This is a genomic window from Rhizobium sp. 16-488-2b (genome assembly GCF_017741815.1).
In the GTDB taxonomy this organism is placed as follows: domain Bacteria; phylum Pseudomonadota; class Alphaproteobacteria; order Rhizobiales; family Rhizobiaceae; genus Rhizobium.
Window position 1 is genome coordinate 55540 of sequence record NZ_JAGHMF010000012.1, and the last position, 56346, is coordinate 111885.

56 protein-coding genes and 1 pseudogene (2 of these 57 cut by a window edge) are annotated in these 56346 nt (G+C 62.3%); 31 read left to right on the forward strand and 26 right to left on the reverse strand.

Annotation, left to right across the window (positions count from 1 at the left end; genetic code table 11):
• The 3 genes from gcvP to J5286_RS12305 all read left to right on the forward strand — a co-directional run.
• Positions 1-1577, forward strand: the 3' portion of a protein-coding gene (gene gcvP, locus J5286_RS12295; protein WP_209190564.1) for an aminomethyl-transferring glycine dehydrogenase. Its footprint begins 1288 nt before the window's first position; the window shows 1577 of its 2865 coding nt (coding positions 1289-2865); its start codon lies off the left edge, out of view; the stop codon is at positions 1575-1577.
• Between the two features lie 397 nt (positions 1578-1974).
• Positions 1975-2622 carry an alpha/beta hydrolase gene (locus J5286_RS12300; RefSeq protein ID WP_209190565.1) on the forward strand — a complete coding sequence of 216 codons (648 nt, stop codon included), beginning with the start codon at positions 1975-1977 and terminating at the stop codon, positions 2620-2622.
• A 41-nt stretch (positions 2623-2663) separates the two neighbouring features.
• Positions 2664-2936 carry a DUF982 domain-containing protein gene (locus J5286_RS12305; RefSeq protein WP_209190566.1) on the forward strand — a complete coding sequence of 91 codons (273 nt, stop codon included), beginning with the start codon at positions 2664-2666 and terminating at the stop codon, positions 2934-2936.
• A gap of 12 nt (positions 2937-2948) precedes the next feature.
• Here the strand turns inward: J5286_RS12305 and J5286_RS12310 are convergent, their stop codons facing one another.
• Positions 2949-3422, reverse strand: coding sequence for a cupin domain-containing protein (locus tag J5286_RS12310; RefSeq protein ID WP_209190567.1), 474 nt, complete (start codon positions 3420-3422; stop codon positions 2949-2951).
• Between the two features lie 209 nt (positions 3423-3631).
• Between J5286_RS12310 and J5286_RS12315 the strand changes: the two genes are divergently transcribed.
• Entirely contained in the window at positions 3632-3820 is a 189-nt protein-coding gene (locus J5286_RS12315) for a hypothetical protein (protein WP_209190568.1), read from the forward strand.
• Positions 3821-3894: 74 nt separating this feature from the next.
• Complete coding sequence (locus J5286_RS12320; protein WP_209215349.1) at positions 3895-5748, forward strand: ABC transporter ATP-binding protein; 1854 nt, start codon at positions 3895-3897, stop codon at positions 5746-5748.
• Positions 5749-5757: 9 nt separating this feature from the next.
• On the opposite strand, the gene J5286_RS12325 is transcribed toward J5286_RS12320, so the two are convergent.
• The 13 genes from J5286_RS12325 to J5286_RS12385 form a co-directional block, all read right to left on the reverse strand.
• Entirely contained in the window at positions 5758-6432 is a 675-nt protein-coding gene (locus tag J5286_RS12325) for a VIT1/CCC1 transporter family protein (RefSeq protein WP_209190570.1), read from the reverse strand.
• A 469-nt stretch (positions 6433-6901) separates the two neighbouring features.
• A complete protein-coding gene (locus J5286_RS12330) occupies positions 6902-9256 on the reverse strand; it encodes a methyl-accepting chemotaxis protein (protein ID WP_209190571.1) in 2355 nt (784 codons plus the stop codon).
• 1090 nt (positions 9257-10346) lie between these two features.
• On the reverse strand, positions 10347-10967 hold the full coding sequence (locus J5286_RS12335) for a LysE family translocator (RefSeq protein ID WP_209215350.1): 621 nt from the start codon (positions 10965-10967) through the stop codon (positions 10347-10349).
• Positions 10968-11127: 160 nt separating this feature from the next.
• Complete coding sequence (sufA, locus tag J5286_RS12340; RefSeq protein ID WP_113011327.1) at positions 11128-11520, reverse strand: Fe-S cluster assembly scaffold SufA; 393 nt, start codon at positions 11518-11520, stop codon at positions 11128-11130.
• A 92-nt stretch (positions 11521-11612) separates the two neighbouring features.
• On the reverse strand, positions 11613-11900 hold the full coding sequence (locus J5286_RS12345; RefSeq protein WP_280638472.1) for a type II toxin-antitoxin system RelE/ParE family toxin: 288 nt from the start codon (positions 11898-11900) through the stop codon (positions 11613-11615).
• Positions 11900-12175, reverse strand: coding sequence for a ribbon-helix-helix domain-containing protein (locus J5286_RS12350; RefSeq protein WP_209190574.1), 276 nt, complete (start codon positions 12173-12175; stop codon positions 11900-11902). Before J5286_RS12350 ends, J5286_RS12345 begins: the two co-directional genes overlap by 1 nt.
• Positions 12176-12222: 47 nt before the next feature.
• Positions 12223-12603 carry an SUF system Fe-S cluster assembly protein gene (locus J5286_RS12355; protein ID WP_018902236.1) on the reverse strand — a complete coding sequence of 127 codons (381 nt, stop codon included), beginning with the start codon at positions 12601-12603 and terminating at the stop codon, positions 12223-12225.
• A gap of 12 nt (positions 12604-12615) precedes the next feature.
• A complete protein-coding gene (locus J5286_RS12360; protein ID WP_209190575.1) occupies positions 12616-13854 on the reverse strand; it encodes a cysteine desulfurase in 1239 nt (412 codons plus the stop codon).
• A 541-nt stretch (positions 13855-14395) separates the two neighbouring features.
• The gene (sufD, locus tag J5286_RS12365; protein ID WP_209190576.1) at positions 14396-15670 is read right to left on the reverse strand and encodes a Fe-S cluster assembly protein SufD; all 1275 of its coding nucleotides are present in this window, start codon (positions 15668-15670) and stop codon (positions 14396-14398) included.
• A 24-nt stretch (positions 15671-15694) separates the two neighbouring features.
• Positions 15695-16450, reverse strand: a complete 756-nt coding sequence (gene sufC / locus J5286_RS12370; protein WP_113011318.1) for a Fe-S cluster assembly ATPase SufC — start codon at positions 16448-16450, stop codon at positions 15695-15697.
• 45 nt (positions 16451-16495) lie between these two features.
• Positions 16496-16837, reverse strand: a complete 342-nt coding sequence (locus tag J5286_RS12375; protein ID WP_112536809.1) for a GIY-YIG nuclease family protein — start codon at positions 16835-16837, stop codon at positions 16496-16498.
• A gap of 447 nt (positions 16838-17284) precedes the next feature.
• Positions 17285-18754 (reverse strand): Fe-S cluster assembly protein SufB, encoded by a 1470-nt coding sequence (gene sufB, locus J5286_RS12380; RefSeq protein ID WP_209190577.1) that lies wholly within the window; start codon positions 18752-18754, stop codon positions 17285-17287.
• 164 nt (positions 18755-18918) lie between these two features.
• A complete protein-coding gene (locus J5286_RS12385; protein ID WP_209190689.1) occupies positions 18919-20085 on the reverse strand; it encodes a cysteine desulfurase family protein in 1167 nt (388 codons plus the stop codon).
• A 204-nt stretch (positions 20086-20289) separates the two neighbouring features.
• Here J5286_RS12385 and J5286_RS12390 point away from each other — a divergent pair, with 204 nt between their 5' ends.
• Both J5286_RS12390 and J5286_RS12395 read left to right on the forward strand, forming a co-directional pair.
• Positions 20290-20967 carry an alpha/beta hydrolase gene (locus tag J5286_RS12390; RefSeq protein WP_018902229.1) on the forward strand — a complete coding sequence of 226 codons (678 nt, stop codon included), beginning with the start codon at positions 20290-20292 and terminating at the stop codon, positions 20965-20967.
• Positions 20968-21058: 91 nt separating this feature from the next.
• Complete coding sequence (locus J5286_RS12395) at positions 21059-21280, forward strand: hypothetical protein (protein WP_209190578.1); 222 nt, start codon at positions 21059-21061, stop codon at positions 21278-21280.
• 1 nt (position 21281) lies between these two features.
• Here the strand turns inward: J5286_RS12395 and J5286_RS12400 are convergent, their stop codons facing one another.
• Both J5286_RS12400 and J5286_RS12405 read right to left on the reverse strand, forming a co-directional pair.
• A complete protein-coding gene (locus J5286_RS12400; protein ID WP_209190579.1) occupies positions 21282-21809 on the reverse strand; it encodes a GNAT family N-acetyltransferase in 528 nt (175 codons plus the stop codon).
• A complete protein-coding gene (locus J5286_RS12405) occupies positions 21806-22930 on the reverse strand; it encodes an anhydro-N-acetylmuramic acid kinase (RefSeq protein ID WP_209190580.1) in 1125 nt (374 codons plus the stop codon). Before J5286_RS12405 ends, J5286_RS12400 begins: the two co-directional genes overlap by 4 nt.
• A 130-nt stretch (positions 22931-23060) precedes the next feature.
• Between J5286_RS12405 and tyrS the strand changes: the two genes are divergently transcribed.
• Complete coding sequence (tyrS, locus tag J5286_RS12410; protein ID WP_209190581.1) at positions 23061-24317, forward strand: tyrosine--tRNA ligase; 1257 nt, start codon at positions 23061-23063, stop codon at positions 24315-24317.
• A 681-nt stretch (positions 24318-24998) separates the two neighbouring features.
• On the opposite strand, the gene J5286_RS12415 is transcribed toward tyrS, so the two are convergent.
• Positions 24999-28397 carry a YhdP family protein gene (locus J5286_RS12415; RefSeq protein ID WP_209190582.1) on the reverse strand — a complete coding sequence of 1133 codons (3399 nt, stop codon included), beginning with the start codon at positions 28395-28397 and terminating at the stop codon, positions 24999-25001.
• A 118-nt stretch (positions 28398-28515) separates the two neighbouring features.
• On the opposite strand from J5286_RS12415, the gene J5286_RS12420 reads away from it, so the two are divergent.
• From J5286_RS12420 to J5286_RS12435, 4 genes are all read left to right on the forward strand, one after another.
• Positions 28516-28989, forward strand: coding sequence for a peroxiredoxin (locus tag J5286_RS12420; protein ID WP_209190583.1), 474 nt, complete (start codon positions 28516-28518; stop codon positions 28987-28989).
• Positions 28990-29201: 212 nt separating this feature from the next.
• On the forward strand, positions 29202-30422 hold the full coding sequence (locus J5286_RS12425) for a M23 family metallopeptidase (protein WP_245205915.1): 1221 nt from the start codon (positions 29202-29204) through the stop codon (positions 30420-30422).
• 98 nt (positions 30423-30520) lie between these two features.
• Positions 30521-32095: a DEAD/DEAH box helicase gene (locus J5286_RS12430; RefSeq protein WP_511458236.1), complete on the forward strand. Its 1575-nt coding sequence runs from the start codon at positions 30521-30523 to the stop codon at positions 32093-32095.
• A 4-nt stretch (positions 32096-32099) separates the two neighbouring features.
• Positions 32100-32519: an NUDIX domain-containing protein gene (locus tag J5286_RS12435; protein ID WP_209190585.1), complete on the forward strand. Its 420-nt coding sequence runs from the start codon at positions 32100-32102 to the stop codon at positions 32517-32519.
• Positions 32520-32544: 25 nt separating this feature from the next.
• Here the strand turns inward: J5286_RS12435 and J5286_RS12440 are convergent, their stop codons facing one another.
• From J5286_RS12440 to J5286_RS12450, 3 genes are read right to left on the reverse strand one after another with little or no spacing between them, the layout of a single operon-like run.
• Positions 32545-32862: a TfoX/Sxy family protein gene (locus tag J5286_RS12440; protein WP_112941599.1), complete on the reverse strand. Its 318-nt coding sequence runs from the start codon at positions 32860-32862 to the stop codon at positions 32545-32547.
• Positions 32863-32875: 13 nt separating this feature from the next.
• Complete coding sequence (locus J5286_RS12445) at positions 32876-33370, reverse strand: flavin reductase (RefSeq protein ID WP_245205908.1); 495 nt, start codon at positions 33368-33370, stop codon at positions 32876-32878.
• A 4-nt stretch (positions 33371-33374) separates the two neighbouring features.
• The gene (locus tag J5286_RS12450; protein ID WP_155947887.1) at positions 33375-33536 is read right to left on the reverse strand and encodes a hypothetical protein; all 162 of its coding nucleotides are present in this window, start codon (positions 33534-33536) and stop codon (positions 33375-33377) included.
• Between J5286_RS12450 and J5286_RS12455 the strand changes: the two genes are divergently transcribed.
• The 4 genes from J5286_RS12455 to purB all read left to right on the forward strand — a co-directional run bounded on the left by J5286_RS12455 (position 33535) and on the right by purB (position 37250).
• Positions 33535-34617: a branched-chain amino acid ABC transporter substrate-binding protein gene (locus J5286_RS12455; RefSeq protein WP_209190586.1), complete on the forward strand. Its 1083-nt coding sequence runs from the start codon at positions 33535-33537 to the stop codon at positions 34615-34617. The two genes, J5286_RS12450 and J5286_RS12455, sit on opposite strands and share 2 nt — an antisense overlap.
• A 39-nt stretch (positions 34618-34656) precedes the next feature.
• Positions 34657-35334 (forward strand): ribulose-phosphate 3-epimerase, encoded by a 678-nt coding sequence (gene rpe / locus J5286_RS12460; protein WP_209190587.1) that lies wholly within the window; start codon positions 34657-34659, stop codon positions 35332-35334.
• Between the two features lie 37 nt (positions 35335-35371).
• Entirely contained in the window at positions 35372-35860 is a 489-nt protein-coding gene (locus J5286_RS12465; protein WP_209190588.1) for a hypothetical protein, read from the forward strand.
• An 82-nt stretch (positions 35861-35942) separates the two neighbouring features.
• Entirely contained in the window at positions 35943-37250 is a 1308-nt protein-coding gene (purB, locus tag J5286_RS12470; RefSeq protein ID WP_209190589.1) for an adenylosuccinate lyase, read from the forward strand.
• 9 nt (positions 37251-37259) lie between these two features.
• Here purB and J5286_RS12475 read toward each other — a convergent pair.
• Both J5286_RS12475 and J5286_RS12480 read right to left on the reverse strand, forming a co-directional pair.
• Positions 37260-37753, reverse strand: a pseudogene (locus J5286_RS12475) (low affinity iron permease family protein).
• A 74-nt stretch (positions 37754-37827) separates the two neighbouring features.
• Positions 37828-38631, reverse strand: coding sequence for a DUF2189 domain-containing protein (locus J5286_RS12480; protein WP_018902212.1), 804 nt, complete (start codon positions 38629-38631; stop codon positions 37828-37830).
• Between the two features lie 154 nt (positions 38632-38785).
• Here J5286_RS12480 and J5286_RS12485 point away from each other — a divergent pair, with 154 nt between their 5' ends.
• The 7 genes from J5286_RS12485 to J5286_RS12515 all read left to right on the forward strand — a co-directional run bounded on the left by J5286_RS12485 (position 38786) and on the right by J5286_RS12515 (position 44637).
• Positions 38786-39340: an RBBP9/YdeN family alpha/beta hydrolase gene (locus J5286_RS12485; RefSeq protein ID WP_209190590.1), complete on the forward strand. Its 555-nt coding sequence runs from the start codon at positions 38786-38788 to the stop codon at positions 39338-39340.
• Positions 39341-39730: 390 nt separating this feature from the next.
• On the forward strand, positions 39731-41962 hold the full coding sequence (locus J5286_RS12490) for a putative bifunctional diguanylate cyclase/phosphodiesterase (protein WP_348529259.1): 2232 nt from the start codon (positions 39731-39733) through the stop codon (positions 41960-41962).
• Positions 41963-42191: 229 nt separating this feature from the next.
• Complete coding sequence (gene purC / locus J5286_RS12495) at positions 42192-42956, forward strand: phosphoribosylaminoimidazolesuccinocarboxamide synthase (RefSeq protein WP_113011293.1); 765 nt, start codon at positions 42192-42194, stop codon at positions 42954-42956.
• Between the two features lie 46 nt (positions 42957-43002).
• The gene (purS, locus tag J5286_RS12500; protein WP_018902207.1) at positions 43003-43245 is read left to right on the forward strand and encodes a phosphoribosylformylglycinamidine synthase subunit PurS; all 243 of its coding nucleotides are present in this window, start codon (positions 43003-43005) and stop codon (positions 43243-43245) included.
• A gap of 19 nt (positions 43246-43264) precedes the next feature.
• On the forward strand, positions 43265-43522 hold the full coding sequence (locus tag J5286_RS12505; RefSeq protein WP_112941606.1) for a hypothetical protein: 258 nt from the start codon (positions 43265-43267) through the stop codon (positions 43520-43522).
• A complete protein-coding gene (purQ, locus tag J5286_RS12510) occupies positions 43519-44190 on the forward strand; it encodes a phosphoribosylformylglycinamidine synthase subunit PurQ (protein WP_018902205.1) in 672 nt (223 codons plus the stop codon). Before J5286_RS12505 ends, purQ begins: the two co-directional genes overlap by 4 nt.
• 48 nt (positions 44191-44238) lie before the next feature.
• Positions 44239-44637, forward strand: coding sequence for a hypothetical protein (locus tag J5286_RS12515; RefSeq protein ID WP_209190592.1), 399 nt, complete (start codon positions 44239-44241; stop codon positions 44635-44637).
• Positions 44638-44659: 22 nt separating this feature from the next.
• On the opposite strand, the gene J5286_RS12520 is transcribed toward J5286_RS12515, so the two are convergent.
• Complete coding sequence (locus J5286_RS12520; RefSeq protein WP_209190593.1) at positions 44660-44911, reverse strand: DUF1127 domain-containing protein; 252 nt, start codon at positions 44909-44911, stop codon at positions 44660-44662.
• A gap of 81 nt (positions 44912-44992) precedes the next feature.
• Here J5286_RS12520 and J5286_RS12525 point away from each other — a divergent pair, with 81 nt between their 5' ends.
• The 8 genes from J5286_RS12525 (at position 44993) to J5286_RS12560 (ending at position 54159) form a co-directional block, all read left to right on the forward strand.
• Positions 44993-46411 carry an aminotransferase-like domain-containing protein gene (locus tag J5286_RS12525; protein WP_112941610.1) on the forward strand — a complete coding sequence of 473 codons (1419 nt, stop codon included), beginning with the start codon at positions 44993-44995 and terminating at the stop codon, positions 46409-46411.
• 133 nt (positions 46412-46544) lie between these two features.
• On the forward strand, positions 46545-47120 hold the full coding sequence (locus J5286_RS12530) for an acyloxyacyl hydrolase (RefSeq protein WP_209190594.1): 576 nt from the start codon (positions 46545-46547) through the stop codon (positions 47118-47120).
• Between the two features lie 123 nt (positions 47121-47243).
• Positions 47244-49478, forward strand: a complete 2235-nt coding sequence (purL, locus tag J5286_RS12535; protein ID WP_209190595.1) for a phosphoribosylformylglycinamidine synthase subunit PurL — start codon at positions 47244-47246, stop codon at positions 49476-49478.
• Positions 49479-49498: 20 nt separating this feature from the next.
• Positions 49499-49732 carry a BolA/IbaG family iron-sulfur metabolism protein gene (locus J5286_RS12540; RefSeq protein WP_018902199.1) on the forward strand — a complete coding sequence of 78 codons (234 nt, stop codon included), beginning with the start codon at positions 49499-49501 and terminating at the stop codon, positions 49730-49732.
• A 356-nt stretch (positions 49733-50088) separates the two neighbouring features.
• Complete coding sequence (locus J5286_RS12545; RefSeq protein WP_209190596.1) at positions 50089-51003, forward strand: LysR substrate-binding domain-containing protein; 915 nt, start codon at positions 50089-50091, stop codon at positions 51001-51003.
• Between the two features lie 145 nt (positions 51004-51148).
• Positions 51149-51484 carry a Grx4 family monothiol glutaredoxin gene (grxD, locus tag J5286_RS12550; protein WP_018902196.1) on the forward strand — a complete coding sequence of 112 codons (336 nt, stop codon included), beginning with the start codon at positions 51149-51151 and terminating at the stop codon, positions 51482-51484.
• 142 nt (positions 51485-51626) lie between these two features.
• Entirely contained in the window at positions 51627-52832 is a 1206-nt protein-coding gene (locus J5286_RS12555) for a multidrug effflux MFS transporter (RefSeq protein ID WP_209190691.1), read from the forward strand.
• A gap of 46 nt (positions 52833-52878) precedes the next feature.
• Positions 52879-54159 carry a multidrug effflux MFS transporter gene (locus J5286_RS12560; RefSeq protein ID WP_209190597.1) on the forward strand — a complete coding sequence of 427 codons (1281 nt, stop codon included), beginning with the start codon at positions 52879-52881 and terminating at the stop codon, positions 54157-54159.
• 37 nt (positions 54160-54196) lie between these two features.
• On the opposite strand, the gene J5286_RS12565 is transcribed toward J5286_RS12560, so the two are convergent.
• From J5286_RS12565 to J5286_RS12575, 3 genes are all read right to left on the reverse strand, one after another.
• Positions 54197-55021, reverse strand: a complete 825-nt coding sequence (locus J5286_RS12565) for an inositol monophosphatase family protein (RefSeq protein ID WP_209190598.1) — start codon at positions 55019-55021, stop codon at positions 54197-54199.
• Between the two features lie 97 nt (positions 55022-55118).
• Complete coding sequence (gene ttcA, locus J5286_RS12570) at positions 55119-56012, reverse strand: tRNA 2-thiocytidine(32) synthetase TtcA (protein WP_209190599.1); 894 nt, start codon at positions 56010-56012, stop codon at positions 55119-55121.
• A gap of 70 nt (positions 56013-56082) precedes the next feature.
• Positions 56083-56346, reverse strand: the final stretch of a protein-coding gene (locus J5286_RS12575) for a glutaminase (protein ID WP_209190600.1). Its footprint extends 666 nt past the window's final position; the window shows 264 of its 930 coding nt (coding positions 667-930); its start codon lies beyond the right edge, outside the window; the stop codon is at positions 56083-56085.

The window sequence follows — 56346 nt, forward strand, 5'->3', positions numbered from 1 at the left end:
AGCGCACCCGCCCGGCGACGCTGGAAGCCGTCTGGCGCGCCTTCGGCGGCAACTTCGCCGTTGCCGATTTCGAGCCGAGCTATCGCCTGCCCAAGGGCCTCGCGCGTACCAGCGAGTACCTGACGCATCCGATCTTCCACATGAACCGCGCCGAAAGCGAGATGACGCGTTACATCCGTCGTCTGTCGGACCGCGATCTGGCGCTCGACCGTTCGATGATCCCGCTCGGCTCCTGCACGATGAAGCTCAACGCCACGGCGGAAATGCTGCCGATCACCTGGCCCGAGTTTTCGGATATCCATCCCTTCGTGCCGGCTGACCAGGCGCTCGGCTATCGCGAGATGATCGACGACCTGACCGAAAAGCTCTGCGCCGTCACCGGCTACGACGCCTTTTCCATGCAGCCGAACTCCGGCGCGCAGGGCGAATATGCGGGCCTGCTCACGATCCGCAACTACCACATCGCCAACGGCAACGGCCACCGCGACGTCTGCCTCATCCCGACGTCCGCGCACGGCACCAACCCGGCATCCGCCCAGATGGTCGGCATGAAGGTCGTGGTCGTCAAGGTTCGCGAAAACGGCGACATCGACCTCGACGACTTCCGCGCCAAGGCCGAGCAGTATTCGGAGAACCTCTCCTGCTGCATGATCACCTACCCCTCGACGCACGGCGTGTTCGAGGAAACGGTGAAGGAGATCTGCGATCTCGTGCACAAGCACGGCGGCCAGGTCTACCTCGACGGCGCCAACATGAACGCCATGGTCGGCCTGTCCCGCCCTGGTGACATCGGCTCCGACGTCAGCCACCTCAACCTGCACAAGACCTTCTGCATCCCGCATGGCGGCGGCGGTCCCGGCATGGGCCCGATCGGCGTGAAGTCGCATCTGGCGCCGCATCTTCCCGGCCATCCGGAAACCGACGGTCGTTCGGGTGCTGTGTCGGCAGCAGCCTTCGGCTCGGCCTCCATCCTGCCGATCTCCTGGAGCTACTGCCTGATGATGGGCGGCGAAGGGCTGACGCAGGCGACCAAGGTGGCGATCCTCAACGCCAACTACATCGCCGCCCGGCTGAAGGGCGCCTACGACGTGCTCTACAAGTCCGAGGCCGGACGCGTGGCGCATGAGTGCATCATCGACACACGTCCGCTGGTCGACAGCGCAGGCGTGACCGTCGACGACGTCGCCAAGCGCCTGATCGACTGCGGCTTCCATGCGCCCACCATGAGCTGGCCGGTTGCCGGCACGTTGATGATCGAGCCGACGGAATCGGAAACCAAGGCCGAACTCGACCGCTTCTGCGAGGCCATGCTGGCGATCCGCCAGGAAGCCCGCGACATCGAGGAAGGCCGCTCCGACAAGGCCAACAACCCGCTGAAGAACGCCCCACACACGGTCGAAGACCTCGTCGGCGAATGGGATCGCCCCTATTCGCGCGAACAGGCCTGCTTCCCCCCCGGCGCCTTCCGCGTGGACAAGTACTGGTCCCCGGTCAACCGCGTCGACAACGTCTTCGGCGACCGCAACCTGATCTGCACCTGCCCGCCGCTGGAATCCTACGCCGAAGCGGCCGAGTAAGGATACGACATCGAAACGCCCGGCTTTGTCCGGGCGTTTTGGTGTTTGGGGGATGGTTGGTCGGGTCGAGGACTGACGGACGAGGAGCGTGATACCCATCATCGCCAACCCATTGATCGAGCGCCACAATCCTCGCTCGACCGTCATCCTCGGGCTTGTCCCGAGGATCTGCCAACGTCCATCAAAACCGTTACGGTCATGGACAAAACCACCGCTGGCACCCGCGCCAATTTATCCGCACCCTTGCATTCCGAGCAACGTGCTTAGATCCTCGGCACGAGGCCGAGGATGACGCCGTGGGGATCCTAACGTCCGGGAAACGTCAGACGAAGGGTCAACCACACTCGCAACGATCGTGGACCAAAAACCCAACCGACAACAGGAAGCCAACACCCCAATGCCCGACCTCAAAGGCTTCCACTACCGCGCAACCTCAACCGCCGACGCCGGCCCACCGCTCCTCCTCCTGCACGGCAGCAGCCGCGACGAGACCGAACTCCCGCCGCTGGCGGAAACCGCCGCACCCGGCTGGCCATACCTGTCGCTGCGCGGCCCCATCCCATGGGAGAGCGGTTACGCCTTCTTCCGCCGCAACCCCGACCGCACGCTCGACCAAAGCGACCTCGCGCTCCAGACCGGGCGCCTCCGCACCTTCCTCCAAGCAGCCATTGAGACCGGCCTGATCGCGCGCCCACCGATCCTCTTCGGCTTCTCCAACGGCGCCATCATCGCCGCCTCCCTCATGATCCGCGATCCCGATATTGCGGCCGGCGCCATCCTCGTCCGCCCGCTCTCGCTCGATCCCGACGCGATCATCCCGTCGATGCCAGCCAAGCCCGTCCTCATCCTCTCCGGCGATCGCGACGACCGCCGCTCCCCTGAGGACGCCACCCGTATCGCCAGCCAGTTCCAGGCCGCAGGTGCCGACGTCACCAGCCATTCGTCACCCACTGATCACCATCTCCACGACGACGAACCCGCCATCATCGGCCAATGGCTGGCATCCCGCGTCTTTCCGCTTGCCCACACCCGCCCGCCGCTTTAAGCAGGCCGCCACGCGACAACAGACAACAGGCGACCGGTCTCATGGCAAAATCCGAAGGCGATCTCACCCAGCAGCCCTGGCCGCAGCCCGTCACGCTGGCGCTCGAAGAACCCGGCCAGTACGTCACCATCGCGACCACCCAGGCCGCTTCATGGGCGATGATCGAGGACTGGCCAACGGAAGACGGCCCCGCGCTCGACAAGGCGCTTCTCGTCTGCGCCGACGTCATCAAGGGCAAGCGCAGCAACGAGGATGCCCGCAAGGCCTTCATCGCCGCCGCCATCGAGGCAGGCATCGATATCAAGAAGGACTGAGCAGCTAGGCTGTTACTCAGTCGGCACCGTCAGCGGCGGCCCCAGAAACTCCACGTCCCACGTCTTGGCGAAGACATTGAGCGCCGCCGTATCCGGCCGCCCATCGCGCATGACATCGGCAAGCCCGAGGAAGAAGGCCCGCGCATCAAGCCCGGGCGCAATCAGGATATACTGCCGCGCCGGCCGATCGGTGACATTGACGAAGGCATGCGCCGCACCTCCCGGCACGGTCACGACATCGCCCTCCTCGGCGTAGAACTGCTCGCCATCCACCTCGAACAGATACCGCCCCTCCATCACCCGGAAGACCTCGGTCTCCTTGTGTCGATGGCGCGGCGGACCGAAGCCCGGGGCGTTGACCGTGTCGATGAAACAGAACGCGCCATCCGTCGTGGACGGATCGACCCGCACGCCGAGCGCCAGCCCGATCGCCGGTATCTTGATGACCTCTTCGGTCGATTTGGAATGAGACGTCTGGATGGCCATGGCAGATTGTCCTCGGGCGGATTGAGACATGCGGCGCAACAGATTGCAGGCAGAAGCCCTACCAAGCCGCCGCCAGCTTCCATAGCAAAAACATGCACGCAGCGCGCGCCAAGCGCCACGCCGCAAACGCTTGATACCCGCTGAGATTGCTCTAATCTTCCCTAGTCCGCATGTTCACGCCGCTTTTCATACAGCCGAGGGAGCACTGCATGTCGCCTGTCATCCGCATGATCGCCCAGGAAACAGCGCTTTCCGCCCTGATATCCGCCGTCGCCGTCATCGGCCTGCCGAAGCTTTTCGATCCCGCCGCCCCCGTCAATTACCCGTTGGCAATCGGCGTCTTCGCACTGATGTCGCTCGCCTTCGCCGCCTACGAACTCCTCGTGCGCCGCCGCTAGTCACCACCTCAAGACATGTCAACCACCGGGACTGTTCGAGTGAGCCCGTCATCCCCCAACAGACCCGAGAGCCGATGTCGATTTCAGATGCGATCTACCGCCCCTTCGAGCGCCTGATCCGGCCGCTCGACATCCCCTACCGGCCTCTGCCGTCAAAGGGACCGGTCGCCGTCCTCCTGCACTTCATCATGATGTTCCGAGGCGTGCTGATCGCGCTGGCGGTTTCATCCATGGCCATTGAGGCGATGAACCTCACCATGGTTTGGGGCCTCTCCGTCATCGTCGACGGCGTCACACAGAAGGGCGCGGCACCCTTCCTTCGCGACGAATGGCCGCTCCTGACATTCCTCGGGTTGCTGATCTTCCCGGCCATGCCGATCGCCTCCTTTCTGGTCAACACGCTGACCTCGCACACGCTCGGCGTCGGCATGCCCGCCGCCATCCAGTGGCAGGGACACAAGGCGGTGGAGCGGCAGGATCTCGCCTTTTTCCACGATCTCTACGCCGGCCAGGTCGCCTCGCGGCTGCAGCAGGTGTCGTCGGCCGTGCAGCAGCAGATCATCGCCGCATTCCAGTCGATCCCGCGTTTCTTGCTTCAGATGGTCGGCTCCGTGGTGTTGCTCAGCGCACTCTCCTGGCAGCTCGCGCTGCCCGCCGCCATCTGGATGGCGCTCAACGTCGCGCTGGCGGTCAAGATGGCGCCCGTCTTCACCGAGCGCTCGCGCCGCACCGCCAAGCAGCGCAGTCTTGTCGCCGGCGCCATCACCGATCTCTACACCAACATGCAGATGATCAAGCAGTTCGCCGCCGAAGACAGCGAGGCTGGCGCGATCCGCCGCGTCATCGGCAAGTCGGTCAGCACCCAGCACAGCGAGCAGCGCATCTACCGCACCTCCGAGCTCATCGTCGTGGCGCTGAACATGCTGCTCTGGCTGGCGATGGTCTCGATCGGCTTCACCGGTCTCGTGCATCAGTTCCTGACGATCGGCGAGTTCGTCGGCGCCATCTATGTGCTCCACCGCCTCTCCGGCCACACCTTCACCTTCCTGCAGATGGGCCAGCAGATCTTCCAGGCGATCGGCACGATCAAGGACGCCATGCCGGTCATGACGACGCCACCCACCATCACAGACCGTGAAGGTGCGGTCGATCTAGACGTAACCCGAGGCGAAATCCGCTTCGACGACGTGAGTTTCGCCTACAAGACCGGCAGGCCTGTCATCGAAAACCTCCAGCTATCAGTTCGTCCCGGCGAAAAGGTCGGCCTCGTCGGCCTCTCCGGCGCCGGCAAGACGACGCTGGTCAGCCTCCTCCTGCGCTTCTACGACATCGGCTCGGGCGCAATCCGCATCGACGGGCAGGACATCCGCGACATCACCCAGGCAAGCCTGCGCCGCAACATCGGCGTCATCGCGCAGGACGTGGCGATGCTGCACCGCTCGGTCGGCGACAACATCCGCTACGGCCGGCCGGAGGCAGCGCGCGCCGAGATCGAGGAAGCGGCGGAAACGGCGAGCGCCGACGCCTTCATCGCCGAACTTCGCGACGCGGACGGCCGCGAGGGCTACGACGCCTATGTCGGCGACCGCGGCATCAAGCTCTCCGGCGGCCAGCGCCAGCGCGTGGCGATCGCCCGCGTTCTCTTGAAGGACGCGCCGATCCTCGTCCTCGATGAAGCGACCTCTGCGCTCGACACCGAATCCGAAGCCGCCATCCAGCAAAAGCTCGACCTGGTGATGCGCGGCAAGACCGTCATCGCCATCGCCCACCGCCTCTCCACCATCGCCATGATGGACCGCATCGTCGTGCTCGATCAGGGCCGCATCGTCGAACAAGGCAGCCCGGCGGAACTCGCCGAAGGCGACGGCCTCTTCGCGCGCCTCTGGAAACGCCAGACCGGCGGCTTCATCCCTGAGGAGATCGGCTAGATCGTTGTCTCAGCCACCCAGCGCCACGGCAATGCCGACCATCGCCAGCCCAAGGCACGTCATGGTCACACCCGCATAAAGCGGCCGCCCGCCGGAAAAGCGCGCCCAGGCATAGCCGGTGAAAAACAGAAGCCCGATCAGCAGCAGATTGCTCACCCTCAACGCGCGCTCGGCACTGTCAATCAGAAAGAACGGGATCACCGCCGGAATGGCCGTGGCCGCGACCAGAACGAACACCGCCACCGCCGCACGCAGATCGCTTCCTGTCAACGAAATCCTTGCCGGCTCGGACCGGGCGGTAAGCGCCAGCAGCGACCGGTAGAGTGCCTCCGCATCGGCATCGTCGACGGCAAGCGCCGCGCCCTCGGTCGGAAACTCATTGCGGATCACGGCTAGCGCCGTGGCCTCGTCCCGCGCCGCCCTGACCTGCCGGAACAGGTGCAACCGCCGGGTCCTGAAGAACGTCGTCCCCAGAATGCGCAATACCGCGTCGATAATGCCCCAGGCGACATTGCATCCGAGCGTGGAGATGACCAGCCCGCGAACATCCAGCCCCTCCTCCTGCATCACCAGCCGCGAACCGACCGTCCAGGTCAGCGCCATGATCAGCCCGAAGAGCACTTCGGCGAGCGCGTCGCCGGGATCGAGATCGTCGAATATGGATGAGATCGTCTTCAGCGCCACGGCATCGTTCCAACCGGCAACCTCCACCCGTCGCCCTGCCGGGATGCGACGGCGCACTATGGTCGAAATGGGCGATCTCTTCATTGAGTGGGATCAAGGAACGAGCCGAAGGATGACGCCGAGAATGGACACGGCGTTCGTAACCTATTGACGTGGTCAAGCTTTCCTCTTGCTCGGCGTCATCCTCGGCCTTTGTGCCGAGGATCTAAGCACGTCTCCAGGAATGCAACGGTCATGGATCACCCATCCGAGCCAAAATCCATGCACGTACAGTCCAGACCAACCCTCGGCAGATCCTCGGGACGAGCCCGAGGATGACGTCGCGAATGGGGATTACACCGGGAAAACAAAACGTTACAGAATTCCGACCTCACCGAACCCCGATACGGCGCGCGTCTCTCCCGCACAAAACGCAAAACGCCCGAACCAAAGGTCCGGGCGCCCGCTCATTCAGCCTCAGAAGCCGTCCTCAGAACTCTTCCCACTCGTTGTTGGCAACAGCCGCGTTGCCATGGCTGGCATACACAGGCGCCGCCGCACGCGGTGCCCGCGTCGGCGCAGGCGCAGCTGCCCGTGCCGGGGCGGCCGGTTCCTGCATGCGGCGGGCGACGTCGCGCAGTTGCGCGGTGCGGCTGCCGAGCTGGAAGGCGCCGATCAGCGTGCTGAGGTTGGTGCTCTCCTGCGCCAGACCGGCGCCCGCCGCATTCATCTCCTCGACCATCGCGGCGTTCTTCTGCGTTGCCTGGTCCATGTGGTTGACGGCGGTGTTGACCTCGCCGAGACCGACGGACTGCTCCTGCGCGGCCGTCGCAATCGCATCCATATGCGTGTTGACGTGCTGTACCAGCTGCTCGATCGCCGTCAGGCCCTCGCCTGTTTCGTTGACCAGCCGCACGCCCTCGGAGACGGCGACGGCGGAGTTGCCGATCAGGCCCTTGATCTCCTTGGCCGCATTGGCCGAGCGCTGCGCCAGTTCGCGCACTTCCTGCGCAACCACGGCGAAACCCTTGCCGGCTTCACCGGCGCGTGCCGCCTCGACGCCGGCATTCAGCGCCAAGAGGTTGGTCTGGAAGGCGATCTCGTCGATAACGCCGATGATCTTGCTGATCTGCTGCGCGGAATCCTCGATCCGGCGCATGGCTTCCACGGCGTTGCGCACGACGGAGCCGGAGTGTTCGGCGCGGCTGCGGGTTTCGCGCACCGCGTCGCGCGCCTCGCCGGTCCGCTTGGACGTGGCGACGACGTTCGAGGTGATCTCCTCGAGTGCGGCGGCGGTTTCCTCCAGCGAGGCCGCCTGCTGTTCGGTGCGCTTGGCGAGATCGTCGGACGCGCCGGAGATTTCGCTGCTGCCGTTGCGAACCATGTCGACCGCGCTGCCGACGCCGACAAGCGCCTGGCGAAGCTGGATTACCGAGGTGTTGAAGTCATGGCGCAGCGCTTCGAACTGCGGCGCGAACGCCGTGTTGAGCTCGCAGGTCATGTCGCCAGCGGCCAGCAGCTTGAGGCCGGAGGCCAGCGCTCCGGTTGCCTGGTTGAGGCGGATTTCAGCCTCTTCCTCGGCACGACGCTGCACTTCGATGCGCTCGCGCTCCGACTGCTGGCGATTGACCTCGGCCTCGGCTTCCAGCTCCTTGTTGCGGATGGCGGCAAGACGGAACACTTCGACCGAGCGGGCCATGTTGCCGATCTCGTCGCCGCGCTCGGCGTAGGGAACCAGAATGTTGGTGTGACCGTCGGAGAGAACGCTCATCGCGGTCGTCAAGCGTCCGATCGGACGAACGACGCGGAAGACGACGATGACGAAGGCGGCAACCGTCACGGCAAGCGTGGCAACCAGCATCAGGCTGTAGAATATGAGCGTCGCAAGTGCTGCCTGGCGCGTCGCCTCGGCCTTGGCGGCCAGCGCGTCCATCGCCAGCGAAGCGACGTCGCCGATCGTGCCGAGTGCTTTCGTTGCTTCCGTGCGCCACTGGTCGATGCCCATCGTCGAAGGACGATCGTGCGTCAGATCGGCAAGGATACCGGCGCGCTTGTCGGCGAACGGTCCGGAGAAGTATGTCGTGTCCGCGGTCGCGACCGCGCTCTTGATCGCCTCGGGAACGGAGGGGTGATTGGCGAGAATCTTGGTCGATGCCCACGCGAAAGCGATGCGCACGTCGCCGGCGACAAGCTCGGGGGCTTCCTTCGCGGTCAGCGCCCGGTTGCCCGAGATCGCGCCGTTGACCGCAACCGTTGCCGAGCCGCCGGCAGCGCGCGCCGACCATGCGAAGTAGCGCAGCTGCACCAGATCCATCAGCGAATTGTCGAGGGTCCGGATTTCGGATTCGGTGGCAGCCGACGTCGTCTCCAGCTTGGCGAGGAAATCGCTGCCGAAGGAAAGGACGCGTGGCGCAAGCGATGCATCGCGCTGGTCGACGGGCTTGGCCAGCTCGGCATCGACAGAAGAACGCAGAGAAACCAGAGAGGCGTAGCCGGCATCAAGATCGGCGAGCACTGTCTTCAATGTGTCCGTGCTGAGGTCGGCCGAGATGTCCTTCACCTCGGTAAGCGCCGCATCGACGATCGCCCGTTGCTTGCGCACGCTCTCCATGCTGCCCGCGGCGTCGGCGGTGGAAAGCGTAAGCGCGGTCGCGCTGTCGCCGCGTTCGCTACGGAAGGCCAGGAGTGCCTGGAACAGCGCCTTGTCGAGCTGCGCATTGGCCGCGACTTGGCCGTTATTCGAATATGTGGCGTGCGACGAAAGAAGCTTGCTGGTCACCAGAGCGGTCAGCCCGGCTGAAATCACAAGAACGACGGCAATCAAAACATTACGGATCGAAAACAATTCGGCCTCCAATGAGCGAAATATCGATCACGGATATCCGTTTTGTGCAGTTAACATTGAACTAATTTCTAATGACCGGATTTACCTGCAAGAAACCACAGGAAATGTGCTTGGCGCGAAGTTGAACAGAGCGAACGACAAGCAACGCCACCCATCTTGAGCTGTATTTTGGCGCAATTAGTATGATAATACGTTTCAATACTATCGAGAGTGGCGACAAAGCCTCTCGCATGGCGTGCATCGGCTCTATGGATCGAGAGGTTAGCGCTCAGGGCTGCCGAGATCGGCGGAACGGTGATGAAAATCCGCATCGCTTCAATGAAATCAGCGTCCTAATCGTTTTTTCATCCCCACGCTCACCGCCTGCACGAAACTCACCCCGTCCCGTCTTCGGATACACCGGTTGCGTTACCGGCGAGGCGGAACCGGCGCTTTCGGGAAGCCCCTGACGCAGGGTGAAACGAGGGGCGTCGCGGAATGGTCCCGCCAGCGAAGAGTTGGCGTGCGGGTGCACAGGTCGGTTCGCCGATACCACGCGCCTATGCACATAAGGGACGGCGACTGGCCGACCGTTGAGCTCGAAAGGGTTTTGCGGAACGGCGCCGGGGTGCCGCGGGCGACAGGTCCGCGGAGGCCCTCCCGGCGTCGATCAAGACGGCCCTTCGGGATGCCCGGGGAGCGAAAGCCTCAAGAACAAGAACAACCCCGCGAGCATATCTCTGAAAAGATGCCGATCACCCGGTAAAGGAACCAGGACACGACTGCAGACCGCCGAACGGGGCGCCGGAAGGTGTCAATAAAACTAAACTATTTACGAGGCAGCTTCTGGCGCCCCGTCCGTTCCAGTGCCGTATCAACCGGGGGTAAAGCCTGCCGGAGTAGAGGCATGTGTGAGGGGTGAAAAATGGCTAACGTCAGCGCCAACAGCCCCCTCATCTGCCTGCCGGCATCTTCTCCCCGCTGGGGAGAAGGGACACTCGGCAGGCCGCTCGCTCCATCTCCCCTTCGCCCCATAGGGGAGAAGGTGGCCCGAAGGGTCGGATGAGGGGGCCTCACGGTACAACGCCAGCCCCTCTCCTCCACAAAGCCCTCAGTCAAGCAACGTATAGGCAGCCGAGCCAAGCGCCACGATGCCGAAGACAATCAAAAGCCAGCTCGTCGCCCGCATCACCGTCGTTGTGAAATCCTCGGACAACCGATCGCGCGCCAGGCTGACGGCGCCGCTCAAGAAGAACCACCAGGCCAGCGAGCCCGCAAACACGCCGCCGACGATCGCAACCGAACTGAAGCGCCTCGTCTCGTCGAGCAGGCCGAAGCCGGCGAACAGCGTTCCGAAGGAAAGGATCGTCGCCGGATTGGAAATGGTAAGCAGAAAGGTCGCGACCGTGGTGGCGAAGAGCCCACCTGCCCTGATCTCCGCCGCCTCGACCGGATCGTGCGTCAGCCCGCGCCAGCCGAGAAACAGCAACAGCAATCCGCCGCCGATCGCCAAAGGCAAGGTCGCCATCGACATGGCCTCGGCGAACACGGCAATGCCCGTCACCGCCACCAGCGCATAGCTGGCGTCCCCAATCGCCGTGCCGAAGCCACAGGAAAAACCGGCCAGGAAGCCGCGCTCCAGCGTGCGGTTGATGCACAGCATGCCGATCGGTCCAAGCGGCGCGGTGATGATGACACCCAGCACGGCGCCCGTGAGAAACAGCAGAAGCATATGGCGGTCTTAAACGCTCTGGCGCGCACCGCAACGAAAAAAGCCGCCGAAACCGGCGGCCTGTGACGAAATGCTCACGACAAGATGCCCGTGAGCCAAAGCCGATATAAACTACCGGCAGAGATTGAATGGCGGCAATGAGCGACCGCCTTCGCTTTGTTTACCGCGCCGGCACCACCGCATCGCCGCGCGCGGCCAAGGCAGCCAGATCGGCAGGCTTCAGCTCGACCGATTCGCCGCATCCGCAGGCGGACGTCTGGTTCGGATTGGTGAAGGTAAAGCCGGAGCGCAGCGTCGTCTGCTCGAAGCCCATCTCGGTGCCGAGCAGATAGAGAACCGCCGATGGCTCGATCCAGACGCTCGCACCATCGCGCTCGATCAGGTCGTCCTTGGCGTTGGGTTCGGTGACGAGATCGATGGTATATTCCATCCCCGCGCAGCCGCCCTTCTTGATCCCGACGCGAATCCCCTTCGCCTCCGGTCCCGAATTCTCGACGATCGCCTTCACCCGCGCCGCCGCGGTGTCGGTCATGCTCATGACTGCAAAGCCCATAGGCCCATTCTCCTTCCGCAACCGGGTTCAAGGTCCGGTGCTTCCATTGCAAATATGTAGTCGCTCGCGAGCGATCGATCAACAGGCCGACCTCACCGCATCTGTTTCGGCCAATCGCGGGCGGCATGGATGACGCGAAGTATCACCACGTGCCGCGCTGCAATCTGGTAGAAAATCAGGTAATTCCCCTTGGGGAAGAGCCGCAGTTTCCGTTTCAAAGTCGCCCTTAAGACGCCCGTGCCCGGAAAATCCCCCAGCATCGCAAATGTCTCATAGAGATCCGCCTGCCACTTCAAGGCGGCGGCCGGATTATCCTCGCCGATATGGACCATGATATCGTAGATATCGTCTTCCGCCCTCGGATGAAGGCGACAGGCCATTACGGCTTATCCCCGAATTCCTGAATGAACCGACTGCGCAAACGCACAAAGGATTCTTCGCCATCAACAGGTTCGCCGCTCTCCAAGCCTTCGTCGATCAAGAGGTCGATTTCGTCAGGCGTGTAGCCGTAAATCAGTTGGCCAGACTGCCATTGGTCAAGCGCAGCAAGAAGCACATCGCCAGCCGAGCCGAATTGCCCCGAACTGACCGCAGCATTCACCGCGTCAGACATTTCAGGCGTGAGCTCCACGCTGATGATTTCACGGCTGCCCATTGGCAAAGCTCCTTTTCAACCAGCACCATGCTAGTCGAAACCACCGATCAATACCAGCCGACCGCCACCTGCGCCTCTTCCGACATCCGGTCCGGCGTCCACGGCGGATCGAAGGTCATCGCGACTTCGACGCCCGAGACGCCCTCGACGGAACCGACGGCGTTTTCCACCCAGCCGGGCATCTCGCCGGCGACGGGGCAGCCGGGGGCCGTCAGCGTCATCATGATCTTGACCATGCGGTCGTCCTCGATGTCGATCTTGTAGATCAACCCAAGTTCGAAGATGTCGGCGGGAATTTCTGGGTCGTAGACCGTCTTCAGCGCCATGATGACATCGTCGCTGAGGCGCGCCAGTTCATCTTCTGGAATGCTGGAATGCACGATGCCTTCGCGCACGTCGATCTTCTGTTCGCTGTCGTCCAAACTCATGCGGACCACTCCTTATGCAAAGAATTTGCGCGCATACTCAAGCGCATCGGCCAGGGCATCCACCTCGGCGCGGGTATTGTACATGCCGAAGGATGCACGGCATGTGGAGGTGACGCCGAAGCGTTTCAAGAGCGGCATGGCGCAATGCGTGCCGGCCCGAACGGCGACACCACGCCGGTCGATCACGGTCGAGACGTCATGGGCATGCAACCCCTCGATCTCGAAGGAGAAGATGCCGCCCTTGCCCGGCGCATTGCCGATGACGCGCAGCGAATTGATGTCGCGGAGCCGCTCGGTGGCGTAGGCCGCCAGATCAGCCTCGTGCCTGGCGATGGCATCGCGTCCGACCTTGTCCATGTAGTCGAGCGCATAGCCGAGCCCGATCGCCTGCACGATCGGCGGCGTGCCGGCCTCGAAGCGGTGCGGCGGATCGTTGTAGGTGACGGCATCCTCGGTGACCTCGAAGATCATCTCGCCGCCGCCCTGGAACGGCCGCATCGCCTTCAATCGATCCTTCTTGCCGTAAAGCACGCCGATCCCCGAGGGACCGTAGAGCTTGTGGCCGGTCATCACGTACCAGTCGCAATCTATATCCTGCACGTCGACAGGCATGTGAACAGCGCCCTGCGAGCCATCGACGAGCACGGGAATGCCGCGCTCATGCGCAATCCGGCAGATCTCCTTGACCGGAACGACCGTTCCCAGCGCATTCGACATATGCGTGATGGCGACGAGCTTGGTGCGATCGGTGAGGCTCTTTTCGAACGCCTCGATATGGAAGGCCCCCTCGTCGTCGACGGGAACCCACACAAGCTTGGCGCCCTGCCGCTCGCGGATGAAATGCCAGGGCACGATGTTGGAGTGGTGCTCCATGATCGAGATGACGATCTCGTCGCCCTCGCCGATATTCGGCATGCCCCAGCCATAGGCGACCGTGTTGATCGCTTCGGTCGAGGACTTGGTGAAGATAATGTCGTCAACAGAAGGCGCGTTCAGGAAGCGGCGCACCTTTTCGCGCGCGGCTTCATACGCTTCGGTGGCGGCGTTGGACAGGAAATGCAGGCCGCGATGCACATTGGCGTATTCGTTGGAATAGGCATGGCTGATCGCGTCGATCACCACCTGCGGCTTCTGGGCCGAGGCGCCGTTGTCGAGATAGACCAGCGGCTTGCCGTACACTTCCTTCGCAAGGATCGGGAAATCCCTGCGAATGGCGTCAACGTCATAGGCGGCCGGTGCAGTCTGATCCATGTCAGGCCCTTTCATATCGCGCTTCTGCGCCGTCATCCTCGCGCTTGTCCCGAGGATCCAATCACGTTTCCACTCGTCGCAACGGTTGTGGACAAATTCACGACCGTCGAACTCCCGGCAGGCGGCAGCAGATCCTCGGGACAAGCCCGAGGATGACGCCGTGCGCGAGGCGAACCTGCCGCCACACCAACCGCCACGTCGGCGACGACATTACAGCGAGGGCACATGCGCCATCGCCAACCATCGTCTCCCTGCACGAACTCTTACGGCCGTCATCCTCGGGCTTGTCCCGAGGATCTAAGCACGTCTCCGCTCGTCGCAACGGTTGTGGACAAATCCACCACCGTCGAAATCCCGGCTGGCAGCAGCAGATCCTCGGGTCAAGCCCGAGGATGACGTCGCGTGTGGGGCGAACCCGCCGTCACACTGGAGACGACATCATGGCAAGGCCACGTTCACCATCGCCAACCATCGTCTCCCGTCGCCAACCCTCACCGCCGTCATCCCCGGACAAACCCGAAGGTCACGGCGAAAATTGCCGTTACGCGTGCTTTTCGAGCCAGGCCGAGATCACGCCTTCCAGCGCCTCGACCAGGGCTTCATCTTCCAGTTCCTCGACGATCTCGGCAACGAAGGCGTTGACCAGCATGGCGCGCGCCTTGTTCTCCGGGATGCCACGGGCCATCAGATAATAGAGATGGTTGTGGTCGATATCGGCAACGGTGGCGCCATGGCCGCACTGCACGTCGTCGGCGAAGATCTCGAGTTCCGGCTTCACCGAGAATTCGGCGTCGTCGGACATGAGCAGCGTGTTGCACGCCATCTTCGCATCGGTCTTCTGCGCATCGGGCGCCACCCGGATCATGCCCTGGAACACGCCTTTGGCGCGGTCGAAGACGACGTTGCGGATGATTTCGGTCGAACCCGTATGCGGCACGTTGTGGCCGAGCACCATGGTCACGTCGGTATGCGTCTCGGCACCGAGCAGGTTGATCCCGCGCAGCGTCAGATCGGCACCCTCGCCCGTCACCTTGATGTGCAGTTCCTGGCGCACCAGTTGGCCGCCGGCGTTGATGACGAACAGCTTGAGCTTGGCGTTTGCGCCGAGATCGATGCGGATCTGGCCGAGATGCGTGTCGTCGGCGCCCTGCTGCTGCACGATGATCCAGGTCACTTCGCTGCCTTCACCGACTGTGACGTCGCTGACATGCGAGACCAGTGCCGCATCCGATGCCACCGACAGGTGACGTTCGATCACGGTCGCCTTGACGGCCGAGCCGATGCTGACGGGAAGGCGCGTATGCGTCTGACCGCCGGCATGCACGAACTGGATTTCCAGCGGCTCTTCAAGCACGGTCTCGGCGGGCACGTCGATCACGTAGCCGTCGCGCACGAAGCTGCCGTTGATCCGGCCGACCGCGTCGTCCTTGTCGAGCGCACCGAGGCCATTGGCAGCCGAACCGTTCGACAGCTGCTCTGCATAGCTCGAGAGCACGAGATCGCCGGCGCGCGCCTTGTGATCAGGACGTCCCTGGATCACTGGCAGCACGGCCGAACCCTCGACCAGCGGATCGCGGGCGTCGGAGCCGGCGTCGCCAGCCTGCGCCGGTACGGCGCGCAGCAGCGTCTTCAGGTCCGTGTAGTGCCAGGCCTCGACGCGGCGCGTCGGCAGGCCCGATGTCTTCAGGTCGTCGAGCAGCCGGTCGCGAATGGCGATCACGGCGCCGTCGCCCGGCAGTTCGCCGATCTGGTTGTTGAACGCCTCGATCAGCGCCGCTTCCGCGGCGGTCAGGCGGGTCGTCGTCTGCATGTTCATGCGACCAGTTCCTTTCCGCCTAGATCAGGCCGCCGCTCCGATGATGTCGGCATAACCGTTGGCTTCCAGATCATGCGCCAGCGTCTTGTCGCCGCTCTTGATGATCTGGCCCTTGTAGAGAACGTGAACGGTATCCGGCACGATGTAGTCGAGCAGGCGCTGGTAGTGGGTGATGACGATGGTGGCGCGATCGGGAGAGCGCAGCGCGTTGACGCCATCAGCGACGATCTTCAGCGCGTCGATGTCGAGGCCGCTGTCGGTTTCGTCGAGGATGCAAAGCTGCGGCTCCAAGAGCGCCATCTGCAGGATCTCGGCGCGCTTCTTCTCGCCGCCGGAGAAGCCGACGTTGAGAGGACGCTTCAGCATATCGGTGTTGATCTGCAGCTTTGCGGCCGCATCCTTCACGAGGCGCATGAAATCAGGCGTCTTCAGCTCTTCCTCGCCACGCGCCTTGCGCTGCTCGTTCATCGCGACCTTCAGGAACTGCATGGTGGCGACGCCGGGGATCTCGACCGGATACTGGAACGCCAGGAAGATGCCCTTGGAGGCGCGCTCTGCCGGATCGAGTTCGAGAATGCTCTCGCCGTTATAGAGAATCTCGCCCTCGGTGACTTCGTAATCGTCGCGGCCGGACAGGATGTAGGACAGCGTCGACTTGCCGGAGCCGTTCGGCCCCATGATCGCAGCCACTTCGCCGGCCTTCACGGTGAGGTTCAGCCCCTTGATGATCTCGGTGCCGTCTTCGGCGATGCGGGCGTGCAGGTTCTTGATTTCAAGCATTGTGTTCTTCCTGTTCATGCAGCGGTTTCAAGGACCGCCGGGCACTCAATTGTAATCCGACCACTGTTCCGTTTGCGGATGAGGCCGATAGGCATTCTCGATGTCATCGATCCGCTCGTAGAGGTCGGCCCAGGTCGGGTTCAAGCTCTCTACCAGCTTGACTTTCCATTCACGCAGATACCGTTTCAAGGACTTCTCCCGCTGTATCGCCAACACGATGTTCGGATGGCGCTCAAACCAGACAAGATTCTTCGCTCGATACTTCCGCGTAAACCCTTCATGCACTTCGTTGCGGTGCTCCCAGCTGCGATCATGCAGATCACTGGTGACACCGGTGTAGATCACCCCGCGCGGCTTATCGGACATCATGTAGACAAAGCCACTCATCCTTACGCCCCTTGCGGTCGGTCTCGTTTTTCTCCGTCATCCTCGGGCTTGTCCCGAGGATCTAAGCACGTCTCCAATCGCCGCAACGGTCACGGACAAATCCACTACCGTCGAATTCCCGGTTGGTGGCAGCAGATCCTCGGGACAAGCCCGAGGATGACGCCGAGTGTGATGCGACCTCGCCGTCACACAAACCGTCAGACTGGAGACGCCATTACAGCAAGGCTACATCCGCCAACGCCAGCCATCGTCACCCGTCACCAACCTTCACCACCGTCATCCTCGGGCTTGTCCCGAGGATCTAAGCACGTCTCCACTTGTCGCAACGGTCATGGACAAGACCACCACCGTCGAATTCCTAGCCGGCCGCAGCAGATCCTCGGGACAAGCCCGAGGATGACGCCGCGCGTGAGGCGAGTTCGCCGTCACACAGTGCCGGCAACCACATCACCCCACAGATCCCTCAAGCGAGATGCTGATGAGCTTCTGCGCTTCGACGGCGAATTCCATCGGCAGTTCCTGCAGGACCTCCTTGACGAAGCCGTTGACGATCAGGGCGATCGCCTCTTCTTCGGGAATGCCGCGCTGCAGGCAGTAGAACTTCTGGTCCTCGGAAATCTTCGAGGTGGTGGCCTCATGTTCGAACTGCGCGGTCGAGTTCTTCGCCTCGATGTAGGGCACCGTGTGGGCGCCGCACTTGTCGCCGATCAAAAGCGAATCGCACTGCGTGAAGTTGCGGGCGTTCGATGCCTTGCGGTGAGCCGAGACCTGGCCGCGATAGGTGTTCTGCGACACGCCGGCGGCAATGCCCTTGGAGACGATGCGGCTCGACGTGTTCTTGCCGAGATGGATCATCTTGGTGCCCGAATCGATCTGCTGATGGCCGTTCGACACGGCAATCGAGTAGAACTCGCCCCTGGAATCATCGCCGCGCAGAATGCAGGACGGGTACTTCCAGGTGATCGCCGAGCCGGTTTCGACCTGCGTCCACGAGATCTTCGAACGCGCGCCACGGCAATCGCCACGCTTGGTCACGAAGTTGTAGATGCCGCCCTTGCCCTGCGCATCGCCGGGATACCAGTTCTGGACCGTCGAATACTTGATCTCGGCATCATCGAGAGCGACGAGTTCGACCACGGCCGCATGCAGCTGGTTTTCATCGCGCTGTGGCGCGGTGCAGCCTTCGAGATAGGAGACGTAGGCGCCCTCTTCGGCGATGATCAGCGTGCGCTCGAACTGGCCGGTGTTCTTCTCGTTGATGCGGAAGTAGGTGGACAGCTCCATCGGGCAGCGAACGCCCTTCGGAATAAACACGAAGGATCCGTCGGTGAACACGGCGGAATTCAGCGTCGCATAGTAGTTGTCGGAGGTCGGAACGACCGAGCCGAGATACTTGCGCACGATCTCAGGATGCTCGCGGATGGCTTCGGAGATCGACATGAAGATCACGCCGGCCTTCTTCAGCTCTTCCTTGAAGGTGGTGACGACCGAAACGCTGTCGAAAACCGCGTCGACGGCGATTTTCGGCCGTTCGACGCCGGCCAGAATTTCCTGTTCCTTCAGTGGAATACCGAGCTTCTCATAGACCTTGAGAATCTCCGGATCGACCTCGTCCAGCGACTTCGGGCCCGGCGTCGACTTCGGCGCGGCGTAGTAGTGAATATCGTTGAAATCGATCTTCGGATAATCGACGCGAGCCCAGTTCGGCTCTTCCAGCGTCAGCCAGCGCTTGTAGGCTTCCAGACGCCACTCGAGCATCCATTCCGGCTCCTGCTTCTTGGCAGAGATGAAACGGATGATATCCTCGGACAGGCCCTTGGGTGCCTTGTCCATTTCGATGATCGTCTCGAAACCGTATTTGTACTGATCGACGTCAATCTCGCGGACGCGATCGACCGTTTCCTGGACGGCGGGCATATCGTTCTCCAATCTCGCCGGAGAAAAGGTCCGGCAGCTTGTCGTTCGGGCAATTTTTGTTGCCCCTTATGTAAGTGGCCAAAGGGGACTTTTCAGCCCGAATGGCAAGTGGAAATTTGCGTTTTCGCAAATTTATCAGGCGGTCGTGACGCTTTATCAGGCAATCACGCCGCCTCGCCCGCCGGCTTGCGCCGCGCGGCTATCTTCGTGAATGTCGCGACGGCCTTGGCGATATCCTCGTCCGTCGTGGAAAAACCGAGCGACATCCTGAGAGCGCCGAGCTTGGGATCACGCCCCATCGCCACCAGAACGTGGCTCTCGCCGACCTTGCCGGACGAGCAGGCAGCGCCCGCAGACAGCGCCACACCTTCGAGATCGAAGGCGATCTGCCCGGTCTCGGCCTTCAGCCCCGGCAGGGTGAAGAAGGTGGTGTTGGAAACACGTTGTTGATCCGCGCCGTAGATGACGACATCGGGTGCCGCCTTCAGCATTCCGCCTTCCAGCTGCTCGCGCAGAGCGGAGATGCGGGCATTGCGCTCGTCAAACTCCCGCACAGCCACCTCGGCAGCCGCACCGAAGCCGATGAAAGCAAGCGAATTCTCGGTCCCCGAGCGGTGACCCTTTTCCTGCCCGCCGCCGTGGATGAGCGCCCGCGGCATCAGCACTTCGCCGCGCGACACCAGCGCACCGGCGCCCTTAGGGCCGCCGATCTTGTGCGAGGAGATAATGATGAAATCAGCGCCGAGCGCATTGATATCAAGCGCGATCCGCCCTGCCGCCTGCACGGCATCGACCACGAGCAGGCCGCCATGCGCTTGCACGATCTTGGCAACTTCGGCGACCGGCTGCACCACACCCGTCTCGTTATTGACGAGCATGACGGCGACCATCGGCAGGCCGGTCGATTTGTCGTGGCAGGCCAGAAGGCTCTGCAGGTGATCGAGATCGACGACACCGTCAGCGGTCACCGCGATCTCGCTCGTGCGGTCTTTTCCGAAGCGTCCGCCTTCGCGGATCGCCGGATGCTCGATCGCCGAATGATAGAGATGGCCGATCGCCATCGGCGTGCGACCCATGCGGAAGTCCGGCGTCAGCACCATGTTGGCAGCCTCGGTGGCGCCGCTGGTAAAGACGACATGGGCGGGATCGGCGCCGACCAAGGCCGCCACCTGACGGCGGGCGCCTTCGATCGCGGCGCGCACCGCGCGTCCCTCGCCATGGACCGAACTCGGATTGCCGAACATATCCAGCGCCCGCAGAACCGCGTCGCGCGCTGCAGGATGCAGCGGTGCCGTCGCGTTCCAATCGAGATAGAGCCGGGCCGGCGCCATGATCTTTTCGTCCTGCACTTGGTTCTTGCGCGGCAAGCCGGTGCATTTTCCTTGAAAAGTCAGCCGGGCTTGCCTTATGACACATCCAACACTGCGTGGATTGCCATGCAAGTTTCGAATTGTTCTAAACTGCGTTTTAGAAAAGCTGACAACGTCCGTCAAGTCTGCGCAGCGCGAACGCGAGAAATAAAAGCCGGAGTACCGATGCCCGAAGTCATTTTCAACGGCCCCGCAGGCCGCCTTGAAGGCCGCTACCAGCCCTCCAAGGAAAAGAGCGCGCCGATTGCCCTCATCCTGCACCCGCACCCGCAGTTCGGCGGCACGATGAACAACCAGATCGTCTACCAGCTCTTCTACATGTTCCAGAAGCGCGGGTTCACGACGTTGCGCTTCAACTTCCGAGGTATCGGCCGCAGCCAGGGCGAATTCGACCATGGCGCCGGCGAACTCTCGGACGCGGCCTCCGCGCTCGACTGGGTGCAGAGCCTGCATCCTGATTCGAAGACCTGTTGGGTCGCCGGCTATTCCTTCGGCTCGTGGATCGGCATGCAGCTTCTGATGCGCCGCCCGGAGATCGAAGGCTTCATGTCGATCGCGCCGCAGCCGAATACTTACGACTTCTCCTTCCTCGCCCCCTGCCCGTCCTCCGGCCTGATCATCAACGGCGACGCCGACAAGGTGGCACCGGAGAAGGACGTCAATGGCCTCGTCGAGAAGCTGAAGACCCAGAAGGGTATCCTCATCACCCACCGCACGGTGCCGGGCGCCAACCACTTCTTCAACGGCCAGGTCGAAACGCTGATGGGCGAATGCGAGGACTACCTCGACCGCCGCCTCAACGGCGAACTGGTGCCGGAACCCGCCGCCAAGCGCATCCGCTAACGATGCGGATCGTTGTCGATACGAATGTGCTCGTCAGCGCTTGTATCGGCAACGGCCATAGCCTCAGCGTCGTTTTCGAAGAGCGAAATTCATGACGATGCTGAGTTTTCCGGTTTCCAAGGACGTCGAGAAGAAAGTCGCCGACATCGCGGCCGAGAGCGGCAGAACCGTCGAGGATCTGCTGAGCGACATGACCGCGCGGATGGTGCGGGACTTCGAAGCCCGCCAGACGTTCGAAGCGATGTCGGAACGCGGACGCGGTGAAGTCGACCAGGCGCTGGACTTGCTGCGCAAGCCCGACGCCAACGGCTGACCTAGGCTTGGCGCATCTCGGCGGTCAACTCGAACGTCGGGCACGACATGTTATCGATGATCATCGGCATGCGGTCCCGCATGCCGATTTTCGTTAGAACGCGCTGCGACGCGACATTGTCGGGATGCGTGAATGCGATGAACTGGTCAGCGAATCTCTTGTCGAAAAACCAGTCCGCCAACCCCTTCCCCAATTCCGTCGCGTAGCCCTTGCCCCACTCCTCGTGGCGAAGCGAATAGCCGAGTTCGAATTCGCCGCGATCTCCGCCATAGCGGGAAAAGCCGGCGCGGCCGATGAAGCGGCCGTCGCCGAGGCTGGTCACCTTGTATTTGGTCACCCCATCGCGGGCCTGCTCCGCAAAGAAGCTCATGAAGCGCTCTTGTACCTTGGCAGCGTTCCAAGGAGCGGCACCCGAGAGATAGCGGGTGGTCTCGATCGTCGAATGCAGCAGTTGCAGCAGATGGACATCATATTGCCCCCACATGGACAAGACGAGTCGTGGCGTCTTCAGGATAACATCATCGGTCATGGCTTCCTCGCAATCACACCGCCGGTCACCGCCGCCGAAACGCCGGTTGTCCCTGGAAACGTCAGTGGCAGTCCGTTGACGGAGCGCACCGCCAGATAAGCCCAGGCCTCCGCCTCCATGGCGCCGCCGTCGAAGCCCGCCATCTCCGCCGAGACGACCCGGGCACCCTTTGCCGCGGCCAAGTCGGCGAACTCGGCCATGATCACGGGATTGAGCCGCCCGCCGCCGCAGACGACATAGGTCTTGGGCGGTTGCGGCAGGTGACCGGCGAGCTTGACGATCGAGGCGGCGGTCACATGCGCCAGCGTCCTTGCGCCGTCCTCCAGCGACACCTCGCCCTTCTCCGGCGGCTGGAAATCGCCGCGATCGAGCGAGCGCCTGATATTGCCGAAAAAGAACGGGCTCGACAGATAGCGGCGCGCCAGATCCGGCACCACCGCCCCGCGGCTGGCCGTCTCGCCGTTGCGGTCGTAGGCCCGGCCGGTATGCGCCTCGACCCACTGGTCGATCAGCATGTTTCCCGGCCCGCTGTCGAAGGCCGAGAGCACGCCGTCGGCGCCGACATAGGTGAGGTTGGAAATACCGCCGATATTGACGAAGACAACGGGCGCCGCGAAACCATCAGGCAAGTTGGCCGAGAGGGCCGCGTGATAAACAGGAATCAGCGGCGCGCCCTGCCCGCCATGCACCATGTCGTTGGCGCGCATGTCGTAGACGACATCGATGCCGGTCTCGGACGCGAGCAGCGGGCCGTCGCCGATCTGCACGGTGACACCGGCGTCCGGCCGATGCAGCACGGTCTGCCCGTGAAAGCCGATGAGGTCGATATCATCAGGCTTGAGATTATGGCGCGCCAGGAAGGATTTGATCACGGCGGCATGGCAAAGCGTCAGCACGCGTTCGGCGTCGGCAAGATCGCCCGGCCTGTCACCGCGCTCGACCACCGCCTTGGCCGTCTGCAATGCCAGCTTCCAGCGGCTACGCAGATCGTCGTCATAGGGCACGTAGAGGCTCGGGCCAAGGCGGATGATGTTTTCGCCGTCGGTCTCAAGCAGCGCCGCGTCGATCCCGTCCATCGAGGTGCCGCTCATCAGGCCGATCGCTGTCAGGATTTTCCCCATTGTCCCTCGATAATCTACAAATAAACGAGCCAATCAACCAAATGGTGACTGTGCGAGAAAACAGTGCTAAACGCGCCGCGTTGCTTCAACAATAGCCAATCCGAAAATCCTGATCCGAAAGCAAAAGGTCATGACCGAGTTCAAATCCGATTTCCTCCGCACGCTGAAAGAGCGTGGCTTCATTCATCAGATCTCCGATGAATCCGGCCTCGACGCCCTGCTCGCCAAGGAAACCGTGACCGCATATATCGGCTATGACCCGACCGCATCGAGCCTGCATGTCGGCCACCTCACCCAGATCATGATGCTGCACTGGTTCCAGCAGACGGGCCATCGCCCGATCTCGCTGATGGGCGGCGGCACCGGCATGGTCGGCGACCCCTCCTTCAAGGACGAGGCCCGCAAGCTGATGACGGTCGACACGATCGAGGAGAACATCGCCTCGATCAAGAGCTGCTTTGCCAACTACCTCGACTACGACAAGACGGGCAATCCGGCGCTGATGATCAACAACGCCGAGTGGCTGCGCTCGCTGAACTATCTCGAATTCCTGCGCGATGTCGGCCGCCATTTCTCGGTCAACCGCATGCTCTCCTTCGACAGCGTCAAGACGCGTCTCGACCGCGAGCACTCGCTGTCCTTCCTCGAATTCAACTACATGATCCTGCAGGCCTACGACTTCGTCGAGCTCGCCAAGCGCTACGATTGCCGGCTGCAGATGGGCGGCTCCGATCAGTGGGGCAACATCATCAACGGCATCGACCTTGGTCACCGCATGGGGACCGAGCAGCTCTACGCGCTGACCTCGCCGCTCTTGACCACCTCGTCCGGCGCCAAGATGGGCAAGTCCGCTTCCGGCGCGGTGTGGCTCAACGCCGACCTGCTGCCGGTCTATGACTTCTGGCAATACTGGCGCAACACCGAAGACGCCGACGTTCCACGCTTCCTGAAGCTGTTCACCACGCTGCCAATGGACGAGATCGCGCGTCTCTCCGCGCTTGCCGGCTCGGAGCTCAACGAGGTCAAGAAGATCCTGGCGACCGAGGTCACCACGATCCTGCACGGCCGCACTGCTGCCGAACAGGCAGCCGAGACCGCCCGCAAGACCTTCGAGGAAGGCGCGCTTTCCGACAACCTCCCCTCGATCGACGTGCCCGCGGCCGAACTCGACGCCGGCATCGGCCTCCTCGCCCTCATCGTCCGCGCCGGCCTCGCCACCTCCAACGGCGAAGCCCGCCGCCACGTCCAGGGTGGCGCGGTGCGCATCAACGACCAGGCCGTCAGCGACGAACGCAAGCTCATCGGCGGCGGTGAAGTGACCGCCGACGGCGTGATCAAGCTGTCGCTCGGCAAGAAGAAACACATCCTGATCCGCCCGGCTGCGTAAGGGCGGTAGGTTCAGAAATTTACAGAGGCCGGCGTGGAAACGTCGGCCTTTTTGCTGTGCAGGGTGGCGGCTAGGTCCATCGACGTCGCGTTCCTAGCGACGTGCTTAGATCCTCGGGACGAGTTGGAGGAGGACGTCGAGGAGGAGGAAATGCTTGCATCCTCAAAGCGTTAGCGACGGCATCGATCCATCGCCGCGTCATCCTCGGCCTTGTGCCGAGGATCTAAGCACGGTTCCACTTGCTCGACGTGAGTGGACACTTGGCGCGAGTTTCCAACGGTTGGATTATGTCCGAAACACGGCTGGACCCGCACCGCCGGGGCCATCACCGTCGCATTCCAGGCAACGTGTTTAGATCCTCGGGACGAGCCCGAGGATGACGTCGAGAGTGGGAAACGCCTGCATCCTCAAAGTGTTAGCAACCGGCATCCGTCCATCGCCTCGTCATCCTCGGGCTCGTCCCGAGGATCTAAGCACGGCCCCACTTGCTCAACGTGAGTGGACACTTGGCGCGCGCTTCCAACGATCGGCGGCAGCTGGACCCTCATCGCAAGTACCACCACCGTCGCATTCCGGGCTACGTGCTTAGATCCTCGGGACGAGCCCGAGGATGACGTCGAAAGTGAGGAAACGCCGTTTCTTCAATGAGTTAGCAACAGACACCTCCGACGCCCGCGCGCCTCACTGAAACTCGAAAATATTCCGGAACACCCCGGGCGCGATGATCGATAGCGGGTTGATCGTGAGGTTCGGCGCATCGAGCTTACCCGTCAGCTTGAAGGTGATGCCGATCAGGCCGCGGTCGGTGCCGTTGCCTAGGATGATGCCGATGATCGGGAGCTCGGCGAACAGACGGTTCAGACCATAGGCCGGCATGAACGTGCCGTTCATGTCCATGTTGCCGCGAACGTCGCGCAGCGTGCCCTGGAACACCGCACCGACCTGGTCGCCGCGCACCACGCCATTCTCGATGCTGACGACACCATTTCTTGAAAAGATACGGGCGAAGCCGCGCTGGAAGCGCTGGGCCGAGGTGTCGATGTCGCGCTTGACGGCAGCGTTCAGGCTGCGTTGCTCCTGGCCGACGGGCGTCGAGACGATCGAATGCAGGCGCTGCTCGTTGACGATCGAGAAGCGGCGCACGTCGACCGATCCGTCCCAGTCGTCGCCGGCGCCGAGCCGGATCGAAAGGTTGAGCAGGCCGCCGCGCATATGCTGGTAGAGGTCGGCGAAGCGCGAGACCGCGCCGGCATCGCCGCTAGTGATGTTGATGACACCGTTGCCTTGCGTCTGCGCCACGACGGCCTCGCCGCTGCCGGTGACGCCGGAGAGGTTGAGAGACTGAATGCGGCTGCCCTGCGCGGCATAAGTCAGCTGCACATTCTGCAGCTTCTCGTCGTTGAAGCCGACGACGCTGTCGAGCTTGGCCTTGAGCGAAATGCTGCCGTCGTTCTTCGACCCACCGTCACCCTTGTCGCCGCTGCCTGATTTGATCCGCGCCAGAACCGGCCGCACATCGGCGCTGCTGCCGGAGACCGAGACGTCCATGCCGCCCTTGACGCGGCGAAGCGAGATCGCGAAATTGTCGAGCGACGACAGTTTCACGCTGTCGAAATCGGCCTTCTGCAGATTGCCCTTGCTGAGCGTCAGCGCGCCGGTCGCGCCAAATCCGTCGCCTTTCAGCACGAAATTCTTGATCTGCAGATTGTCGTCGGGACCGGAAATCTCGAAATCGGCGGTGGCGCCGATGCCGCTTCCCTTGGACCAGCCGATCCAGGGCAGATCGAGCCGCGCCTTGCCGAGATCGAGCGAGACCGATTGGCGATCCTTGTCGATGCGATTGAGCTCGACGCTGATCGGCCCATCGATGATATCCGACAGTCCCGGCAGGATCTTCTCGCGCTGATCGTTGCTGAGCGTCGCCGTCACGTTTTGCTGCGGCTGGGTGTCGGAGGACTTGTCGGTCGGCTCCACCAGCTTGACCGTCGCCGGCACGCCGTCGATATCGCCCTTGCCGTCGAGGACCACCTGCTTCGGATCGGCAGTCAGCACGCCGTCGAGATTGGTGATCTTGCGCCCCGATATCGCCTTGGCGACGTCGAGGTCCTGCAGTTGCAACGTCGCCTTCCATTCGACGGGCGGCGGGTTCTGCGAGGCGATAAGGCCGATACGGGCCTGCACCGAAGCGGTCACGTTGCCCTTCAGGTCTTCGGGCACGAAACCCGCCCGCTGCAGCACCTGGATCGGCTTGAAGGTCAGCAATTCGCCGATCGCGTCGGCCGCACCCGAGATCGGCAGGTTGAGCTCGGCCATCAGCGGCTTTTCATAGGTCGACGGCAGGATGAAGGTGCCCTCGCCGACATCGACCGATCTCCCCGATGGGAAGAACGACTTGCCTCGTTTGATCAAGATCGTCGCCTTCGGTCCGACAAGATCGAAATGAGCATCCGTGTCCCGGATCGGCGGGATGTCACCGGTCACGTTCAGGCGTGTATCGGCGATGTCGAACGAAATCTGAATCTGGTTCTCGTCCAGCTTCAACCCCTTGCCCACCGCCTCTTCCAGCCGGCCGAACGGGATGAAGACGTTGATGGACGCATTGGTGACGGTACCGCCATACAGATTGCGCTCCACCCACTCGCGACCCTTCGACGCCATCCAGAAGGGCCAGAGCTGCTTCACCGCCGTGGTCTGCAGCTGCTGCGACTGGCCGGAGAAGCTGATCTCGGGCGATTTGTCGCCGAAACGGACGCGTAGCGAACCGTAGAGCGAGCCGGCTGGGCTGGACACCGCCATATTGGCGAATTGCAGCTCGCGGGTCGCGGCAGTATAGCGCCCCGTCGCCTTGATATCGAAGGCGAGCGGCTGTTCGCCCGATGTGACAGGCGCTGCCGTGCCGCCGCTGATCAGGAGATCGACGCCGAACCCCTTTTCGGCCCCCGCGTCGATCTTGTCGAGGTCGATCAGCGCGCCGTTGAAGGGCACGGTCGTCGGCCCAAACTGCAGTTGCGAGCGCGCGATCTCCAGCGACTGCTTGGTAAAATCATAGGCGAGATTGATGCGTCCGCCCGTTAGCGGCTGCTCGTCGCCGTCCATGTAGAACTTGCCCGGCTGCAGATTGACCGCTGCGACAAGTGACGGCTTGGACGCATCACCGCCACGCACGGCCGAAATCATCGTATCGGCCAGTCCGTCGACTCCCTGCCTGATCTCGCCGATCGCGTTGCGCTTCAGCGTAAACGGTGCGAGGTCGGCGCCGGCAAGCTCACCCGTGAGCCGTGACGTACGACCATCTGTCTTTTCGGTTCCAAGGTGCAGCGTCGTCACGCGGCCGTTGATCGCGACCTCGCCATCGAGCTGCAGCGCGCGATCAGCATTTCTCGAGAACACCAGGCTGTTGACGACGATGGACAGCGGTCCGTTGGCCGTATCCGCCAGCTTGATGTTGAGACCCTCAAGCTTGATCGACTTGGTGCCGCCGCGATCGACGAAGCCGTCGAGAACATCCAGCTGCTCGAAGGCCGTCTCCATCGCCGCCGGGATCTGGTCGATCCTGAGATTATCAAGCTTGACCGGATCGCCGGAGGGCAGAAGCGCGGTGTCGAGCGCGATATCCTGCGCTTCCACCTGCGCGATCGCGATGCGTCCGCGGAAAAGCTGCAGCGGATCGAGCGCCATGCGCATCGCGCCTGTGGTCGACATGTGCTGGCCGCTCTTCTCGTCGATCAGGTTGACGTCGCGCGCCTCAAGCGCCAGCCGCATGTTGGAGGTGAAGCGAATGACGGTGGAGCCGACCTCGGCCCGGTAGCGTGGCCCGATCGCCGAATTCAGCGCCGATTGCGCCTGCCGCGACAAGGGTTCGTCGAAGATACCGCTTTCGACCGTGAAAATGATGGCGGCGATGATGAAGATCAGCACACCGATGCAGCCGCCGGCAAGGCTCGCGGTGCGGCGCATGCGCGAGCGCATGGGCGGGCAATGCACGATCAGCGGATCTTCCGTCCGCGCCGAGGGGAGATCGTGCAGCGCGACGATATCTTTCTTGCGGAATCTAACCTTCTCGCCGCGGATCGCCGACATGCGCCTCGCCTGTCTCCCTGTTCTGTGATTGGACCAGACTGGCTGGACGGCGATTTGTCCAATATATATCTGGCAAATCACCTCTTATCCACAAACCCGGCAAAAGAAAGGTTTCCCCATGGCGGAACTCAGCATCGGCTCCAGCGCGCCCGACTTCGATCTCCCGCGCGATGGCGGCGGACGCGTGAAGCTGACGGATTTCCGCGGCAAGGCATTGGTTATTTTCTTTTATCCGAAGGACGACACGTCAGGCTGCACGACCGAATCGATCGCCTTCACCTCCCTTGCCGACGAGTTCGAAAAGGCCGGCGCCGCCGTCATCGGCATGTCGCCGGATTCGGCTGCCTGCCATGATCGCTTCATCAAGAAGCACAAGCTCGGCGTGACGCTCGCGGCCGACGAGGAGAAGACCACGCTGGAGGCCTATGGCGTCTGGAAACAGAAGAGCATGTATGGCCGCAGCTACATGGGCGTTGAGCGCACGACATTCCTGATCCGGCCGGATGGCACGATCGCCACGATCTGGCAGAAGGTGAAGGTCGCGGGCCACGCCGAAGCCGTGCTGACGGCGGTCCAGAATCTCGCCTCCTGAGTGTGGCGAGAGTAAACTCCAAAAATTCGCCCATGCGTTGAATAAGGCCAAATCTAAGGCTTTGTTAACCTTAACAGTGTGTAATCGACCCAATTGAGGCAGGTCCGTCAGTTGGGAGATTCTCCGTGGCGCACACACAGCAGAACGGCGTATTCGGCAAGCAAAAACAGGAGCATATCCTGATCCTTGCCAGCGGCGATCGGGTTCGTCACCTGACCGTCAAGCCGTGGATGGCGGCAATCGCGTTCTGCTTCGTGGGCGTTTTCGCCATCGGCTACCTGCTCGCAACCTCCTATCTGGTGCTGCGTGACGATCTGATTGGCGCAACCATGGCGCGCCAGGCGCGCATGCAGCATGACTACGAGGATCGCATCGCGGCACTGCGCGCCCAGGTCGATCGCGTCACCTCCCGCCAGCTGCTCGATCAGCAGGTCGTGGAAGACAAGGTCGACAAGCTGATGGAACAGCAGCAGGCGCTGACCTCGCGCCGCGGCAAGCTCGGCCAGCTACTTGACCGCGCCGAAAGTTCCGGCCTCGACGCCAAGACCGAAACGCCCGCCTCCGCCTATGCGCCCGAGACCAAAGGCAAGCGCGCCGAATTGCCCGCCGCCATGCAGGCGATCGAACGGCAGCTCGCGGGTGACGCAACGCCGGCCGACGTGACGCCTGACAACTCGACGCTCTCCTACGTTCCCGCCCGCGAAACCATGGGCGACCGCGCCGACCGCGTCTTCTCCAAGGTGACACTCTCGCTCAAAGGGATCGAGCAGCGCCAGCGCGACCGCGTCAGCCAGCTGACGACGGATGCGACCGATGCTTCGGCTGCGATTTCCAACGTGCTGACCCGCTTCCAGATCCGCGTCCCCTCGGAAACGGCAAGCGTCAAGCCGGACGCGGACAGCGCCGTTGGCGGTCCCTATGTCGAGCCCGAGAGCGGCGACGACTTCGACAATTCGCTGGCACAGCTCGACACCGCCCTCACCCGGCTCGAAACCGTGCGCAACACTGCCTCGTCGCTTCCCTTCCAGAACCCCGCCATCGGCAAGGAAATCACCAGCCCCTTTGGCAACCGCCGCGATCCATTCCTCGGTCGGCTGGCGCTGCATTCCGGCGTCGATTTCCGCTTCGCACCCGGCGAAAAGGTCCGCCCGACCGCGCCCGGCAAGGTGGTCACGGCCGGCTGGACCGGCGGTTATGGCAACATGGTCGAGATCGACCACGGCAATGGCATCTCTACCCGCTACGGCCACATGTCCGAAGTTCTGGTCAAGGTCGGTGACACTGTTGGCCGTGAGGATACGATCGGTCTCGCCGGCAGCACGGGCCGCTCCACGGGCACGCATCTGCATTACGAAGTGCGCCAGAATGGCCGCGCCGTGGACCCGATCTACTTCATCAGCGCCGGCACGAAACTCGCCAGCTATATAAACTGAACGATCCCGCTAACGGTGGTTTTACCTCAACAACCCTGAGACCGCGCCGGTTCCTTGACTTCTCAACCGTTTCAGCCTATGTGGCGCTGCATTGCGGCATGCAATCCCGCCGACTCAAGCCTGAGCCTGGCCGAACCGGAACGGAAACAGTTTTCCCTTTGACGACATTTGCTGATCTTGGCTTGAGCCAAAAAGTGCTTTCCGCTGTCACCGACGCGGGCTACACGGTGCCAACACCTATTCAGGCTGGCGCGATTCCGTTTGCGCTTCAGCGCCGCGACATTTGCGGCATCGCACAGACGGGCACCGGCAAGACCGCTTCCTTCGTTCTGCCGATGCTGTCGCTGCTCGAAAAGGGCCGCGCCCGCGCTCGCATGCCGCGCACGCTGATCCTCGAGCCGACCCGCGAACTCGCCGCCCAGGTGGCTGAGAACTTCGAGAAGTACGGCAAGAACCACCGCCTCAACGTCGCGCTTCTGATCGGCGGCGTTTCGTTCGAAGAGCAGGATCGCAAGCTCGAGCGTGGCGCCGACGTCCTCATCTGCACCCCCGGCCGCCTGCTTGACCATTTCGAGCGCGGTAAGCTCCTGATGAGCGGCGTCGAGATCTTCGTCATCGACGAAGCCGACCGCATGCTCGACATGGGCTTCATTCCCGATATCGAACGCATCGCCAAGATGATCCCGTTCACCCGCCAGACGCTGTTCTTCTCGGCGACCATGCCGCCGGAGATCCAGAAGCTGGCAGATCGCTTCCTTCAGAACCCGGAACGCGTCGAAGTCGCCAAGCCGGCTTCCGCTTCCAAGACCATCACGCAGCGATTCGTCGCCGCCCATGGCAAGGATTACGAAAAGCGTTCGACGCTCCGTGATCTCATCCGCGCCCAGGAAGAGCTGAAGAACGCCATCATCTTCTGCAACCGCAAGAAGGACGTTGCCGATCTGTTCCGCTCGCTGGAACGTCACGGCTTCTCCGTCGGCGCGCTGCATGGCGACATGGACCAGCGTTCGCGCACGACCATGCTGCAGAATTTCCGCGACGGCCAGCTCCAGCTTCTGGTGGCATCCGACGTCGCGGCCCGTGGTCTGGATATCCCCGATGTCAGCCACGTCTTCAATTTCGATGTGCCCATCCATGCGGATGACTACGTGCATCGCATCGGCCGTACCGGCCGCGCAGGCCGTGCAGGCTCTGCTTTCACCATCGTCACCAGCCGCGACCAGAAGTTCACCGACGCGATCGAAAAGCTGATCGGTGAGAAGATCGAATGGCACAATGGCGACCTCTCGTCGTTGCCGCCGGCCGAGCCGAGCCGTGACGACGATCGCTCGCGCCGCAAGGGCGGCCGTGAGCGGGATAAGGACCGTGGCCGCGGCAGAAATCGTTCGGGTCATAAATCTGATATCGCCGCCGAGGATAATGGCGTCGAGACGATCGAAACAGCAGCCGCACCGGTACAAGCCGCACCAGCAAGGGTCGAAAGCGTGAAGCAAGAGCGCAAAGCAGAAAACAACAGGCAGAACAACAACGCGCGCGACCGCCGCCCTTATCCGGCTAACGATGACAATCGCGACCGCCGCCGCTACCGCGACCACGATGACGGCCCGACTCCAGTTGGCTTCGGCGACGACATCCCCGCCTTCATGCTGATCACGGCAAACGCCAAGATTTGACAGGATGGGTAGCCCCGGCATTGATTTTCCGGGTCTCGGCGTAGGATTGGTTATCCTGCGCCACAAAAAGATCCTCCTCTACAAGCGCGTCAAGGCGCCTGAAGCCGGCCACTGGAGCATCGTGGGCGGCAAGGTGGATCATATGGAGCCGGCCGAACAGGCGGCGAAACGCGAGGCCGAGGAAGAAAGCGGCCTTGAAATCGGCCGCGTCAGCCTTCTCGGCCAGACCGAGGTGATCAGCGACGCCGACCGCCAGCACTGGATCTCGCTTCTCTATATCGCCGAAGACTATGCCGGCGAACCTGCTTTGACCGAGCCCGACAAGCTGTCGGATTTCGGCTGGTTTTCGCGCAACGATCTGCCGCAACCGCTCTCCGCTTTCGCTGCGGCCGCCATTGGCCATCTCGGCCCGGAACAGTTCTAGAATTGAAGTTTCAAAGCGCGGCCGATCACTCCGCCCGCATCGCCGCCTCGTAAGCCAGCCGCACCCATCCCGCCATCAGATCCGGATCGTCATAGGCGTCGTCGGGGATCGACCAGTACGGCATCTTCACCGGCTTGCCGGTCTTTCCCTCATAGGTCCACTGGCTGGCGCCGGCTTCGGCGAAGGCGGGCGAACTGACGTCATCGGCCTTCAAAAGCATGTCGCCGCGAAACTCGAGCGCGATGATCCGGCCGAGATGATAGATCCCCTTGCCGCCGAACATGCGCTTGATGGTGACGGGGCCAAGCCCCTGGAACATCTCTTCGATTTCGGCCGCGTCCATGATCGTGCCCGCCTTACAGAGTGTAGTAATCGCGGTTCATGTAGAACAGCGCCGGCTTCGCCTCGTCGAACCGCACCGCCATGACCTCGCCGAAGATGATGTGATGCGTCGTCATTTCCTTGATCTCCGTCACCCGGCAATCGAAGGAGGCGAGCGCGTCCATGAGCACGGGCGCACCGGTGACCAGCTTGTCGAAACGGCCCGTCGAGAAACGATCGCCGTCTTCCATTTTCGTGCGCCCGGAAAATGCGTCGGCCAGCGCCTGGTGATGCGCGCCCAGCGTATTCAGCGCGAAGATCCCGCTGCGGAAGAAAATCTCGTTCTTCGGATTGCTGTTGTTGAGGCAGACCAGCACCGTCGCCGGACTGTCCGAGACGGAGCAGGCCGCCGTGATCGTCACCCCGCGCCGCTGGTCGCCGACCGCGGTCGTCACCAACTGAACGTGCCCGCCAAAGCGGCTCATCGCGTCCCTGTAAAGGCCGGGATCGATCGGTTGCTTGCTCAACAAAATTTCACTCCACGAACACACGCATTTCGCGCGCATTATGACGGTCATAGGTTATCTTTTCTACAAACCGATGCCGAAAAGCGACCAATCCGCGCGTTTTTCTTTGACGATCCATTCCGGACGGATAAAAGAGCAGGAATAAACGGTTGGGGCGTGCATCTTTCATGACTATCTCGCGTTGCTTAGGTCTTCTGCCGCTGCTGCTTGTCGCAGCCGGGGAATGCCATGCAGCCGGCGTGACGATTGGCGTCGTCGCTCCGCAGACGGGTAGTTTCGCCTCGCTGGGCGCTGAGATCGTTGCCGGCGCCGAGGCGAAGATCCGCCAGGATGGCGACACCATCGTCACCGTCAACGAACCCTGCGAGGACAATAGCGGCGGCGCCGTCGCCGATGCGCTGATCGCAGCCAAGGTCCAGGTCGCCATCGGCTTCCTCTGCAGCCAGACGCTGGACGGCGCGCTGCCCAAGCTGAAGGACGCCAACATCCCGGCTATCACCGTGTCGGTGCGCTCGCGCATTCTCATGGAGGACGCGCTGAAGAACGGCTGGCCGCTCTTTCGTCTTGCGCCCGCCGATGGCGCCGAGGCCGCGAAGATCATCGAGGTCATCCTGCGCGACTGGGCGTCGAGCCCAATCGCCTTGGTCGAAGACGGCACGATCCACGGTCGCGAACTCACCGAGGCGGTGCGTAACGCGCTGGAGCAGAACGGCCTGAAGCCTATTTTCACCGATACATACCGCCCGGGCCAGGAGCAGCAGATCGCACTCGTTCGCCGGCTCAAGAGAGCGGGCGCGACCAAGGTCTTCATCGGCGGCGACCGCAGCGACGTCTCCATCATCGCCCGCGACGCCAAGGCCGAAAAGATCGCGCTCGACCTGATGGGCGGTGACGGAATGCGCGCGGCCGATCAGCCGCTGCCGCTCGCCGATGGCGTGCTGGCCGTCACGCTGCCCGATTATACCGCCCGCGCCGATGCGTCGCCCGCAGGTGTCGCGCTACGCGCTGCAGGCATCGAGCCGGAAGGCTATGTCCTGCCGGCCTATGCCGCGGTCGAGATCGCCATCAAGGCGGTGCAGGCGGCGGCAGGCGATGAGCGGCCGGTCGCCCAGCATCTCGGCGGCATGCCCTTCGACACCGTGCTCGGCCAGATCACCTTCGACGCCGGCCACGAGCTGTCGCAAAACCCTTATCAGCTGATGCAATGGCGCTCCGGGGCATTCGTCCCCTTCGGCGCGCCGGCGCAATAACGCCTGCTTGATCCCAGGCGACTTCAACGGAGAGAGACAATGACCCAGCCCATCCGCATCGCGCCATCCGTTCTGGCCGCCGACTTCGCCAAGCTTGGCCAGGAGGTGCGCGACGTGACCGCGGCCGGCGCCGACTGGATCCACCTCGACGTCATGGACGGTCACTTCGTTCCCAACATCTCCTTCGGCCCCGATGTCATCAAGTCGCTGCGCTCCTACACCGACGCCACCTTCGACTGCCACCTGATGATCGCGCCCGTCGACGACTATCTCGAAGCCTTCGCCAAGGCCGGCTGCGACCGGATCACCATCCATGCCGAGGCCGGCCCGCACCTGCACCGCTCGCTGCAAACCGTGCGCAATCTCGGCAAGAAGGTCGGCGTCACCCTCAATCCGGCAACGCCGCTCTCCGTCTTCGAGAACGTGCTGGATGATATCGACCTGATCCTCATCATGTCGGTCAATCCCGGTTTCGGCGGCCAGAAGTTCATTCCCGCCATGGCCGACAAGATCGCCGCCGCCAAGTCACTGATCGGTGACCGTCCAATCGATCTTCAGGTCGACGGTGGCGTGACGATCGAAACCGCGCCTGTGATCGGCAAGGCGGGCGCCAACGTGCTTGTCGCCGGCTCCGCCATCTTCAAGGGCGGCTCCGTCGAGGCCTACAAGCAGGCGATTTCGGCACTCCGGACCGCGGCTGAAGGGCAATCCAAGTAAGATCGGGCCAAGTAAGATCGGGAGCGGCGCGTCGCTGATGGGAGACCGGCTACGGGCTGCGTACCCGCCCTACTCCGCCGTGCTCATCGGCGCGCCGCTCTGGGCTCTCCAGATGCTGGCTGCGGCAATGAGCACGCTCTATCTGCGCAACGGCCTGGAGACCAGCCACCTCGGCGATCTCGCCATCCTCTATTTCGCGGGCGGCCTGCTTGCCTGGCCCTTTGCGCTGATGCTGGGTCGCTTCTTCGCGCACGGTCGCCGGATCGAAACGCGCTTCGCCGCCTTCTTCGTGGCGCTTGCGGCCTGCACCATCCTGATGACGGCGTTTCTCTTCGCCATGGACTACCGGGTTTTCTACTCGCGCTGGCATGCACCGGGAGGATCTGTGATCTGGTTTTTCCAGCTCATCTTCACCGGCGCGAGCTCCGTCTACCAGTTCATGGTGCTCGGTTTGCGGCTCTTCGTCCCCCTCGGGCTCGCCTGCCTGCTGGCAACGAGTTTCGCGCTCGCGAAACGCATGCGTTGAGATTGCCGCGCGTCTTTGCTACACGGGCGCCAATATTCCCCTTTAGAACGCCAACATTCCTTACGAACGAAAGCAGGAAGCCATGATCCCGCGCTACTCCCGACCTGAAATGGTTGCCATCTGGTCGCCCGAAACCAAATTCCGTATCTGGTTCGAGATCGAGGCTCATGCCTGCACCGCGCTCGCCAACCTCGGCGTCATCCCGCAGGAATCCGCGCGCACCATCTGGGAAAAGGGTTCGGTCGCCGAATTCAACGTCGCCCGCATCGACGAGATCGAAGCCGTCACCAAGCACGACGTCATCGCCTTCCTGACGCACCTGGCGGAATTCATCGGCCCCGACAGCCGCTTCGTCCACCAGGGCATGACCTCTTCCGACGTGCTGGACACCACCTTCAACATCCAGCTGGTGCGCGCAGCCGATCTTCTGCTTGCCGATATGGACCGCGTTCTTGCGGCGCTGAAGACCCGCGCCTTCGAACACAAGGACACGGTCCGCATCGGCCGCAGCCACGGCATCCACGCCGAGCCGACGACGATGGGCCTGACCTTCGCGCGCTTCTACGCTGAAATGAAGCGCAACCGCGATCGTCTGATCGCTGCCCGCGCCGAAGTCGCGACCGGCGCGATCTCGGGCGCCGTCGGCACTTTTGCCAATATCGACCCGAGCGTCGAGGAATATGTCTGCGAACAGCTCGGCCTCGCCGCCGAGCCAATCTCGACCCAGGTCATCCCGCGCGACCGTCACGCGATGTTCTTCGCCACGCTCGGCGTGATCGCCTCGTCGATCGAAAACGTCGCCATCGAAATCCGCCACATGCAGCGCACCGAAGTGCTCGAAGCCGAAGAGTTCTTCTCGCCCGGCCAGAAGGGCTCGTCGGCCATGCCGCACAAGCGCAACCCGGTGCTGACAGAAAACCTGACGGGTCTTGCCCGCCTGGTGCGCATGTCGGTTGTCCCGGCCATGGAAAATGTCGCTCTCTGGCATGAGCGCGACATCAGCCATTCGAGCGTCGAGCGCGCCATCGGCCCAGACACGACGATCACGCTGGATTTCGCGCTGAACCGTCTGGCCGGCGTTATCGAGAAGCTGGTAATCTACCCCGAGAACATGCTGCGCAACATGAACCAGTTCAAGGGCCTGGTCATGAGCCAGCGCGTCCTTCTGGCGCTGACCCAGGCCGGCGTGTCCCGTGAGGACAGCTACCGTCTGGTCCAGCGCAATGCCATGAAGGTCTGGGAAAAGGGCGCCGACTTCCTTGAGGAACTGCTTGCCGACGCCGAAGTGCGCGCCGCACTGTCGGAAGAGGAAATCCGCGAGAAGTTCGACCTCGGCTACCACACCAAGCATGTCGACACGATCTTCAACCGGGTCTTCGCCAACAGCTGATCGACCTGATCAACTCTTCTGCGGCGCCTTTCGGGGCGCCGTTTTTCGTTTGTCCTTCTGCGAACGCGCGGCATCGATCTTCTTGCGCATAGCGGTTGCCGTCTTCGTGGATTTCGGCGCGGCATCGGCCGCCGCCTGCTTCTCCGCCTGCCCGCCCTTCGCAGCCTTGGCCACCAGCCGATCGAGATGTTTCAGGTCGTCCTCGTCGAGGTTCTCGATGCCGATGAACCGGTTCTCCGCATGGCTGGTCAGTATCAACTCGTCGAGCTTCGCCTGGATGGCCCGCGTATCGCGCGTCTGGGCGTTCTGCAGCACGAACACCATGAGGAACGTGATGATCGTGGTGCCGGTGTTGATCACCAGCTGCCACGTCTCCGAATAATCGAAGAACGGCCCCGTCACGGCCCAGAGGATCACCAGGATCAATGCAAGGTCACGGGCTTGCCGGCCCATTCCGACGTCTTCGCCGAAAAGCGCATGAAGATATGCTGCGTGTCTGCCATGTTTGCCTCCCTCAAAGCTTGCACCAGTCAAACTCCGCGGGAGGCATTGGGTTCCTGAGTGAACCAGATGGCGATCAAACGATCGGCGGCGCCACCAGCTTGCGATAGAGGTGCCAGGTCGAATGGCCGAGGATCGGCATCACCAGCGCCAGCCCGACGAAGAGCGGGATGGTGGCGACGGCAAGCGACACGGCAACGATCAGCCCCCAGCACAGGACTGGAACCGGATTGGCGAACGTCGCCCGCAGCGACGTCTCCATGGCGGCCACGAGGCCGATGTCGCGGTCGAGCAGGATCGGGAAGGTGACGACGGTCGTCGCCAGCACGATCAGCGCAAAGCCGAAACCGATCAGGTTGCCCCAGATGATCAGCTGCATGCCTTCCGTTGTGCCGAAAATCTCTGAGAAGAAGGCTGACATCGATCGCGGAAACACGTCGCTCAACACATTGAGATAAAGCGTCTGCGCAGCCACCAGCCAGACGACGAAGAAGGCAAACAGCATCAGCCCGCCGGTGACGATTGACGGAAAGGCCGGCGACCGCGTCACTTCCATCGCGTGCCGCCAGGAACTGTCCATCCCAGCCTCCCGCCGCCTGCTGATCTCATAGAGGCCAATCGCCGCCAGAGGCCCGATCAGCGCAAAGCCCGCGATCAGCGGAAAGATCATCGGCAGCAGGTTGGCGCTCGACGTGGCGACCGCGAGAAAAATGCCCGCGATCGGATACATCAGACACAGAAACACGTAATGCGATGGTTTTTCCCTGAAATCCATCATCCCCAGCCGGATGGCGTCGAAGACGTCGGCAAGGCCAATTTTGTTGATGACCGGGCGCGAATAGACATCGTCCGCGCCGGACATGACGTGAAATGCCGTCATGGCTTTCTCCTCTTCAGCCATTGAGGCCAGCGGCGAGAGCATCGGCGGTGCCGACATCGAACGCGACCGGCAATGCGCTAACATAACAAAAATTGGCCGAGCTGTCCTGCTTTCCCTTGACTTTATCGCCCCGCCTTCTCACATCGGCGGCACCATGAAAGCTTCAGACGCCGAAATCCTCATCATCCCCGGTTACACCAACTCCGGCCCCGACCACTGGCAGAGCCGCTGGGAGGCGAAACTCAGCACCGCGCGCCGCGTCGAGCAGACGGAGTGGTCCAAGCCCGTGCGCGAGGACTGGGCAGCGCGGATTGCCGAGGAAGTCAATAAGTCGACCCGCCCGGTGGTGCTTGTCGCCCACTCGCTTGGCGTGCCGTCGCTTCTGCATGCGATCCCGCAGTTCGAGAAGCCTGTTGCCGGCGCCTTCCTGGTCGCGCCACCCGATGTCACCAACCCCGATATCCGCCCGAAGCACCTGATGACCTTCGGCCCCTACCCACGCGAGCCGTTGCCGTTTCCGAGCGTCACGGTCGCCAGCCGCAACGATCCCTTCGGCACCTACGAGCATGCCGACGAGATCGCCGCAAGCTGGGGCTCATTGCTGGTCGATGCGGGAGAGTCCGGCCACATCAACGCCGATTCCGGTCACGGCCCGTGGCCCGAGGGCACGATGGTCTTCGCGCAGTTCCTCAGTCGTCTCAAGGGCTAGGCCGCGCTCGCATTCCCACGCGGACAGAACTCAGTCGCCCTCGCCGCGCACGAAAAACACGCTCGCGAACGCGGCGAGCACGACGCATTGCATGATGAACATTGGCCAATCCTGAGCCATGGCTTTTCCTCCATACCCATCATATAGGGCGGAAAACACCGAGCAGGTATTTTGCGGCCGTTGTGACATCGTTGCAAATGACATCGCCGCGATTAGTGGCTGACCGAGAGCACGACTTTGGGAGCACTGGACAGCGCGATAAGTTTGCTCCGATATTAAGCTCGGCTTAATTTAATATAAGCAAATTGACACACGCCAGACGAGCGAGTGCGAGCATTGACGAAGAAGAGGCCTGATCAACCGATTGGTTCAAGCAAAAGCGGTGACAGCATCGCTTCAGCGAATGCTTCCGAACGCGAGACCGACGCGCTCGTCGAGCGCGAGAGCCGCTGGAACTACGCCCTAGTCGGCTCGGATCTCGGCGTATGGGATCACAACCTCAAGCTTGGAACACGCTATTATTCCGAGACATGGAAGACCATGCGTGGCATGGCGCCCGACGAAGAGGCGGATGGCGACTACGACGTCTGGATCGCGCTGATCCATCCCGACGACCGCGCCTTCGTCATCGAGGCGATCGACCGGCAGAATGCCGGTGACCCCAACTTCCGTGTTTTCGAATATCGCGAACGCCACCGGGACGGCCATTGGATCTGGATCGAATGCCGCGGCGCCTGCGTCGAGTGGGATGAAAACGGCGCCCCTGCCCGCCTCGTCGGCACGGACACCGACATCACCGCCCGCAAGGAAGCGGAAGAGCGGCTGGCGCACATGTCGCGGCGGCTTGATCTTGCGCTCGACATTTCAGGGATCGGCGTGTTCGAATCCGATCTCGATGCCGGCACCGTCGAATGGGACGCGCGCCTGTTGTGGATCTACGGCATCACGAACCCGACACGCGCCTCGCAGGGCGACGTCTGGACCGAAACGCTGCATCCCGACGACCGCGAGCGAGTGCAGGCGACGGTGGCGGAGAACATCGAGCGCCAATCGGGCTTCCAGCACGAATTCAGGATCATCCGCGGCGACGGCGCAGAGCGCGTCATCCGCGCCAAGGCCGCCTTCTTCATCGACGGCAACGGCCATCGCAAGCTGATCGGCGCGAATTGGGACGTGACCGAGGAAGTGGCGCTCAACGCCGAGCTCCAGCGCGCCAAGGACCTCGCCGAGGCCCACAACCGCGAACTCGAGGCGGCAAAGGAAAGCATCGAGCATCTCGCCCTCCATGACTTTTTGACCGGGCTGCCGAACCGCCGCTACCTCGACCGCAAGCTCGAAGAATATTCGACTAAAGCAAGCACTACCGACGATACGCTCGCGGTGCTGCATATCGACCTCGATCGCTTCAAGCAGATCAACGACACGCTCGGCCACCGCGCCGGCGACGCCATGCTGAAGCACGCAGCATCTGTGCTGACCGAAACCGTTCGCCCGGGCGACTTCGTGGCCCGCATCGGCGGCGACGAATTCGTGGTGCTCTGCGCGCTCGATGTGACGCCGAAGAAGATATCCAACATGGCCGAGCGCATCGTGCGCGAGCTCAGCCGTCCGATCCGCTACGAGCATCACGAATGCCGCTTCGGCGCCAGCGTCGGCATCGCCACCGACAGCGGCCCGATGCTTGATGGCAAGCAACTCCTGCTCAACGCCGACATCGCGCTCTACCGCGCCAAGAGCGGCGGCCGGAACCGGCACGAATTCTTCTCCAAGGACGCTCGCCGCCAGGTGATCGCCAGCAAGCGATTGGCCGACGACATCCTGATCGGCCTCGAGCGGCGCGAATTCGTGCCCTTCTACCAGCCGCAGTTCGATGCCCGCACGCTTGATGTCACAGGCGTCGAAACGCTCGCCCGCTGGCAACATCGCGAACACGGCCTGCTCGCCCCAGATCGCTTCCTCGACATCGCCGAGGACATCAACGTAGTGGCGACCATCGACGGCGTCATTCTTGAGCAAGCGCTTGTCGATCGCGCCGCCTGGGAGAGCGAAGGCATCGTCATTCCGAAGATCGCGGTCAATGTCTCCTCCCGGAGACTTGACGACCCGGCGCTCGGCAAGAAGCTGCGGGCACTGAAGATCGCGCCTGGAACCATCGCTTTCGAGCTTCTGGAATCCATTTCGCTCGATGATTGCGACGATGCCGTCATCGCCAATCTCCGTCAGTTCCGCCGCCTCGGCATCGACATCGAGATCGACGACTTCGGCACCGGCCACGCCTCGATCGTCAGCCTGCTCAGGCTGAGCCCGAAGACGCTGAAGATCGACCGCGAGCTGATCCGCATGCTGCCGACCTCGTCGGAACAGCGCAAGCTCGTCCGCTCGATTATCGAGATCGGCCGCTCCCTGAGCATCCTGGTAACCGCCGAAGGCGTCGAGACCATGGAGCACGCGCGGATCCTGGGCGACCTCGGCTGCGACGTGCTGCAGGGCTATGCGCTGGCCCGCCCCATGCCGGCAATGCAGATCCCCTCCTTCGTGCGCGCCGCGAGCTGGCGCCAGGCGGCCGCAGCCGCAAATACGCCGGCGCCCCGCAAGCCGAGCAAGGCGACTGCCTCCAAATAAAACACTGCACAACCCCGGCATAAACCTGAGGTCGTTTTGTTAAGCCGGGAAACGGGGTAGAATGCATTTCTTAGACATTCGATTCTCGCATCGGTGCTCCGGAAGACCGGAATCCGGGGAAGGAGTGACAGGCGGATTGTGAAACCCTCGCTTTTCCTTTATGGGGACGCCACGAGATCGATCCACTCGCGCTAATCCCAAGAGCGCCAACGACAAGAGAACAATCGCAATGAACCGTCGCCGCCGTATTTACGAGGGCAAGGCCAAGATTCTGTATGAGGGACCCGAGCCAGGCACGCTGATCCAGTTCTTCAAGGACGACGCCACCGCCTTCAACAAGAAGAAGCACGAAGTCATCGATGGCAAGGGCGTTCTGAACAACCGCATCTGCGAGTTCATCTTCAACCATCTGAACAAGATCGGCATTCCCACGCACTTCATCCGCCGCCTCAACATGCGCGAGCAGTTGATCCGCGAAGTCGAGATGATCCCGCTTGAGATCGTCGTGCGCAATGTCGCCGCCGGCTCGCTGGCCAAGCGCCTGGGCATCGAGGAAGGCACTGTGCTGCCGCGCTCGATCATCGAGTTCTACTACAAGTCCGACGCACTCGAAGACCCGATGGTCTCCGAAGAGCACATCACCGCATTCGGCTGGGCCAACCCCGCCGAACTGGACGACATCATGGCGCTGGCGATCCGCGTCAACGACTTCATGACCGGCCTGTTTTTGGGCGTCGGCATCCAGCTCGTCGACTTCAAGATCGAATGCGGCCGCCTCTATGAGGGCGACATGATGCGCATCATCCTCGCCGACGAAATTTCGCCCGACAGCTGCCGTCTCTGGGACATCGACACCCAGGAAAAGATGGACAAGGACCGCTTCCGTCGCGACATGGGTGGCCTTCTCGAAGCCTATTCGGAAGTGGCGCGCCGCCTCGGCATCATCAACGAGAACGAGCCTGTGCGCGGCACCGGTCCGGTTCTCGTCAAGTAACACAACGGCTAAGCAAGACATTCGCTAAAAAGGCAGGGAAGACAAAGTGATCAAGGCTCGTGTAACCGTCACGCTGAAAAACGGCGTTCTCGATCCGCAGGGCAAGGCCATCGAAGGCGCGCTTGGCGCGCTGGGCTTCGACGGCGTCGGCCATGTTCGCCAGGGCAAGGTATTCGACGTCGAAGTCGAAGGCACCGACAAGGCCAAGGCCGAAGGCGACATCAAGGCCATGTGCGAAAAACTCCTCGCCAACACCGTTATCGAGAACTATACTATTTCTCTCGACTAACGGTTGCGGAGATTGTCCGATGGCTGAAATCAGCAGTGAACTGGTGTATGAACTTTTGAAGCGCGTGCATGCAGATATCGCTGAGCTGAAATTCGGCCAGCGCGGACTAAAGGAAGAGATGAACGCGATGCGTGGAACGATGGTGTCCATGCATCACGACATCCACAACATCTACAGCGTGCTCGACCGTCACGACCAACGCCTCGAACGCATCGAAAACCGTCTCGAACTTCGAGAACTCGCAGAAGCACAAGCAAGGTTTGAACCACACCCATGAAATCCGCCGTCGTTCAGCTTCCGGGCCTCAATCGCGATCGTGACATGATCGCCGCTCTCACCAAGATCTCCGGCCAGGCGCCGGTGACGATCTGGCAGACGGAGACCGATATCCCAGATGTCGATCTGATCGTCATCCCGGGCGGTTTCTCCTATGGCGACTATCTGCGCTGCGGCGCGATCGCCGCGCGCATGCCGGTCATGCAGGCGATCATCGAGAAGGCCAACAAGGGTGTGAAGGTTCTGGGCGTCTGCAACGGCTTCCAAATCTTGGTCGAATCCGGCCTGCTTCCGGGTGCTTTGATGCGCAATTCCTCGCTGAAGTTCGTCTGCCGCGAGATCAAGCTCGAAGTGGCGAATGCCGAGACGGATTTCACCCGCGCCTATGCCAAGGGCCAGGTCATCCGCTGCCCGGTCGCCCATCACGACGGCAACTATTTCGCCGACGCCGAAACGCTGGCGAAGATCGAAGGCAACGGCCAGGTGGTCTTCCGCTACGCCGAGGGCACCAACCCGAACGGCTCGTTGAACGACATCGCAGCCGTCATGAACGAGGGCGGCAACGTGCTCGGCATGATGCCGCATCCGGAAAACCTGATCGAAGCAGCCCATGGCGGCTCCGACGGCCGGGCGTTGTTCGCTTCCGCGCTCGACGTAATCGCTGCTTAACCTTAAACGGATATGAGGCCATTCATCCGGTCCACTGGAGCAAGATCGATGCGCCCTCACCTTCCCCTGACACATGTCCTCGCCATTGCCGCGACCGCGGCACTGGTTGCGTCTTGCCAATCCAAGACATCCGCGCCCTCCCAGGACCGCAGTGCGCTGTCGACCATGGAACGCGTGGCGGTGGCGGCCAACAACTGCTGGTTCAAGTCGGGCGACGCGGCGTTTGCCGCCTACAAGCTGGCGCCGGAGCTCAATTCCTTCTCCGGCCGCCCACGCATTCTCGTCGTCCACAAGGGCAGCCCGGAAAGCCGGCCGCTGCTGGTCGTCCAGGCAGAAGGCAACCCTTCCAAGCTCGACGCCTTCGGCCCGATGATGGATAGCCCGGCACGCCCGCGCATTGCTGGCGACGTCACGCGCTGGGCCGGTGGCAACAAGAGCTGCAGCTAAGCCGGCCTTAGACCAAAGAGCCTCAATCCCAGAAGAACGACTTGCCGACTTCCTTGCCGGCATCGGCCCTGCTGATGCCGATGTCGAGGAGCTCCGTATCCGTCAGATCTCTGAGCACGCGACCGCTGGCCCGCTTCTGCTGCCAGAGCGCGACCTTGCCCCACACGCGGCCAAGAGCCGCCCACATATCGTGACGGTCAAACCTCGCCGTTTGACGGAATTGTTCCGCTTGATGGAGCCGATTGTCTCTCATGAAGTCAGGCGCTACTGACATGTCACTATCCGATCGCTGATTGTATGCGTTGCATGTGATAGACTTGACAGGCCGAGGGTGACAATCTAGGAAATTGTCATCATGACAAATTGGCTCCCTGATCTCTCGCGCGGCTCCGGCCCGGTCTATTTGCGTCTCGCGGACAATATCGAATCCGCCATCGCCAGTGGCGCCCTGCCCGCAGGCAGCAAGCTGCCGCCGCAGCGCAATCTGGCTTATGATATCGGCGTGACAATCGGCACAATCGGCCGCGCCTACGCGCTGGTGCATGAGCGCGGGCTGGTGGCAGGTGAAGTCGGACGCGGGACTTATGTCCTGGATCGGGCGGAGACGGCGCCCGGCAATCAGCCCGATCCGCTGACGATTGCGCTCGGCGGCACCAGGACAATCGACGCGCCATCGGGAAAAATCCGCTTCGACACGACGGCGGCTCCCGATCTTGGCCAGGGCAAAGCCATCGGCCGCATCCTCGCCGATATCGGCGAGCAGCAGCTTGCCGAGATCTCCTCCTATTCGCGGGTCTTTCCGAAGAACTGGTATGAGGCCGGACGCCGGTGGCTGTCGCGCAACGATTGGGCGCCCGACACCGAAAACATCGTGCCCACGCTCGGCGCGCACGCGGCCGCCATCGCGGTCATCTCGGCCATATCCTCGCCCGGTGACAAGATCGTCTTCGAGAACCTGAGCTATACGCAGGTGAGCCGCAGCGCCCGGATCCTTGGTCGGCGGACCATCACCGTCGATTCCGACGAACATGGCGTCATTCCCGATGATTTCGAACGGCTATGCTCGCAGCAACACCCGAAGCTCGCCTTCCTGATGCCGACGGCCCACAACCCGACGCTATCAACCATGCCGCATGAGCGGCGCGCCAAGATCGCCGAGATCGCGCGCAGACATGGCGTCTGGCTGATCGAGGACGATCTATACGGCGGCATGACCGGCGACGAAAACCCGCTGCTGGCCTCGCTGGCACCCGATCGTACCTTCCTGATCAGCGGACTGTCGAAATCGGTGGCCGCCGGCATCCGTGGCGGCTGGGTCGCTTGCCCACCGCATTTCGCCCAGCGCATCAAGGTCACCCACAAGATGATCACCGGCGGCCTGCCCTTCATTCTGGCCGAAGCCTGTGCCCGGCTTGTGGAGAGCGGCGAGGCGCACGAGATCCGCGAGGCCTGCATCACGGAGCTGTCAGGGCGCGAGCGGCTGGCGCGCGAGACGCTTCAGGGCTTCGATTTCGTTTCGCACCCACATGTGCCGTTCATCTGGCTGAAGCTTCCCGATCCCTGGCTCTCCGGCACCTTCAAGAACGCCGCCTTCCGCGACGGCGTGCTGATCGACGACGAGGACGAGTTCAAGGCGGCGCGCACCGACAAGGTCTATCACCGCGTGCGCATCAGCTTCTCCTCCCCCAAGGACAGAGGAGAAATGGTTGCAGGTTTGATGACGGTTCGACGCCTGCTTGAAAGCGGCGGCGCCGGATACGACGGCGAGGTCTAGAGCTGTTGCAGATCAGCCGCACCCATTAAAATCTAGGGCTTTCAGCGTCTGTCAGCTTTACCGAATCGATTTGCATGCTACCAATTGCGGTGAGAACGGCGATCTGCGCCGGCACCAAAGGCGACGCATGACAATGAATAGCAAGGCATCGGCATCGACTGGCCGCGGACTACTCCTCGCGGCTCTCCTTGCAAACATCTCGCTCCTGCCGATCTCGGCCCACGCGGATGAAAAGATCTTCGACGAATTGCGCTTTGGCGCCTCGGCGTCGATCCAGGACGGCCACAGCCGTGAAGACGGCGTGTTTCCGGAAGTCACGGTCTTCTTCGACCCGTTTGATCAAGATACGGCGAAGAACTGGAAGCAGACGCTCGCTCGTCCGCGCCTGAACCTCGGCACCTCGATCGGCACGTCAGGCGAAGCAACCCAGATCTTCGGCGGTCTCGCCTGGACGGTGAACTTCAACGAGAAGATCTTCGCCGAAGCCGGTTTCGGCGGTGTCTGGCACAATGGCGATCTCGAAAACAACGCTGATGGCCCCAATCTCGGCTGTCGCTTCCTCTTCCACGAATATGTCGGCGCCGGTTATCGCTTTGACGCGCACTGGAATGTCATGGCGCAAGTCGCCCATTCCTCGCACGCAAATCTCTGCGATGGGCCGAATAACGGCATGACGCGCGCCGGCATCCAGGTCGGCTACAAGTTCTAAACTTCCCGATATTGCACTTCGAAGCCCGCTCTCTGTGAACAGCGGGCTTTTTTCTGTCGCGCGCCGCACCCACTTAGGCTAAAGACACCGAAATCGCGCAACGGCAGGGACTTCGCAGAGCTCATGACCATTTCCAATACCCGCCCGATCACTCCAGAATTGATCGCCGCCCACGGCTTGAAGCCGGACGAATACCAGCGGATTCTGGATCTGATCGGCAGGGAGCCGACCTTCACCGAGCTCGGCATCTTCTCGGCCATGTGGAACGAGCACTGCTCCTACAAATCCTCCAAGAAGTGGCTCCGCACGCTGCCGACCAAGGGTCCGCGCGTCGTCCAGGGCCCCGGTGAAAACGCCGGCGTCGTCGACATCGACGACGGCGACGTCGTGGTCTTCAAGATGGAGAGCCACAACCACCCGTCCTACATCGAGCCCTATCAGGGTGCGGCGACCGGCGTCGGCGGCATCCTGCGCGACGTTTTCACCATGGGCGCCCGCCCGATCGCCGCCATGAACGCGCTGCGCTTCGGCTCGCCTGATCATCCGAAGACGAAGCACCTCGTGTCCGGCGTCGTCTCCGGTGTTGGCGGCTACGGCAATTCCTTCGGCGTTCCGACGGTCGGCGGCGAAGTCGAGTTCGACGCGCGCTACAACGGCAACATCCTGGTCAACGCATTCGCGGCCGGCCTTGCCAAGTCCGACGGCATCTTCCTCTCCGAAGCCAAGGGCGTCGGCCTTCCCGTCGTCTATCTCGGCGCAAAGACCGGCCGTGATGGCGTCGGCGGCGCGACCATGGCATCGGCGGAATTCGACGAATCGATCGAAGAAAAGCGCCCGACCGTTCAGGTCGGCGACCCCTTCACTGAAAAGTGCCTGCTCGAGGCCTGCCTCGAGCTGATGCAGACCGGCGCCGTCATCGCCATCCAGGACATGGGCGCGGCCGGCCTCACCTGTTCGGCTGTCGAAATGGGCGCCAAGGGCGACCTCGGCATCCTGCTCGACCTCGACACCGTTCCGGTGCGCGAGGACCAGATGACCGCTTACGAGATGATGCTGTCGGAAAGCCAGGAGCGCATGCTCATGGTTCTCGAGCCTGCCAAGGAAGAAGTGGCCAAGGCGATCTTCGTCAAGTGGGGCCTCGATTTCGCGATCGTCGGCAAGACTACCGATGACCTGCGCTTCCGCGTCATGCACCAGGGCGTTGAAGTCGCCGACCTGCCGATCAAGGATCTCGGCGATCAGGCACCGGAATATGACCGCCCCTGGCGCGAAGCCGACAAGCGCGCACCGCTTCCTGCCAACCTTGTCGCAGCGCCAGAGGATTACGGCCAGACGCTGCTGAAGCTCGTCGGCTCGCCGAACGAGTCCAGCCGCCGCTGGGTCTACGAACAGTATGACACGCTGATCCAGGGCAACTCGCTGCAGCTGCCGGGCGGCGACGCCGGCGTCGTGCGCGTCGACACGCATCCGACCAAGGCGCTTGCCTTCTCCTCCGACGTGACGCCGCGCTATGTCGAGGCCGATCCGTTCGAGGGCGGCAAGCAGGCCGTGGCCGAATGCTGGCGCAACATCACCGCAACCGGCGCCGAGCCGCTGGCGGCGACCGACAACCTCAACTTCGGCAACCCGGAAAAGCCCGAGATCATGGGCCAGCTGGTGCAGGCCGTGAAGGGCATCGGCGAAGCTTGCCGTGCACTCGACTTCCCGATCGTCTCGGGCAACGTCTCGCTCTATAACGAGACCAACGGCGTCGCGATCCTTCCGACCCCCACCATCGCCGGCGTCGGCCTGCTTGGTGATTGGAAGAAGATGGCGCGCATCGGCAGCGCATCCGATGGTGACAAGGTCATCATGATCGGCACCGACGGCAGCCACCTCGGCTCGTCGATCTACCTGCGCGATATTCTCGGCAGCACGGATGGCCCGCCGCCGGAAGTCGATCTCTTCGCCGAACGCCGCAACGGCAACTTCGTCCGCTCGGTCATCCGCAACGGCCAGGCAACCGCCTGCCACGACATTTCCTCGGGCGGCCTGGCGCTGGCTCTTGCGGAAATGGCGATGTCCTCGGGCAAAGGCCTGAAGATCAGCCTCAGCGAAGGTCGCGGCGAAACCCACGGGCTTCTCTTCGGTGAAGACCAGGCGCGCTACGTTCTGACCGTCCCCGCCGATGTCGCCAGCTTCGTCTGCGCCAACGCCGAAGGTGCGGGCGTTCCGTTCCGCCGCCTCGGCACCGTCGAGGGCGACGCGCTTGTCGTCGACGATCTGCTGTCGCTGCCGATTCAGCAATTGCGCCACGCCCATGAATCATGGTTCCCTGAATTCATGGATGGCAGCGGCACGCTCGCTGCCGCGGAATGATGCGCAAGGAGTAATCGACCATGGCCATGAAACCCGGTGACATCGAAGACATGATCAAGGCCGGCATCCCCGGCGCAAAGGTGGTCATCCGTGATCTGGCCGGCGACGGCGATCACTACGCCGCCGAAGTCGTAGCCGAAGCCTTCCGCGGCAAGAGCCGCGTGCAGCAGCACAAGATGGTCTACGACGCGCTGAAGGGCAACATGGGCGGCGTCCTGCACGCGCTGGCGCTGCAGACCTCGGCGCCGGAATAAGGCCCACCGTCAAAGCCTGTTAAAAAATGCCCGGCTCCGCCGGGCATTTTTGTTTCTCATTCTTCCGTGAACGCGTGCCGTCAATTCAATCGTCCCTCGACTGCCTACGGCGGCACGTCTCCACTCTCGATTCCACATCCCAATCGTCTTCAATCGGCCAATCGCCGGTCGCTCGCCACGCGTTGTCGGCGCCGCGCGGCTGAAACGAGACGATCCGGATGACATCTATGATCAGACGATAGACTTCGCTCCACATGGTCTTTCCTCGCGGGTTTGATCGCGATGGCCATTGAATTCCGGTTGCCCAAGGTCTTCAAACGAGCTTATCGTCCACTTCGCATGACTTGAGGTTATCCATGAAACGTGGTCGCTTACCTTTGACCGCCCTACGCAGTTTCGAGGTCGCGGCGCGTCTGCGGAGTTTCACCCGGGCTGCCGATGAGCTGCTGATTTCTCAGTCCGCGGTCAGCCGGCAGGTGCGCGAACTGGAGCGGCAGCTTGGCCAGCCGCTGTTCGAGCGGGGCCACCGTATGGTCGCTCTCACCGGCTCGGGCGAGACGTTGCTGGCCGTCCTTACGGCGAGTTTCGACGCGATCGGCACCTCTCTCGACCGATTGAAGGCCAATAAGCCCGCTTCGTCATTGTCGATCAGCGTCGAACCGTCCTTCGCGGCGGGCTGGCTGGCGCCGCGCCTGGCCTCATTTAGTCACTTGCAACCCGATATCGACCTGTTGCTTGACGTGGACCCGCGCCCGGTCGAATTCAGGGCCGGCCGCGTGGAGATCGCCGTTCGCCACAGCGCGACGAGAACGGAGTGGCCGAGGGTGGAATGCCAATGGCTCGCCGACGTGACAATGATCCCCGTGATCGCGCCCAATCTGCTGAGTGCGCGCGCCCCCGTGACCAAGCCGACGGATCTGCTGCAATTCCCGTTGCTTCATGAAGACAATCGAGACCTTTGGCATCGCTGGTTTACGGCCGCCGGTGCACAGGCCGGCGAAACGCGCGGCTCGGTCTATCCCGATGGCGCGCTCATCTTGCAAGCGACGCTGCGCGGAGAGGGTATCGCATTGATGGACAGGATGTTTATCCGCGATGAACTCATGGCGGGAGAACTTGTGCAGCTCTTCGATACCACCATTCCGCATGGCGCATACTGGCTTGTCGCCAGGAGCTTCGAGGATCTCTCGCCTCAGGCCTCTGTCTTCGTGGATTGGCTTAAAACCTCCGTAAACTCTCAGGAGGCTTCAAAAGGCGATGGCCAGGCGTAACGCTTCGGCAACAGCGGGAACATCAGACCGATAGGGCCCTCCTTTTTTTGTTGCCACCCGCTGGAATTCCGGTCGCCACATGCTATCTAAGCTTAACGATTGAAACGGCGGGCCTTTAACTCGCCTGTTGAAAGGATTAGGTCCCATGAGCGGCATCAACGAATTCATCGACAACGAAATCAAGACCAACGACGTCGTCCTCTTCATGAAGGGCACGCCGCAGTTTCCCCAGTGTGGTTTCTCCGGCCAGGTCGTGCAGATTCTCGATTACATCGGTGTCGACTACAAGAGCGTCAACGTGCTCGCCGATTCGGAAATCCGCCAGGGCATCAAGGACTACTCCAACTGGCCGACCATTCCCCAGCTTTACGTCAAGGGTGAATTCATCGGCGGCTGCGACATCGTCAAGGAAATGTTCCAGGCTGGCGAATTGCAACAGCACTTCCAGGAAAACGGCGTAACCGTTCGCGGCGCCGCTTGACCTGACCGGTCACCGGGCATCCGCCCGGTTTCCATTTCTGTATTTTGAGTCCGAGGCGCTGTGCTGAACAGCGCCTTGGCCTGTTTTTGGGAATTACATTGTGACAGATTCATCACAAGCCGCGCACGTGGGCCGCATCCCCATGGGCAAGGGTGAGTTCATCGCGCTGGCCGCTTTCCTGATGGCGATCAACTCGTTGGCGATCGACATCATGCTGCCGGCGCTGCAGCAGATCGGCGCCAGCCTGAACGTGGAAAGCGAAAACCATCGCCAGTTCGTCGTTTCCACTTATCTTCTCGGCTTCGGTTTTGCCCAGCTCATCTATGGCCCGCTGTCCGATCGCTTCGGTCGCCGCCTTCCACTGCTGGCCGGCATCGGCATCTATATCTGCTCCTCGCTTGGCAGCGCGCTGATTCCCACCTTCGAAGGCCTGCTGATCCTGCGTTTCATCCAGGGTCTCGGCTCCGCGGCCACCCGCGTCATCACCATCTCCATTGTTCGCGACATTTACGGCGGAAGGCAGATGGCCGAGGTCATGTCGCTGATCATGATGGTCTTCATGATCGTTCCGGTTATCGCGCCCGGCAGCGGCCAGATCATCATGCTGTTCGGCAGCTGGCACCTGATCTTCCTGTTCATTGCCGTAATGGCAGCGATCATCGCCGGCTGGGCCTATATCCGCCTGCCAGAAACGCTGCGTCCGGAGAACGTTCGCCCCTTCACCGCGAAATCGGTGCTGGGTGGCTTCAAGGTCGTTCTCACCAATCGCGTGGCGCTCTGCTACACGATCGCCAGCACATTCATCTTCGGCGCACTGTTCGGCTTCATCAACTCGGCGCAGCAGATCTATGTCGGCATCTACGGCCTCGGCGTCTATTTCCCCTTCGCCTTTGCCGGCGTCGCGGTCTTCATGTCGATGTCGTCGTTCCTGAACTCGCGTCTCGTCGGCAAGTTCGGCATGCGCCGCCTGTCGCACGGCGCTCTCCTTGCCTTCATCACCATCAACACGATCTGGCTGCTGGCCCTGATATTCGGCCCGCACCCGATGCCGTTCTTCCTGTTCATCGGCTTCTTCGGTCTGGCGATGTTCAATTTCGGCTGGATCGGCTCGAACTTCAATTCGCTGGCCATGGAGCCGCTCGGCCACGTCGCCGGCACCGCCTCGTCGGTCCTCGGTTTCATGAGCACCGTCGGTGGCGCGCTGATCGGCGCCGGCATCGGCCAGGCCTTCAACGGCACGGCGCTTCCGATGGTCGCAGGTTACTTCACCGTCTCGATCATCGGCCTCGTCTTCGTGCTGATCGCCGAAAAGGGAAAGCTCTTTCAGCCGCATAATCCGGCTGTTTGAGCACGCATGCGACGGTTGAGACAAATCTATATTTCAGGACAATCATATGACGCCACCCCATAAGCCGCACACCGAAAACCAGGGATCCAGCCGCATCGGCATGGGCTTCCTCGAGTTCGTCATCACCATCGCCATCATGACGGCAAGCGTCGCCATGGCGATCGACAGCATGCTGCCTGCCCTGCCCGCCATGGGCCACGCGCTCAACGTCGCCAACGCCAACGACACGCAGCTCGTCATCGGCGTCTTCTTCCTCGGCTTCGGCATATCGCAGATCATCTTCGGCAGCCTGTCCGACACGTTCGGCCGCCGCAACATCATGCTCGGCGGCCTCGCCGTCTATGTGCTGGCCATGTTCGGCGCCGCCGCCACTGGCAGCTTCGAAATGCTGCTCGTCATGCGCTTCATTCAGGGCCTCGGCGGCGCCGCCGTCCGCATCACCACCATGGCCGTCGTCCGCGATTGCTTCGGTGGCCGTGAGATGGCGCGTGTCATGTCCTATGTCATGATCGTCTTCATGATCGTGCCGATCGTCGCCCCCTCGGTCGGCCAGTTGATCATCACCTATGCCAACTGGCACTGGATCTTCATCCTGCTCGGCATCGTCGGCGCCATCCTGTTTCTCTGGGCATCCCTTCGTTTGAAGGAATCACTGCCGCGCGAAGAGCGTATCCCGCTTTCCTTCGGCAATGTGGTCGATGGCTTCAAGACGGTTCTGACCAACAAGATCACCTGCGGCTACATGATCGGCCTGACCATGTTCACCGCCGTCATCAGCGCCTATGTCATCTCCGTTCAGCAGGTCTTCGGCGAGGTCTACGGCCTCGGCGACTGGCTTCCCATCGCCTTTGCCGCCACTGCCGGCGGTATCGCGGTCGCCAACTTCGCCAACGGCTTCTTCGTACGCAAGTTCGGCATGCGTCGCATCTCGCATGTCGCGATGATCCTCTTCACCATCATCTCCGCGATCGGCTTCTTCAAGGCGCTCGGCGGCACGCCAAGCTTCACGCTGGCCTATGCGCTCTTCACGATCCTGTTGATGATGTTCGCGGTGATCGCCACCAACTTCACGGCGATCAGCCTGGAGCCGATGGGCAATCTCGCAGGCACCGCCACCTCGATCACCGGCTTCGTCTCCACCACCTTCGGCGCCATCCTCGGCGGCGGCGTCGGCCAGCTGTTCAACGGCACCGTGCAGCCGCTCTTCGGTGGCTTTGCGCTGTTCGGCCTGATCAGCATCGCAGCTACGCTCTGGGCCGAAGGCGGCAAGCTCTTCACCCACCCGGGCGACGATCCGCAGCTCGATCCGGGCGCTGGGCATTTCTAAAACACGAAGCCCGCCGATTTGGCGGGCTTCTTTTATTCTAAATCGTAAACACCTCGCGCCGCAGCAGCTCCCAGCTTTCCTTGTCCGGCGCGATCAGCAGGCCGCCGTCGACATGCTCGGGCAGATAGGCCGAGCCGTCGAAGCGCGCCGCGTAGCCGCCGGCTTCGACGCAGGCGAGCGTGCCGCCGAGGTGGTCCCAGGGCATCAGCTTGTTGTACATCAGGTAATGCACGTGGCCGCCGGCAAACGCCCGGTGTTCGTGCGCGGCGCAGCGGTAGTTGCAGATGAACCGGACCTTGGCGAGGTTGGCGAGCACTTCGGCGCGCTTGCCGGGTGCCAGAAAGCCCGTCGAGGCCATTCCGACCATCTGGTCGAGCGCGACGGGCGCAGACGTACGAAGGCGCTGCGTATCGCCATCAGGACGCTTCAGCCATGCGCCGGCGCCCTGCTCGGCGATAACCCAGTCATCGCCCATCGGATCGTAGATGATGCCGGCAATGCATTCGCCGTTCGCGACCACCGAGGCCATGACGCCGAAGGCGGGAATGCCCGAGGCGAAGTTGAAGGTGCCGTCGACGGGATCGACGATGACCGATAGCGACGCATCCTTCAGCTTGCCAAGCAGTGCCGGATCGGCCGCGACGGATTCCTCGCCGATGAACAGCGCTTCCGGCCACAGCGCGGCGACCTCGGCCTTGATCATGCGCTCGGCTTCAAGATCGGCTTCCGTCACCAGATCGGTCGCTTCGGTCTTGGCGCGCACATCGTCGCTGCCAAGCCGGCGGAAGCGCGGCAATATCTCAGCCTTCGCCGCCCGCCGCAAGAGATCGGCAAGCGTGGTGACATCTATCTTGGAAACCATGGTTCATCCTTCCTGGCGCTGTGACATGCCGAAAGACTATGCCGCAATTTTGCGACAACGACATGTGTCAAAACAAGAGCTTACGCCCGCAACGAAATCACTTTTCCGTCGCGGCATCGCCCGCCATCAGGCCGGCGAAGTCGAAGAGCTTGGGGTCGAGCAGATGCGACGGGTTCACATGCGAGAGAGCGCGCAACATCGTGTCCTTGCGGCCGGGCATGCGGCGCTCGATATCGGCGAGCATGTCCTTCATGGCATTGCGCTGCAGCCCATCCTGCGAGCCGCACAGATCGCAGGGAATGATCGGAAACTGCATGGCGGCGGCGAATTTCGCCATGTCGTCCTCGGCGCAATAGGCCAGCGGACGCAGCACCATCAGGTCGCCCTCGTCGTTCAGAAGCTTTGCCGGCATCGAGGCCAGGCGGCCGCCGTGGAAGAAATTCATGAAGAAGGTTTCGAGAATATCCTCGCGATGGTGGCCGAGCACCAGCGCGTCGCACCCTTCCTCGCGAGCGATGCGATAGAGGTTGCCGCGGCGCAGACGCGAACAGAGCGAGCAATAGGTGCCGCCGGCTGGGACCTTCTCCTTCACGATCGAATAGGTGTCGCGATACTCGATCCGGTGCTTTACGCCGATCTTGGTCAGATATTCCGGCAGGATATGCTTCGGAAAATTCGGCTGTCCCTGGTCGAGATTGCAGGCGACGAGTTCGACCGGCAGCAGGCCGCGCCATTGCAGGTCGAGCAGCAGCGCCAGCAGGCCGTAGGAATCTTTGCCGCCGGAAACCCCAATCAGCCAGCGCTTCTGGCCGTTGAGCATGCCGAAATCGTCGAAGGCCTGGCGCACCTGGCGCAGCAGCCGCTTGCGCAGCTTGTTGAACGAGACGGAGCTTGGCGCATCGGCAAACAGCGCATGCGCGATCGCGCCCTCGGTCTCAGGCGTTTCCAGCTCGTCTCCGATGCTTGGCGCGATATTGGCTGCGATATTCATTGTCTCATCCGTTGAGGTCCCAGGTCGAAACCAAATTCCGTCTAGCAGAAAGCCGCGCCACAACCCAGCATCAATCGCCGAAAACCGACCATCCGGTGCGCGCCGCCAGCATTTCCAGCGCAACGGCGCCGAGCTGCGAATTGCCGACCTTGTTCAGCCCCGGCGACCAGACCGCGATCGAGGCGATACCGGGCGCCACAGCGAAGATGCCGCCGCCGACGCCGCTCTTGCCGGGAAGGCCGACGTGATAGGCGAAATCGCCGGAGCCGTCATAGTGGCCGCAGGTCAACATCAGCGCGTTGATGCGCCGGGCGCGCTTTGGCGAGACCACCGA

Excerpts from the sequence above, each read along its gene's own strand:
- J5286_RS12300 (WP_209190565.1), top strand. The coding sequence starts at position 1,975 with ATGCCCGACCTCAAAGGCTTCCACTACCGCGCAACCTCAACCGCCGAC.
- J5286_RS12305 (WP_209190566.1), top strand. The coding sequence starts at position 2,664 with ATGGCAAAATCCGAAGGCGATCTCACCCAGCAGCCCTGGCCGCAGCCC.
- J5286_RS12310 (WP_209190567.1), bottom strand. The coding sequence starts at position 3,422 with ATGGCCATCCAGACGTCTCATTCCAAATCGACCGAAGAGGTCATCAAG.
- J5286_RS12315 (WP_209190568.1), top strand. The coding sequence starts at position 3,632 with ATGTCGCCTGTCATCCGCATGATCGCCCAGGAAACAGCGCTTTCCGCC.
- J5286_RS12320 (WP_209215349.1), top strand. The coding sequence starts at position 3,895 with ATGTCGATTTCAGATGCGATCTACCGCCCCTTCGAGCGCCTGATCCGG.
- J5286_RS12335 (WP_209215350.1), bottom strand. The coding sequence starts at position 10,967 with ATGCTTCTGCTGTTTCTCACGGGCGCCGTGCTGGGTGTCATCATCACC.
- sufA (WP_113011327.1), bottom strand. The coding sequence starts at position 11,520 with ATGGGCTTTGCAGTCATGAGCATGACCGACACCGCGGCGGCGCGGGTG.
- J5286_RS12345 (WP_280638472.1), bottom strand. The coding sequence starts at position 11,900 with ATGGCCTGTCGCCTTCATCCGAGGGCGGAAGACGATATCTACGATATC.
- J5286_RS12350 (WP_209190574.1), bottom strand. The coding sequence starts at position 12,175 with ATGGGCAGCCGTGAAATCATCAGCGTGGAGCTCACGCCTGAAATGTCT.
- J5286_RS12355 (WP_018902236.1), bottom strand. The coding sequence starts at position 12,603 with ATGAGTTTGGACGACAGCGAACAGAAGATCGACGTGCGCGAAGGCATC.
- J5286_RS12360 (WP_209190575.1), bottom strand. The coding sequence starts at position 13,854 with ATGGATCAGACTGCACCGGCCGCCTATGACGTTGACGCCATTCGCAGG.
- sufD (WP_209190576.1), bottom strand. The coding sequence starts at position 15,670 with ATGAACATGCAGACGACGACCCGCCTGACCGCCGCGGAAGCGGCGCTG.
- sufC (WP_113011318.1), bottom strand. The coding sequence starts at position 16,450 with ATGCTTGAAATCAAGAACCTGCACGCCCGCATCGCCGAAGACGGCACC.
- J5286_RS12375 (WP_112536809.1), bottom strand. The coding sequence starts at position 16,837 with ATGAGTGGCTTTGTCTACATGATGTCCGATAAGCCGCGCGGGGTGATC.
- sufB (WP_209190577.1), bottom strand. The coding sequence starts at position 18,754 with ATGCCCGCCGTCCAGGAAACGGTCGATCGCGTCCGCGAGATTGACGTC.
- J5286_RS12385 (WP_209190689.1), bottom strand. The coding sequence starts at position 20,085 with ATGGCGCCGGCCCGGCTCTATCTCGATTGGAACGCGACGGCACCGCTG.
- J5286_RS12390 (WP_018902229.1), top strand. The coding sequence starts at position 20,290 with ATGCCCGAAGTCATTTTCAACGGCCCCGCAGGCCGCCTTGAAGGCCGC.
- J5286_RS12395 (WP_209190578.1), top strand. The coding sequence starts at position 21,059 with ATGACGATGCTGAGTTTTCCGGTTTCCAAGGACGTCGAGAAGAAAGTC.
- J5286_RS12400 (WP_209190579.1), bottom strand. The coding sequence starts at position 21,809 with ATGACCGATGATGTTATCCTGAAGACGCCACGACTCGTCTTGTCCATG.
- J5286_RS12405 (WP_209190580.1), bottom strand. The coding sequence starts at position 22,930 with ATGGGGAAAATCCTGACAGCGATCGGCCTGATGAGCGGCACCTCGATG.
- tyrS (WP_209190581.1), top strand. The coding sequence starts at position 23,061 with ATGACCGAGTTCAAATCCGATTTCCTCCGCACGCTGAAAGAGCGTGGC.
- J5286_RS12415 (WP_209190582.1), bottom strand. The coding sequence starts at position 28,397 with ATGTCGGCGATCCGCGGCGAGAAGGTTAGATTCCGCAAGAAAGATATC.
- J5286_RS12420 (WP_209190583.1), top strand. The coding sequence starts at position 28,516 with ATGGCGGAACTCAGCATCGGCTCCAGCGCGCCCGACTTCGATCTCCCG.
- J5286_RS12430 (WP_511458236.1), top strand. The coding sequence starts at position 30,521 with ATGCAATCCCGCCGACTCAAGCCTGAGCCTGGCCGAACCGGAACGGAA.
- J5286_RS12435 (WP_209190585.1), top strand. The coding sequence starts at position 32,100 with ATGGGTAGCCCCGGCATTGATTTTCCGGGTCTCGGCGTAGGATTGGTT.
- J5286_RS12440 (WP_112941599.1), bottom strand. The coding sequence starts at position 32,862 with ATGGACGCGGCCGAAATCGAAGAGATGTTCCAGGGGCTTGGCCCCGTC.
- J5286_RS12455 (WP_209190586.1), top strand. The coding sequence starts at position 33,535 with ATGACTATCTCGCGTTGCTTAGGTCTTCTGCCGCTGCTGCTTGTCGCA.
- J5286_RS12450 (WP_155947887.1), bottom strand. The coding sequence starts at position 33,536 with ATGAAAGATGCACGCCCCAACCGTTTATTCCTGCTCTTTTATCCGTCC.
- rpe (WP_209190587.1), top strand. The coding sequence starts at position 34,657 with ATGACCCAGCCCATCCGCATCGCGCCATCCGTTCTGGCCGCCGACTTC.
- J5286_RS12465 (WP_209190588.1), top strand. The coding sequence starts at position 35,372 with ATGGGAGACCGGCTACGGGCTGCGTACCCGCCCTACTCCGCCGTGCTC.
- purB (WP_209190589.1), top strand. The coding sequence starts at position 35,943 with ATGATCCCGCGCTACTCCCGACCTGAAATGGTTGCCATCTGGTCGCCC.
- J5286_RS12480 (WP_018902212.1), bottom strand. The coding sequence starts at position 38,631 with ATGACGGCATTTCACGTCATGTCCGGCGCGGACGATGTCTATTCGCGC.
- J5286_RS12485 (WP_209190590.1), top strand. The coding sequence starts at position 38,786 with ATGAAAGCTTCAGACGCCGAAATCCTCATCATCCCCGGTTACACCAAC.
- purC (WP_113011293.1), top strand. The coding sequence starts at position 42,192 with ATGAACCGTCGCCGCCGTATTTACGAGGGCAAGGCCAAGATTCTGTAT.
- J5286_RS12505 (WP_112941606.1), top strand. The coding sequence starts at position 43,265 with ATGGCTGAAATCAGCAGTGAACTGGTGTATGAACTTTTGAAGCGCGTG.
- purQ (WP_018902205.1), top strand. The coding sequence starts at position 43,519 with ATGAAATCCGCCGTCGTTCAGCTTCCGGGCCTCAATCGCGATCGTGAC.
- J5286_RS12515 (WP_209190592.1), top strand. The coding sequence starts at position 44,239 with ATGCGCCCTCACCTTCCCCTGACACATGTCCTCGCCATTGCCGCGACC.
- J5286_RS12520 (WP_209190593.1), bottom strand. The coding sequence starts at position 44,911 with ATGTCAGTAGCGCCTGACTTCATGAGAGACAATCGGCTCCATCAAGCG.
- J5286_RS12525 (WP_112941610.1), top strand. The coding sequence starts at position 44,993 with ATGACAAATTGGCTCCCTGATCTCTCGCGCGGCTCCGGCCCGGTCTAT.
- J5286_RS12530 (WP_209190594.1), top strand. The coding sequence starts at position 46,545 with ATGAATAGCAAGGCATCGGCATCGACTGGCCGCGGACTACTCCTCGCG.
- purL (WP_209190595.1), top strand. The coding sequence starts at position 47,244 with ATGACCATTTCCAATACCCGCCCGATCACTCCAGAATTGATCGCCGCC.
- J5286_RS12540 (WP_018902199.1), top strand. The coding sequence starts at position 49,499 with ATGGCCATGAAACCCGGTGACATCGAAGACATGATCAAGGCCGGCATC.
- J5286_RS12545 (WP_209190596.1), top strand. The coding sequence starts at position 50,089 with ATGAAACGTGGTCGCTTACCTTTGACCGCCCTACGCAGTTTCGAGGTC.
- grxD (WP_018902196.1), top strand. The coding sequence starts at position 51,149 with ATGAGCGGCATCAACGAATTCATCGACAACGAAATCAAGACCAACGAC.
- J5286_RS12555 (WP_209190691.1), top strand. The coding sequence starts at position 51,627 with ATGGGCAAGGGTGAGTTCATCGCGCTGGCCGCTTTCCTGATGGCGATC.
- J5286_RS12560 (WP_209190597.1), top strand. The coding sequence starts at position 52,879 with ATGACGCCACCCCATAAGCCGCACACCGAAAACCAGGGATCCAGCCGC.
- J5286_RS12565 (WP_209190598.1), bottom strand. The coding sequence starts at position 55,021 with ATGGTTTCCAAGATAGATGTCACCACGCTTGCCGATCTCTTGCGGCGG.
- ttcA (WP_209190599.1), bottom strand. The coding sequence starts at position 56,012 with ATGAATATCGCAGCCAATATCGCGCCAAGCATCGGAGACGAGCTGGAA.